A 55,048-nucleotide genomic window follows, 5' to 3' on the forward strand; every position below is an offset into this window, starting at 1 on the left:
CGCTGGCAGCCCTGATCGTGTCGCTGGCCGGTTCCTACGACACCATCATCTCGGCCGCCACCTCGACCGGCAAGAACGTTCTGCCGCGCGTTGCAGCCCTGCTCGACATTGCCCAGATCTCGGAAATCACCGAAGTGGTTTCGGCCGATACGTTCAAGCGGCCGATCTATGCCGGCAACGCCATCCAGACGGTKCAGTCCGGTGAAGCCAAGAAGGTSATCACAGTGCGCACGGCCTCGTTTGCCTCGGCAGCCGAAGGCGGCTCGGCATCGGTCGAGACCATCTCGGCCGCCGCCAATCCGGGCCTGTCGACCTTCGTCAAGGACGCCCTGTCCTCGTCGGACCGTCCGGAACTGACRTCGGCCAAGATCATCATTTCCGGCGGCCGCGCACTCGGCTCCTCGGAAAAGTTCCAGGAGGTCATCCTGCCTGTCGCCGACAAGCTCGGTGCCGCCGTNTCGGCCAAGATCATCATTTCCGGCGGCCGCGCACTCGGCTCCTCGGAAAAGTTCCAGGAGGTCATCCTGCCTGTCGCCGACAAGCTCGGTGCCGCCGTCGGCGCCTCGCGCGCTGCCGTTGACGCCGGTTACGCGCCGAACGACTGGCAGGTCGGCCAGACCGGCAAGGTCGTTGCCCCGCAGCTCTATATCGCGGTCGGCATCTCCGGCGCCATCCAGCATCTGGCCGGCATGAAGGACTCCAAAGTCATCGTCGCCATCAACAAGGACGAGGAAGCCCCGATCTTCCAGGTTGCAGGCATCTCCGGCGCCATCCAGCATCTGGCCGGCATGAAGGACTCCAAAGTCATCGTCGCCATCAACAAGGACGAGGAAGCCCCGATCTTCCAGGTTGCAGACTATGGCCTCGTCGGTGATCTCTTCACCATCCTGCCGGAGCTTGAAAAAGCGCTCTAAGCGTTTCGAGAATACAACCAACGGCCGCGCAACTCTGCACGGCCGTTTTTCGTTTTAGAAGCAATGCGTTTCCTTAACTCACAATGACCTCCACCTCGAATAAAGGCTGGAAAATTGGGCGCGATGCCTTTATCACTGGCATCTAAATACCTCGCCCCAACGGGCGCTTTGCTTTTTGCACGAACGGAAGCGCAATCGCCCTTTCGTATGGATGATGGAAAATCGGCTCGATGATCAAGAATGTCGGAATTGTTGGCGCTGGACAAATGGGCTGCGGCATTGCCCAGGTATCGGCTTCGGCCGGCTACAAGGTGCATATCTACGACATTTCGGCCGACCGCGTTGAAGCCGGTCTTGCGACCATCAACGGTAACATGGCGCGTCAGGTTTCCTCCGGCAAGCTGACAGACGAGGAGCGCAAGAAGGCGCTGTCGCGGATCAAGGGCTCGGCCGACCTTAACGATCTGTCGCCGATGGATCTGGTGATCGAAGCTGCAACCGAGGACGAAAGCGTCAAGCGCAAGATCTACGGCCAGGTCTGTCCGGTGCTGAAAGCCGACGCCATCCTTGCCACCAATACCTCTTCCCTGTCGATTACGCGGCTCGCGTCCGCGACCGACCGGCCGGAACGCTTCATGGGCATCCACTTCATGAACCCGGTTCCGGTGATGAAGCTGGTCGAACTGGTCCGCGGCATTGCCACCGAGGAAGGCACCTTTGCCACCGCCAAGGAATTCGTCGCAACGCTCGACAAGACGATCACCGTTGCCGAAGACTTTCCGGCCTTCATCGTCAACCGCATCCTCTTGCCGATGATCAACGAGGCAATCTACACGCTCTATGAAGGCGTCGGCAGCGTCGATGCCATCGACACGGCGATGAGGCTCGGCGCCAATCACCCGATGGGACCGTTGCAGCTAGCCGATTTCATCGGTCTCGACACCTGTCTGTCGATCATGCAGGTGCTGCATGATGGCCTGGCGGATTCCAAGTACCGCCCCTGCCCGCTGCTGGTCAAATATGTCGAGGCCGGCTGGCTTGGCCGCAAATCCGGCCGTGGTTTCTACGACTACCGTGGCGAAGTTCCTGTCCCGACACGCTAACCTGCGATCGCCACTAAATCAGCAGTAGAACATTCAAGCGATCTTAACCTGTTTCCGTCACGGTCCAGACCTCACAAAAAGGCCGGGCCATGACAGTTCAGCAGAAACTTCGCTTCGCAGCCTTCATGCTGTGTTTTGCCGGCCTGTTTGTCGGCGTTCTGTATTACGTTCATTCGGCTTTCATCACCTCGTGGAACGAGAAGCAACTGCGCCAGATCGCCACCGACACGGTGGTGCGCACAGAACTGGCAATCGATTCCGCCACCATGAAAATGAGTGACGTCATCGTCAACCGCAGTACATCCTGCGCAACCGTCGATCCGGCGGCGATGACCAAGGCGCTCTACGGCTCCAGCATCATGAAGAACATCCGGCTGGAAACGAAGGATGGCATCTGCTGGAGCCATGATGAAAGGGACGAGGCGCTCGAACAGTCGATCACGAACGCAAAGCCCAACCGGACCAACAGTCCCGGCTACTCGCTCTTTTCGCTTGGTTTTCCGGGGTGGGCAGGTCTCGGCGTTCGCTGGCAGTATGGCGAGCACGAAAATATCGTCGAGGTTCTCGCAACAGGCGGCTTGCTCTTTGGTATCCTGCCACAGGAACTGCGTGAAAGCGCGCTGATGCAGTTGACCCTTGAAGATGGCTCCTCCTTTGCCACCTATCGCCCCGAGCGCAAGTGGTCCACCGAGAGTGCCGGTCTCGTCACCTTCACTGAGACGTCCACCAAGTATCCCATCTCCTTGAGCATGAAGATCGATGCCGCCGCGCTGGGCCATTGGAACCAGACGCTATCACCACAGATGATCGCCGCTGCAGCGGCCTTCGGCCTGGGTTTCGGGTTTCTTGCCGCCCGCGGCATGATGCGCAACACATCCATCCTCGACAACCTCGACCGGGCCTTGTCGAGCGGTCAGATCCAACCCTATTTCCAACCGATTTTCGGTCTTGAGGACAGGGAGCTTCTTGGCTTCGAAATGCTGGCGCGCTGGATCAAGCCGGACGGCACGATGATCCCGCCACTGGCCTTCATTCCGCTTGCCGAAAGCAGCGGCCGGATCGAGCGATTGACCATGGAACTGCTCAGACAAGCGGGAGAGCAGCTTGGCGGGCTTCTCGAAGTACAAACACAACTCAAGCTGACCTTCAACGTCACGCCTGACCAGTATCTGGCTGATGATTTCGTCACGAACCTGGTCGCCAACACCACCCGCTTCAACCTTCCCCACCGTGCGCTTGTGGTCGAGGTAACCGAACGGCAGGCCATTGCCGACAAGAAACGGGCAGCGGTCGTCACCGGCAAACTGAACGATGCGGGCCTGCGCGTTGCCATCGATGATGCGGGCACGGGTCATAACGGGCTTTCGGCAATCTATGCGCTCGGTGCCAACTACCTGAAGATCGACAAATTCTTCATCGACGGGGTCACGCTCGATCGGAAATCGTCGGAACTGGTGGAGATGCTGGCCGGGCTCGCAACGAAATTCGGCATGATTGTCGTTGCCGAGGGTATCGAGACGGAAGAACAGATCACTGCGCTTCTGCAGCTGGGCATCCGGGAGGGACAGGGATTTGTCTATTCCCGCCCGGTCCCGGCCGCAGCGATCCTCGCGATGGCGGCGAAGGACATGGCTGCGCCCGGGCCAAGAAAAAAGAGCCGCGTCACTTTCCTCATGAGCGCCTGAGCGAGCTCTGGCGAGAGCAAGTCTATAGCAACCCCTCCGCCCGCAATGCGCGCTGAACTGCAGGCCGGGCCTCCACATCGGCGACATAGACAAGCAGTCTTTCAGGAACCGGCATCTCGACCATCCGCGCCCAGCGCAAGGTGACATAGAGCAAGGCATCGGCCACGCTGAACCGGTCTCCCAGCAGATAACGCCCGGCGATCTGTCCGGCAATCAGGATGAAGCGCTCCTCGACCATGCCACGCAGCATCGCGACCGCTTCGTCGCCCGGCAGGAAGAAGGAGAAGGCAAACGGCCTCTGCACTTCGGTCGACAGAAACGCCAACGTCTCGATCAGCCGGTGCCGCTCCATTCCTCCTGCTCCTTCGTGGCCAGTAGTGTGCTGATCGATCCAATCGAGGATCGCCACGGTTTCCGTCAGCGGCACGCCGTCTTCGATTTCAAGCAGCGGCACATAGCCCTTCGGATTGACGGCGAGATAGTCTCCCGGACGCTCCAGCGTCCGCGTCATGATGTCGACCTTGACCAGCACCGGCTCAAACCCGGCTTCAAGAAGGGCGATGTGGCCTGCCAATGCGCTGGTGCCCGGAGAGAAATAGTACTTCATCTCAAAAATCCTTCCATGTTGAACGACGCGGGATTCAGGCTGCAGCAGTGCGGCCAAGATAGGCGACCAAGCCTTCGAGCATCGCGCCCCAACCTTCCTTGTGCCCTTCCGGGCTATCCCCATCGAAATAGAAACCGCTCTCGGTCAGCCTCAGATCCGTACCGTTGGCCGCCGGGGCCAGTTCCAGCAAGACCGTACCGGCGAAAAGCATGCCGTTCTCATGCGACACGGTGCTCGAAGAGAGGACGAATTGATCGGTGCGAATGGCATGATAGTGGACCGTGTTGACATACGGCTTCGCGCCAGACGGGCCGAAGGTCAGGACATCGGTATGACCAGCGCGAAATTCGAAGACCTGATAGGCCATCTCCCACCCGTCCCCCGGTGCGCTCCAGTCAAGAAGTGCCTCGCGGCTTGACCAGGCAGCAAAGACCTCTGCCGGTGCCGCGGCAAGAGTGCGTTCAAAAACGATGGTTGCGTGATCGATATGCTGAATTGTCATGGGCTTGCTCTCTGTGCGGTGTTGAATATGCGGGAACCCTAGCTGCTTACAGTGGCGCCCTTTAGTGGCAGGATGGACAAAACCGGGGCATACGTGCCAAATTGCCATCATGTTTCCAAAACAGTTCACGCCCCCGCCGCTGCGCATCAGTATTCTGGTTTTGCCGGAAACCGCGCCGATGGCCGTCTACGGGCTCTATGAAGTGCTTGGTTCGGTTGGAAAAATCTGGCCGCAATTGACCGGCGAGACGGAGAAGGTCCGCGGCATCGTCCCCCGCATCGTTGCAAAGACTGCAGAGCCTTTCCAATCCGTCATCGGCGTTCCCATCACACCGCAGGCATCAATCAGCGACGACAATGACGCCGATGTGGTAATCGTCTGCGATATCGAGTTGCCGCTGCGAGGTAGCCCTGAGGGCCGATGGGCGGAGGAAATTGCCTGGGCGCGCGCAGCCCTTGCGAGAGGTGCGCTGGTGTGCTCGACCTGCAGCGGGTCCGTTCTGCTGGCCGAGGCTGGCCTTCTCGACGGATGCGACGCCGCTTCGCACTGGAGTGCGGCAGAACTGTTTCGCGACCGCTATACGCGCGTTCGCTTCCGGCCCGACCGTATTCTTTGCGACAGCGGCCATGAGGGCCGGCTACTCACCGCCGGTGGCGCATCCTCCTGGCAGGACCTGTCGTTGTACTTGATTGGCCGCTATTGCGGATCCGCAGAGGCCATGCGTGCCGCAAAGATCTTTCTGATCGGCGATCGCAGTGGCGGACAACTACCCTTTGCCGCGATGACGCGTCCGCGCCAGCATGACGATGCCGTGATCGCTGAAAGCCAGACCTGGATTGCCGATCATTATCCGGAGCCAAACCCGGTGACGAGGATGGTCGCGCAATCGGGTCTTGCCGAACGCACCTTCAAGCGGCGGTTCACCAATGCGACCGGCTATACGCCGGTCGACTATGTGCAGGCGATCCGCATCGAGGAAGCCAAGCAGATGCTGGAAACCACCCGTGACAGCATCGACGGCATTGCCGCCGAGGTCGGCTACGAAGACCCGACGTTCTTCCGCCGCCTGTTCAAGCGGATCACCAGCCTCAGCCCGGCGCAATACCGGCAGCGGTTCCAGACCGCTGGCATCCGTCAGGGTGCTTGAAAGGCCTAAACCCCGCCGGCGGCGGCCTTGATCAGCGCCCTGGCATCGTCGCTATCCCATGCGGCCGGCCCGTTCATCGACGAGATCAGGCAACCCTTGTCGTCCATCAGCAGCGTGACAGGCAGGCCAAAGGCCAGGCCTTCCTTCTTCAGCGAATTGAAAACGCCCATCGATGCATCACGGTAATAGCCGAGGTCATGCACGCCGGTTTCGTTGAGAAATGCCGTCGGCTTCTCATCGTCACCGATATCGATATTGACGGCAACCACCTCGAACTTGTCGCTCCCCGCAGCCTTTTGCAGCGCATTGAGGGCCGGCATCTCTTCGCGGCAAGGGCCGCACCATGTCGCCCAGAGATTGAGCAGCACGGTCTTGCCGCCAAAATCGGCAAGCGTCAGATCCTTGCCATCCTTGCCGTTGAAACTGAGGCTGGACATGGAGCGCGGCTCGCTGACCGGCGCCATCGCGGCGACCTGGCCCTTGAGGAACGGTGTGATGGCCGCAACCTTGCCTTTTGCCGCTTCGCAGATCTTGGCGTCTGCGGTTTCCACCGCCACACCATTGCCAGACCCGCTTTCCCTGACGTATACCGCTGCCGCACCGGCGATCACGCCTCCAAGGGCAGCGATCATTACCAGTCTGGCAGGAGGAAAGCGTTTCTTCTTGTCGTTTACTTCATTTTCCAAAACGGGTCATTCTCCAGGGCGGGCATCTTCATGGCTGACGGCACTTCTGAAACCAAAAGCTCCAACCAGATGTGGGGCGGTCGCTTTGCTCAAGGACCGGCGGCGATCATGGAGGAGATAAATGCCTCGATCGGCTTCGACAAGAAGCTTTTCGCCCAAGACATCCGCGGCTCAATGGCGCATGCGACCATGCTGGCGCATCAAGGCATCATTTCGGCCGATGATAAAGACAAGATCGTTCACGGCCTGAGCACGATCCTGTCAGAGATCGAAAGCGGCCAGTTCGAATTCTCCCGCCGGCTCGAAGACATCCATATGAACGTGGAAGCACGGCTTGCAACCCTGATCGGCCCGGCCGCCGGACGCCTGCACACAGCGCGCTCGCGCAACGACCAGGTGGCGCTCGACTTCCGCCTGTGGGTAAAGGAAGAGTTGCAAAAATGCGAGGGAATGCTGACGAGCCTGATCGCGGCCTTCCTCGACCGCGCCGAAGAGCACGCCGAGACGGTGATGCCAGGCTTTACCCATTTGCAGACGGCCCAGCCGGTGACCTTCGGCCATCACTGCATGGCCTATGTCGAAATGTTCGGCCGCGACCGCCAGCGCGTGCGCCACGCCATCGAGCATATGGACGAAAGCCCGATCGGTGCTGCAGCACTCGCCGGCACCGGCTTTCCGATCGACCGCCACATGACCGCCAAGGCGCTTGGTTTCCGCGAGCCGACCCGCAATTCGATCGACACCGTTTCGGATCGCGATTTCGCGCTGGAATTCCTGTCAATCGCCTCGATCTGCGCCGTGCATCTGTCGCGGCTGGCCGAAGAAATCGTCATCTGGTCGACACCGCAATTCGGCTTCGTGCGCCTGTCGGATGCGTTTTCGACCGGCTCCTCGATCATGCCGCAGAAGAAGAACCCGGACGCTGCCGAACTGGTACGCGCCAAGACCGGCCGCATCAACGGCTCGCTGATCGCGCTTCTGACCGTGATGAAGGGCCTGCCGCTCGCCTATTCCAAGGACATGCAGGAAGACAAGGAACAGGTCTTCGACAGCGCCGAGAGCCTGGAACTGGCAATTGCAGCGATGACCGGCATGGTCCGCGACATGACCATTCGTGCTGACCGGATGAAGGCCGCTGCAGGCTCCGGCTATTCCACCGCTACCGATCTTGCTGACTGGCTGGTGCGCGAAGCGGGGCTTCCCTTCCGCGACGCCCACCACGTCACTGGCCGCGCCGTGGCGCTGGCCGAACAGAAGGCCTGCGAACTGGCTGAACTTTCTCTCGAAGACCTGCAGACGATCCATCCGGATATCACCGACAAGGTGTTCGGCGTGCTGACGGTCGAGGCTTCGGTTGCCAGCCGCACATCATTTGGCGGCACAGCGCCGAGCGAAGTCAGGAAGCAGATTGCCTGGTGGCGGACCCGCAACTGAGAATACGATTCAGGGTGCACAATGCCCCGAAAAGCCGTTATGAGTTTTGGCGAATTTGCGAAGAAGGGCTGATTGCCCGGACCGGGAACCATCGATGCTGTCACGAAACACCACCATTCTGCTTGCAGTCCTTGCCATTGCCGGCCTGACGCTGTCCGGCTGCGGGCGCAAGGGCGACCTCGATCGTCCGGGCTCCTCCGCTCCGATCAACACCAAGGCGGTACCCGGCAGCGTTGAAAAACAGGACGAAGCGCGCGGCAAGCCCTTCTTCCTTGATCCCCTCCTGTAACAGAGCACACTCGTGAACCATTTCGAATATCGTGACGGCATTCTGTTTGCTGAAGACGTCTCCGTCATCGACATCGCCAAGGCGGTGGGAACCCCGTTCTACTGCTATTCTACCGCAACGCTGGAACGGCACTACTCGGTCTTCTCCAAGGCATTTTCCGATATTGACGCCATGGTCTGTTACGCCATGAAGGCCAATTCCAACCAAGCCGTACTGAAGACGCTCGGCCGTCTGGGCGCCGGTGTCGACGTGGTATCCGGCGGCGAACTGCGCCGGGCGCTGGCAGCCGGCATCCCGGCCAGCCGCATCATGTTTTCCGGCGTCGGCAAGACCGCCGCCGAAATGGACCTGGCGCTCGACGCCGGTATCTACTGCTTCAACGTCGAATCCGAGCCGGAGTTGGAAGTGCTCAATGCCCGCGCCGTGCGCGAAGGCAAGAAGGCGCATGTGTCCTTCCGCATCAACCCGGATGTCGACGCCAAGACCCATGCCAAGATTTCGACCGGCAAGAAAGAAAACAAGTTCGGCATCGCCTATGAGCGCGCCCGCGCCGTTTATGCCCATGCCGCGACCCTGCCCGGTATTCAGGTGACCGGCATAGACATGCATATCGGCAGCCAGATCACCGAGCTGCAACCTTTCGCCGACGCTTTCAAACTGTTGCGCGAGCTGGTCGATACCCTGCGCGCCGACGGCCACAACATCGATCACGTCGACGTTGGCGGCGGCCTTGGCGTGCCCTACAAGCTGGACAACAACCCGCCGCCCCTGCCCGACGCCTACGCGACGATCGTCAAGGACCAGCTGCGCGAACTCGGCTGCAAGATCGTCATGGAGCCCGGCCGGCTGATCGTCGGCAATGCCGGCATAATGGTGACGGAAGTCGTCTACGTGAAGGACGGCGGCTCGAAGACCTTCGTCATCGTCGATGGTGCCATGAACGACCTGATCCGCCCGACGCTCTACGACGCCTATCACGAAATCCAGCCGGTGCGGATTTCCGCCGCCAACGCGCCGCGTATCAAGGCCGACATTGTCGGTCCGGTCTGCGAGACCGGCGATTATCTGGCGCTCGACCGGGAAATGGCCATGCCGAAGCCCGGCGACCTGATTTCGATAGGTACCGCCGGCGCCTATGGTGCGGTGCAGGCAGGCACCTATAACAGCCGTTTGCTGGTGCCCGAGGTTCTTGTCAACGGCGATCGCTTCCACGTGATTCGTCCGCGCACGACCTATGAGGACCTGATCGGGCTGGATTCCGTGCCTGACTGGCTCGACTGACGGCCTTTCAGCAGCTCCCGGTCCGGCGTTGTTGATAGCACCGCGGCGGACCACCGAAATCGATCACGATTGCGTTGCCGCCCTCGTCTTCGCCACAAAGAGTGTTATCCTTCGCGGTACGTTTCAAACGTTGAAAGGGAACGGATGACGGAAATCCGGCGGGACAGCTCGACGGCGGCGGCAGGCTTCATGCGAAGCCTTGCGGTCAAGCGGACGCTTGCGCGTATCGTCCTTATCGCCGAACAGATGGCGCCCCGCGCCCTGCCGCTCATTGCCATCGTCTTGCTGTTTCTCTCCGCCGCCTGGTTCGGTTTCTTCCGCACCGCCCCCGGCTGGCTGCATGTCACCGCCCTGATAGCCTTTGCCGCTGCCTTCGTCGCCGTATTGATCCCGCTGCTGCGCATCCGCATTCCCGGCAATACCGAGGCCGACCGGATGCTGGAGGAGCGCAACCACCTGCCGCATCAGGCAATCCGAGTTCAGGACGATCAACCGGCCACCAGCGGCGCCTTCGGCCAGGCGCTCTGGCAGGAGCATCAGACCCGCATGGCGCGGATGATCGGTTCGCTACAAGCTGGACTGCCCAAACCGGACATCGCCCGCACCGACAGCTATGGCCTGCGTGCGGTTCCGGTGCTGCTTGCCTGCGTTGCCTTTGCCTATTCCTACTCAAACCGCGCCGGTCTGATTTCCGATGCCTTCCGCCCGCCGCAGCAGATCGCCGCGATACCCGATGTGCGCATTGATGCCTGGGTGACGCCGCCTGCCTATACTGGCAGGGCGCCGGTTTTTCTGACGGACAGGCAGGGCGCTGAACAGATTGCCGGCAGCGCAGAGCCGCTGCGTATCCCGCAGTTCAGCGAATTGACCGTGCGCATCACCAGCGGCGGTGAAGGCACGCCCGTCACGTATCTGGAAGACGGCGCGGCCCAACCGCTGGTAATCGCCGCACAGGCGGCCAAACCCGGCAAGGACGGCAAAGTACCTGTGGTAGCTGCTGCTGCCGATCCGGCAAAACCCGGCAGCGACACCCATATGATGAAGATCACCAAGGACGGTTCGCTCTTTGTTGGTGGCGAACAATGGGCCTTCACGGTGATCCCCGACAGCGTTCCGGATATTGCCTTCGACGGCATTCCGCGCACTACGGTCAACGCTGCGCTCGAAATTGGTTTTGCAGCCAAGGACGATTACGGCATCCAGGATGCCTGGGCCGAAATCGTCCCTCTGGACAAGCAGGCTGCCGATGCGCGGCCGCTTTATCCCCTGCCGGAATACCGCCTCGATCTGCCCAAGCGCAACGCCCGCGAGGCCAAGGGGCTGACCAGCCGCAACTTGAGCGAACACCCGCTTTCTGGAAAGCGCGTCCGCGTCACGCTGGTTGCCAAGGATGCCGCCGGACAGGAAGGCCGCAGTGTGCCACAGGACATGATTCTGCCCGCCCGTCCCTTCTTCGAACCTTTGGCCGGAGCGGTCGCCGAAGAGCGGCAGGTGTTTGCGCTCAATGCCAACGATCTGCCACGCGCGATTGAACTTAACGACGCCCTCTCGGTGCGGCCCGACGAAACCATCCCGAACCTGACGCACTTCCTGCTTCTGCAATCGGCCCGAACCCGCATGGCGCTTTCGCGCAATGACGACATGCTGCGCGATGCAGCAGCCTATCTCTGGGATATCGCACTCGGCATCGAAGGTGGCGACATGGCGCTGGCCGACAAGCGGCTGCGCGATGCTCAGCAGAAGCTGTCCGAGGCGCTGGAAAGAGGCGCATCGGACGAAGAAATCACCAAGCTGATGCAGGAACTGCGCGACGCCATGAAGGACTACATGGAGGCGCTGGCCAAGCAGGCGGCAAAGAACCCGCAAGTGGCGGCCAACCCCAACCAGAACAACGTGCTGCGTCAGCAGGATCTGGAAAAGATGATGAACCAGATCGAAAACCTCGCCAAATCCGGCGCCAAGGATCAGGCGCGCCAGATGCTGTCGGAAATGCAGCGCATGATGAACAATCTCCAGGCCGGCCGGCCTCAGCAACAGCAGCAGGGCCAGGAAAACAGCGAGATGCGCAAGCAGATGGACAAGCTCGGCCAGCTGATGCAGGAGCAGCAGCAACTGATGGACGAGACGTTCAAATACGATCAGGCCCTGCGCGACCGCATGCAGCGCGGCGATCCGCTGGAGGGAGAGGACCATGAACTCTTCGACCAGGAGATGCCGCAGGAACCCGGCCAGCAGCAGGATCAAAATGCCCAGCAGCCCGGCCCGCTCGACAATATGACGGCGGAAGAACTGAAGCAGGCGCTAAAAGACATGCAGGCGCAGCAGGACCAGCTGGGCAAGCAGCTTGGTGAATTGCAGAAGGGCCTTGAAGGCATGGGCATCAAGCCCGGCAAGGGTTTTGGCGAGGCTGGCCGCGAAATGAAGGGCGCTTCCGGCGCTCTCGGCAAGGGCCAGGGCGAACAGGCTGTCGGTAGCCAGGGCCGCGCATTGCAGGCGCTGCGTGATGGCGCGCAGGACATGATGCAACAGATGCAAAGCCAGGGCCAAGGCCCCGGGCAAGGCCAGGGCGTGCCGCAATATGGCCAGAACGGCCGTGACCCACTGGGCCGCCGCCAGCAGAACGCTGGGCCGGACTTTGGCGATCAAGTCAAGGTGCCTGATGAAATCGATACGCAGCGCGCCCGCGAAATCCTCGACGAAATCCGCCGCCGCCTTGGCACCAACTCGTCGCCGGAGACGGAGCGGCAATATCTGGAAAGGCTGTTGGATATTCGGTGAAGGCCAGCTCCCAAACGCGCCGCATCAAGATGCGGTGCCGCTCCACAGCCAGAGCGGCGCAAGAACAGGCCTAAAGCACCGACATTTTCGCCGGCTTCTCAGAATGGCTTGCTGATACAGGCGTATTTCCGGTCCAGGCCCAATCTCATATTTCCGCCGGTCACCTGTTTGATTTTACCCGCGCCACACGAGTTATCATCAACCAGAACCTTGATCCCGCTTTGAATTTTCCCGGGACGGGGTTCCGTTTGGTATATTTTCGGGCCTTTGTGGCCGGTTGCCTGCGTACATCCCACCAAGAAAAACGGAAATAGAAAAAGAACCATAGCTTTCTTCATCACGCCCCTCAGCAACGAACCATTAATAAAGCATCTCACTTTAATAATTTTAGGGATAATGAAAACAAGAAAAATTGTGAGACCGGAAAGTCTAAAGCCGACGCCGCTCAAGCCGCCAATGCAACGGCAACGGCCTTGCGAATATCCGGCAGCGAAAACGGCTTGGAGACCACATCGATAACCTTGCCGGTCAGATTGTCGGCCCGCTCGCGCTGTTCGGCATAGCCGGTCATCAACAGGATCTTCAATGCCGGAAAGGCGGCTGATGCCTGGTGGGCAAGCTCGATACCGTCCATCACGGGCATACGGATATCGGAAAGCAGCAGGTCGAATCTATCGCCCTGAAGGCAGGCAAGGCCCTCGGCGCCATCGGCAGCCTCGACGGTCTCATGACCATCCAGCTGCAAGGCGCGGGCAACGAAACGGCGCAGGCCGTCCTCATCTTCGGTAATCAGGATTTTCGCCATCATGGCCTCCGTTTCGGCAACAGCTCTGCCGGGACGTTTGCCATGACGGCATCCGGTCCCTGACCCGCAGCACAGGCTGCGGGTCAACACCACCAGAGTTTTGTTTGTTTTCCGTAAACGCGGATGGCCAGATCAGGGACTGTCCACAGGCGGATGATTATTCGGCATCGCCAGTGACAATGCCGACGAACGGCAGCTCGCGGAAAGCATAGGCCACATCCATACCGTAGCCGACGACAAAATAGTCGGGGCATTCGAAACCGACATAATCGGCTTCGAGATCGGTCTGGCGCTTGACCTTTTTGTCGAGCAGAACGGCGATTGTCACCGATTTTGCGCCGCGCTCCAGCATCAGTTCCTTGGCGAAGCGCAGCGTGCGGCCCGACTCAAGAATGTCATCAATCAGCAGAACATCGCGGCCATGCACGTCGCTGTCGATGTCCTTGATGATCTTGACGCCCTGCGACACCGTGCCTGTGCCATAGCTGGACAGCGTGATGAACTCGACTTCCGGCGCAAGGCCGACGGCGTGCATCGCGCGGATGAGATCGGCGGCGAAGATGAACGAGCCCTTGAGGACGGCGATGACCAGGAGGTCATTGAGCGGTCCCTTGGCAATTTCTTCCGCCATTTCAACGTTTCGCGCCGAAATGACCTCGGCAGTATAAAGCGGATCGATGTTCTTTCCACGAACGACGGGCATGGGAATGGTCTCCAGAAATAAAAATGGAGACTGCGTTTTATGCCTCCGGAACCTAGCCGCTTAGCACAGTCAGGGCGCCGAATCACCCGGTTGGCCGAAGGAAACGGCCACGCCCGGCAGTTTTCCACCTGTGTGTAGGAGACGGGTCGAGAACGGGCGGCTCTCGCCGGGGGCCAGAACAGCCTGGCCTTGCTCAATCCGCGTGGCCGTCCGCCGATGTCCATTGGCAACCACATCGACCAGGAGTGGGGGAACCATCTTCGGTGCATCGGATTGATTTTTGACTGCACCATAGACCGACAGGATCTTCATGCCGTTGGCATCATTGAGCGATGTGGTGACATCACTGATCGACAATGCCTGTACAGGGGCAATATCGGGCTGGTACTGGGGCAGGCTGGCAAACAGCACGAAGACCGGGGCACACAGGCAGGTGACGAGGACGGCAAATGCCTTGGGGGATGCCGTCTGGAGCAGGCGCTCGAAATGGTTCACCACTCGCCCGAACCCAGATGCTACACGATGCGGGTTCTGGTTCGCCGGGACTGCAGTGCGCATCCGATTGTCGTTGAAGACGGGATAGACGTTACGCCGGCCATTTGCCGTCACGGTTTCGAATTCGGCATCGACGATATTGGTGCGATCGGGCATGCCCCTTGCGGGCGTGGCCCGCCCCCGCCGCTCAGGCGGCAGAAAATCCATGCGGGTTGCGGTGCCGTTGGAACGGAAAGCGTTCATCGTCTCTCCTTCGCAGCCACGCTGGCCGCGCCAGAATGCCCGGGGCATCGACAGGCCAGAATCGGGCATTGAAACAAACCTTTCTCAGACGTAAACCTAAATGGTTAATGCTTCGAAAACGGCGCTGCCAGAGTGCGTGTTTTCACGCTAAATTAACTACTGTTTAACCATGTTGGCGCTGTAACAGCGAATATCGCGCCATATGCTGCAACAAGGGCCATCAGCCTGCCGCGAACAGGTGGCATGCTGGATTGAAGAGAAGCTGGACACTGACCCGTTGATTCATTTTGAAAATGTCGGATTGCGCTATGGAATGGGCCCGGAAATTCTCCGCGACCTGACCTTCGACATTCCCAAGAAATCATTCCAGTTCCTGACCGGCCCTTCGGGTGCCGGCAAAACGACGCTGCTGCGGCTGCTGTTTTTATCGCTGCAGCCGACACGCGGCTTGATCCGCATGTTCGACCGCAACATCTCGACCATTCCCCGCGACGAATTGCCAATGCTGCGCCGCCGCGTCGGCATCGTTTTCCAGGATTTCCGCCTGCTCGATCATCTGACGACATACGAGAACGTCGCTCTACCGTTGCGCGTGCGCGGCAAAGACGAATCGTCCTACCGCTCCGACGTTCTCGAACTGCTTGGCTGGGTCGGACTTGGCGAGCGCATCAATGTTTTGCCGCCAGTTCTTTCCGGCGGAGAAAAACAGCGCGCAGCCATTGCCCGCGCGCTGATCGACCGGCCGGAAATTCTGCTTGCCGACGAACCGACCGGCAACGTCGACCCGCCGATGGCGCGCCGCCTGCTCAATCTGTTCCTCGAACTCAATCGGCTCGGTACCGCTGTCGTCATCGCCACCCATGATCTTTCGCTGATGGATCAGGTCGAAGCGCGGCGGATGATTCTTTCCCAAGGGCGGCTCGATATCTATGAGTGAAGCGCCCGCCAGCAATCACGCCGGTCAGACCGCGCCGCAGGAGCGCAAGGCATCGCTGCGTGTGCGTCCAACGGCGCCGATCGTCCCGCCCGCAAACGTCTCCGGCAATGCGCTGGTGCTGGTCATCGCCATCATGGCCTTCCTCGCCTGCCTAACGCTCGGTGCCGTCAGCATGGTGCGCTCGACGGCGCAAAGCTGGGAAAGCCAGATTTCCCGCGAGATCACCATTCAGATCAAGCCGGACGAAAAGCTCGACATGGAAAAGGCGCTGGCCGACGCCCGCGACCTTGCCCTGACCTTCGAGGGCACCACCAACGGCACCATCGTCGACAAGGCAGCGACCGCACGGTTGCTGGAGCCGTGGCTGGGAGCCGGGCTCGATCTTGACGACCTGCCGGTGCCACGCCTCGTGATCATCACCATCGACGAGCAGAACCCGCCGGACTTTGCGGCGATGCGGACGATGCTGACGGAGACCATTCCGCAAGCCTATCTCGACGATCACCGCACCTGGGTCGACCGGCTGGTGGCGATGGCGCATACAACGGCCCTGATCGGTACCGGCATCCTGGTGCTGGTGTTTTCCGCGATGGTGCTGACCGTGATCTTTGCCACGCGCGGGACGCTGTCGGGCAACCGGCACATCGTCGAGGTCTTGCATTTCGTCGGCGCGGAGGCCGGGTTCGTCGCTTCCGAGTTCCAGAAGCACTTCTTGAAGATCAGCCTGAAGGGCGCAGGCGCAGGCGGGCTTCTGGCAGCGGCCTGTTTTGCGATCGCGGGCTTCTGGCAATCGCGCTCGCTGGCCACCCCGCAGAGCGACCAGACGACGGCCATGTTCGGCAGCTTCTCCATCGGCTTTACCGGCTATCTTGGCATTGCCGCCATCATGATTGTCATCGCGCTGCTCACGACGCTCACGGCCCGCTTCACGGTGATGCGGACCATCGACGAGATCGATCTGATCCGGTCGGACCCGGCTCGCATCGACGGCAATCAGACCTGATCGTCATGATTGCTTTGTCCTGCATCCATCCGTTGCCGCAATCTGCTTCTATGGAAGAATCGGAAGCGGTCCTGATTCTAGCGGAGCAGCCGGAACAGCAATGAGCGACAACGGCGAAACACGGCGGAGGGGAGCGCTGGTGCGACGGCATGTAAGCCTTCGCCGCAGGATCGTGCGCGTAACGTTTTATGTGCTGCTGCTGATTGCCGGTCTTGCCGCAGCCAGCTTTCTCTATTTTGCCGATTCGGTCGCCTCGCTGCAACCGCCAGCCAACCCGAAGGCCGATGCGATCGTTGTTCTGACCGGAGGCTTCCAGCGGATCGACCAGGCTGTCGAGCTGCTGCAGACTGGTGCCGGAAAAAGGCTGTTGATCTCGGGCGTCCACCCGTCGACGACAGGCGGCCAGATTCGCCGCAACACCCAGAGTTCGGCAGATCTGTTCAAGTGCTGCGTCGATATCGGCCATGATGCGATCGATACGATCGGCAATGCCAACGAGACGGCGAACTGGATCCGCGACAACGGCTACCGCAGTATTCTGGTCGTCACCAACAACTACCATATGCCGCGCAGCCTGCTGGAACTGCGCCGGGCCAATCCGGGCATCGAATTCATCGCCTATCCCGTCGTCAATTCCGACCTGAAAAGCACCAACTGGCTGGCAAATCCGATGGTGTTGAAGACGATCCTGCTGGAATATCTCAAGCTGACGATCGCGTCGGCGCGCGATGCGCTGGGCGCTCATCCGGCAAGCGGACTGCGCACCGAAACGAAAGACGCCGGTAGCAAGCAATAGACATCCTGCCGGATCTCGCGAACCCAGCTGTTTTCCTTGCCGGAATATTCGTGTAGGCAGCGGGACAACCTTTTTGCTGCGAAAGCCTGCCGATGATCATCCTGCGTTCAGTCCTGTTCAACATCGTGTTCTACATCAACCTGATCCTCCAGATGGTCGTGATGACGCCGTTCTACTTCCTGGCGCCGCGCAAGACCTCATGGTTCGTTCCGAAAAACTGGGCGCGCAGCAATCACTGGCTGTTCAAGGTCATCGTCGGCACGACGTTCGAGATCGAAGGCCTGGAGAACATTCCCAAGGATGGATACATCTTTGCCCCCAAGCACCAGTCGTTCTGGGACGTTTATGCGCTCCTGCCCTGGCTGTCCGATCCCTTCTTCATCTTGAAGCGCGAGCTTGTCTGGATCCCCCTCTTTGGTTGGTACATCCAAAAGCAGCGCATGGTCCCGGTCGATCGCGGCGCACGCGGCAAGGTGATGGCGGCGGTAATGAAACGCGCCCATGACGAGATGGCGACAGGCCGTCAGCTGATCATCTACCCCGAAGGTACCCGCCGTCCGCCCGGCGCTCCACCCGAGTACAAATATGGTATTGCGAGGCTCTACCGCGACCTGAAAATGCCCGTCGTGCCCGTTGTCATGCATCCGGGTCTGTTCTGGCCGCGCCGCAAGTTCCTGCGGTATCCCGGCCATTTCAAGGTGCAGATCCTGCCGCCGATCGAAGCAGGGCTCGATCCGGACGTGTTCCTGAAGAGGCTCGTTGACGTGATGGAAACTGCCAGCGATGCGCTGCTGGTGGAGACGGTGAAGAACAATCCGCACGTCCCGCTGCCGCCGACGGCCGTCCAGCGCCTGAAAGAGCTCAAGGAGTTGGGCGCTCAAGCCTAATGCTTCGTCCTCTCGATGAGAGCAGCCACCTCTTCCAACCAATGATCGCGAATGCCCATTTCCTTCAGGTGGGCAAGCGTGTTGACCAGATAATCCGTATTGGGTCCTGATTTCCCATGGGAAACGGCCACGGTCGCGGCTGCGTCCTCGGCGCTCAGCGCGCCGGCATATTGCGCATGACCGCGGTCGATCGTGTAGGTGAGAGCTGCGACGCGGCGGCCGTCTGCAAGCAAGACCGGCATGGTGCGCTCGAGATAAACATGGGTGACCAGTTCACGCTCGCGCAGGTAGCCGATAACGTCTTCCTTGTCCTTCAAGGCCACCTTGAATGCCATGCCGCGGCAGGAACCGCCATGGTCGAGACCGAGCACGAGACCGGGGCGTTCCGGGGTTCCCCGGTGCACGAAAGAGCGGACACAGAGCGAGCGCCGATAACCGAACGCCCGGGCTGTCATCTTGTCCTCGAAGGCAAAGCCGGGGTTCCACATCAGCGAACCGTAGCCAAACACCCAAAAATCGTCCATATCCACTGCCATTCACATCCATGCCATTCCGGCGCCACAAACCACGGCCAGGAGCGGCGGACAGTCCACTCTGATGTTTTCCTAGCGCATCTGCCCGGCAATCGGAATCGATTTCCTCCACGCTTTTGAAGCACGGCGGCGGTAAACGGCCAGAGCGGCAGACCAGAAATTCTCGTGCCGCAGCGTCGCGGACGAACGACGGAGCAGACCATGACCGCAGCAGATATCGCCGCCCCCTCCGCCGGCAGCCGGAAAATCAGACGGCTGGCGATCGGCGTCGTGCTGTTCCTCATCGTCTATGCCGGCGCGTGGTTTTTCGCGGCCAACCAGATCGAGACGCGGCTGGCCGCCTTTCTGACAGAGAAGAAGGCCAGCGGCTCATCGGCGGAATGCGACGATTTGAGCGTGCGCGGCTTCCCCTTCCGTATCGGCGTGTTCTGCGACAGCGTCCGCCTCGATAACATTTCACGCGGAGCATCGGCCTCCTTCGGCGCGCTGCGCTCGGCGGCACAAGTCTACCGGCCGGGCCATGCCATCATCGAACTCGACGGTCCGGCCGAAATCCGCTTTTCGCCCGGCATGACTGTCTCTGCCGATTGGGAATTGCTCCACGCCAGCGCGAACGCAACGCTATCCGGCCTCGACCGCACATCGCTCACCTATGACAAGCTGGCTGGCACGGCGATGCTACCGTCCTTCGACGACGACGCTGCACCGGGTGACATGCACAAATTCATCTTCAATGCCGGACATGGCGAGGCGCATTTTCGCCAGAACGGCGCTGATCTCGACGCGGCCCTCAGTGTCGATCAATTCGATCTGAAGCTGGACAAGGGATTAAGCCTGCTGCCCCTCCTTAACGCCAGCGTCGACATGACCTTCGCCGATCGCGCCAATCTGATGCAGCGTGGCGGGTGGAAGCCGGATGCCCTGCGCGGCAGCAAGGGCGAGATGCGCAACCTGACGCTCGATCTCGGCAACGGCATGGTGACATCAGCGTCCGGCCCGTTCACCGTCAACGACCAAGGGCTGATCTCGGGCGAATTCAGCGTCACCATGAAGAATATCGAGGGCTGGCGTCAGAACCTCGTCAAGGTCTTCACCGACGAGGATGGCACGGTGATGGTCAACAATATTGCCAACATGCTGACGGCCCTGGCCGACGGCAAGAACGAGGCAACGGTGAAGCTGAATGTCCGCGACGGGATCGCGTTTCTGGCGTTCTTCCCGATTGGGGAACTGCCGCAGCTTTGAGGTTGGCTGGATAAAACCAAAGCAAGCCTCCCAGCGTCACACGCCCCTCATCCGCCCTGTCGGGCACCTTCTCCCCCTAAACGGGGCGAAGGGATATGCGGCTCACTCCGTCGTCCTCTCTCCCTGCTTGCGGGGAGAGGGCTAGAGTGAGGGGCAAAGCGGAATGTTTGCTGCCACCTACTTCTGATCCATCGCATGCCGCCCGAAATCGGCCATATCGGTATCCTGACCGGCCTGGACGATCGAGCGGCGGATGGCGCGGGTGCGGGTGAAAAGGTCGAACAGCTTGTCGCCGTCGCCCCAGCGGATCGCCCGTTGCAGATAGGCCAGATCCTCGGAAAACCGAGCCAGCATTTCCAGGATCGCATCCTTGTTGTGCAGGCAGACGTCGCGCCACATGGTCGGGTCTGACGCCGCAAGACGGGTGAAGTCGCGGAAACCCGAGGCGGAATATTTGATCACTTCCGATTCGGTCACCGCTTCCAGATCATCGGCCGTGCCGACGATGTTGTAGGCGATGATATGCGGCAGGTGCGAGACGATCGCCAGAACCTTGTCGTGGTGCTCCGGATCCATGTCATCGACCATGGAACCCAGCGTTTCCCAGAAGCCTCGCAGCTTCGCTTTGGCCGTTTCGTCCGTATCGGGCAGCGGTGTCAGGATGCACCAGCGGCCCTTGAACAGGCCGATAAAGCCCGCATCCGGACCGGAATATTCGGTGCCGGCAATCGGATGGCCCGGGATGAAATGGACACCTTCCGGCATATGCGGCGCCATCTGGGCGATGACAGAGCCTTTGGTCGAGCCGACATCGGTGACGATCGCACCGGGCTTCAGATGCGGAGCGATTTCGGCGGCAACCGCGCCGGAGGCACCGACGGGCACGGAGACGATGACCAGATCGGCATTCTTGACCGCATCGGCAGCCGACGTCGTGTAGCGGTCGCCGAGGTTCAGCGCCTCTGCCCGCTTCAACGTCGCGTCGCTGCGCGTCGAGACGGTGACGGAACCTGCAAGGCCCTTGTCCTTGATTTCGCGAGCGATCGACGAGCCGATCAGGCCGATGCCGATCAGCGCGATGGTTTCAAACTGCTTTGCCATCACGCCCGGCCCATGAACTCGGTGAGCGCGGCAATCACGCCTTCATTGGCTTCCGCCGAGCCGATGGTCATGCGCAGCGCATTGGGAAGGCCATAGCCCCGCACCGCCCGAAGGATGAAACCGCGGCTGGTCAGGAACTCGTCGGCTTCCGGCGCGCGCTTGCCGTCGGTATCCGGGAAATGGATCAGCACGAAGTTGGTGACCGACGGCGTGACGCGCAGACCGAGCGAAGAGAAGGCATCGGTCAGCTTGCCGAGCCAAAGCGAATTGTGCTCGACGGCTGTGGCCGCAAAGGCCTGATCGCGGATCGCGGCGGCACCGGCAGCGATGGCAGGTGCGTTCATGTTGAACGGGCCGCGCACACGGTTCAGCGCGTCAATAATGGCAAGCGGCGCATACATCCAGCCGATTCTGAGCGCTGCAAGCCCGTGGATCTTCGAAAACGTGCGGGTCATCACCACGTTCTGGTTGGACGACACCAGTTCAAGGCCCGCTTCATAATCGTTGCGGCGGACATATTCCGCATAGGCGGCATCGAGAACCAGAATGACATTCTTCGGCAGACCGGCCTGCAGGCGGCGGACTTCATCGACAGGCACATAGGTGCCGGTCGGATTGCCCGGGTTGGCGAGGAAGACCATTTTCGTCTTCGGCGTTACCGCAGCAAGGATCGCATCGACGGTGACCTGGCAATCGTTTTCCGCAACGGTGACCGGCGTCGCACCGGCGCCCATGATCTGGATCTTGTAGACCAGAAAACCATGCTCGGTGATGATGGCTTCGTCGCCGGGGGCGAGATAGACGTGGCAGAGCAGGCCGAGCAGCTCGTCGGAGCCGTTGCCGCACATCAAGTTGGCCGTGTTCAGGCCATAGACGGAGGCGATGGCTTCACGCAGTTCAATCGCCTGGCCATCGGGATAGATTTCAAGCTTGGCGGCAGCCTTCTGGAAGGCCTCGATCGCTTTCGGGCTCGCTCCCAACGGCGTCTCGTTCGAGGAAAGCTTATAAACCTTGGCCACACCCGGCGCATGCTCCTTGCCCGGCACGTAAGCGGCAATATCGAGGATACCGGGGCGTGGGGTTGGGCTCGTAAGGTCTGTGCTCATGGGATCAGCTTTCGGCGACAGGGAAAATGACGCTCTGGCAATACCGGTGCAGCGGGTTTTTGTCGAGTGTGGCGCGACGTCACAAATCGATTCGATGCGCTGGCCGCAATGGCTTTTCCCGCGTCGTCGGCACGCCTTGTGGAGCGAGCACCGGCACGAAGACGCGGCGCGAGGCGCGGGCGGCGACAGGCAGGCCCTGATAGAGCCGCTTCTGCGCCTCGACGATGATGACGCCTGAGAATACCGGCCAGAGCGAGCGGCCGATGCGCTCGAAGGCCTGGCGCATTTTCAGGATCAGTTTCAGCTTCGAGGGCGGAAAGAACAGGGCATCGGCGGAGGCGCCCGGAGTGAAATTGGTTTCGCGCAACAGCGACGTCAACTGCCCGCGTGAATAGGGACGGCCGGAACCGAAGGGCGTGTGCTCCATCCGCGCCCAGACGCCGCGGCGATTGGGGACCACGATCACCAGACGGCCACCCGGCGCCAGAACACGCCAGAGTTCCTTCATCGTCTCACGCGGGTTTTCAGCGAATTCGAGGGAATGGACCATCAACACCCGGTCGATCGACGAATCGGGCAGCGGCAATTCCTCGTCGAAGATCAGCGCTGTCGAGGATAGTTCGGCAACCGGCCAGTTCACCGCCCCCTGCCCCGCCGGCATGAAGGCAAACGTGCGCTCGGTATCGGCGCGAAAGCGATCGAGATAGGGGACCGCATAACCAAGCCCGACCAGCCGCTCTTCGGGCAGCTTGGCCCAGACAGACGACAGCGCCATGCTGATCGATTGCTCGGCAAAGCGGCCGAGGCGGGAATGATAGAACTGGCGAAGGTCGACGATATCTGCGTGCATGCCCTCATGTTAGACTGGAACGGGTGGACTTCAAGGCGGCGCTCACTACATTCGCCACAACGACGTGTCCTCTTCAGGAATTCCATCATGGCCAAGCTCGATATCGAACTCTTCCCGTGCCGCACCGATAATTTCGGCGTGCTGATCCACGATCCGGCAAGCGGCGCCACCGCCTCGATCGACGCACCGGAGGAAGCAGCCATTCTGGCGGCGTTGAAGCGCCGGGGCTGGACACTGACCCATATCCTGACGACCCACCATCATCCGGACCATGTGGACGCCAATCTGGCGCTGAAAACACGCTACGATGTGACGATCATCGGCCCCGAAAACGAAGCATCGAAAATTCCAGGCATCGACAAGACGATCGGCGATGGCGGTGATTTCGAATTCGCAGGACACCCGGTGCATGTCTTCGAAACGCCTGGGCATACGGCCGGGCATATCTGCTTCTACCTCCCCAACGACAAGCTGCTGTTTTCCGCCGACACGCTGTTTGCGCTCGGCTGCGGCCGCCTGTTTGAAGGTACGCCGGCGCAGATGTGGACCTCACTGCAGAAACTGATGGCACTCCCTGATGATACCATCGTCTATTTCGGTCACGAATATACGCTGTCCAATGCGCGCTTCGCAGTGACTGTGGATCCGGAGAACGCGGCGCTGAAGGCCCGTGCTGCCGAAATCGACGCCCTGCGCGCCAAGGGCGTTTTCACCGCGCCGACAACGCTTGGTCTCGAAAAGGCTACCAACCCCTTCCTGCGGCCGCATGATGCCGCCATAAGGGCACATCTTCAGATGGACAACGCATCGGACGCCGAGGTCTTTGCCGAAATCCGCAAGCGTAAGGACAATTTCTGATGGACGTTCAACTGCCGCTGTCGGCGCAAGCCATCATTGAAACACTGAAAATGGAGCGCCATCCGGAAGGCGGCTGGTATATCCAGACCTTCAAGGACACAGCGGGCGGTCCACGCGGCCACTCGACCGCTATCTATTATCTTTTGGAGCGCGGCGAGCGTTCTCACTGGCACCGCGTGCGCGATGCGGTCGAGATCTGGCATTTCTATGCCGGGGCGCCGCTGGCACTGAGCATCGCCGAAGACGGCAAACCGGGCACCACCGTCACGGTCGGCTCGAACATCCTGACCGGCGAGAGGCCGCAGGCAATCGTCCCCGCCAACTGGTGGCAATCGGCAACGTCGCTCGGGGCATGGACGCTGGTCGGCTGCACGGTTGCGCCGGGCTTCGATTTTTCAGCGTTTGAAATGGCTCCGCCCGACTGGCAGCCGCCGGCAGCCTGAACCTATTCAGCGGGCTGTGCGGCTCTGGAGCGGCCACGGAAAATAACGTCCTTGGCCGCCAGAACCGCGCCGCCGGTCACGAACAGGCAGGCGAGCGCAATCCGCCAGGACGGCTCGGCGAAACCGAATGCGATCAGGATCAGCGTCGAGAGAACCGGCGCCGCATAGCTGGCGACGCCGAGGATCTGGATATTGCCGTTCTTGACGCCGTAATCCCAGGCGTAGAAGGCAGCGCCGACCGGCAACAGGCCGAGACCCGCCACCGCGATCCACTGTGTTGCTGTTTCAGGCCAGACCGTCGTTTCGAGGCCAAGGTGGCAGAGGAAGGACAGGGCCGCCGTTGCCAGGCAGAAGCCGGTGACGACATCCGTCGAGACGGCTTCGAATCGCCGCGTCAGCAGCGAATAGCCGGACCAGGTGAAGGCACAGGCCAGAGCCGCACCATAGCCCATGACATAGGCGTCATCGAACTGAACGCCATTGCGCGCCACGATCAGGATCGTGCCGGCAAGTCCGCAGATGGCCCCGGCGACATGATACCAGCGTAGCCGCTCACCCGGCAGAAGCGCGGAACCGACAACGATCAGGAGCGGCCAGAGATAGGCAATCAGTCCGGCCTCGACCGCAGGCGCATTGCGAAGAGCGGTGAAATAGAGAAAGTGGTAACCGAACAGCCCGGCAATCCCGACGATCCAGACCTTTGCGGGCTGCTTCAGCAGCGCCAGCCGCTCAGGCTTCAGCGCCAGGACAACGAGGCCGGGAATGCTGCCGATGGAAAAGCAGATGGCAGACAGCTGGAAGGGCGGCATGGTGCCGGAGGCTGCCGTGAACAGCGCCAGCAGCGACCACATCAGGATCGCCGAAAAGCCGATCAGCGTTGCCTTGACTTTCATGCACATGCCCCCCGGCCCGAATGGAAATATCAGCTTCCGAACCGCGTCGCCCAGATGGTGACAGGGCCATAGCTGGTCGGGATGCGGACGTAGACCGGAGCATATACGTTCACAGTGTCAGCCTTGGCAAACCAGATTTCCATGGTTTCCAGCTTGCGCAGGTAATCGACGTCGTCGCGCCCTTTGCGATAACCGGATTTCGGCACGAACTTGATGCCGCAGACGATGACGTCTCCCTGAAAACCTTCCGTCTTGAAGGGCCGGGTCCCCTTCGGCGACAGCTTCAGGTCCATGCGCGATTCGCCGTCGAAGATCGGTACGCTTTTCGGGCAGACCCGCGTATCGGCCGGAAAGATCAGGCCCGAGAGAGGATCTACAACATTGCGCATATCCGCCTTGGTGACCGGCACCCAGTTCTTCGGAATCTTGCGCGGCGGCTTCATCGAGGCGGACACGACATCGCCGTCGCGGAACTGCACGTCGATCGCACGGCCCTTCTTGCCGCTCTGATACTTGACCCGATATTCCGAGGCGCTCAACTGGTCACGCCCGACGACGCCGGAGACCGAGGTCTCCCCTGAGGTCTTCGCGAAAATATCGGCAAGACCAGCGGAGTTCATCGTCCCGGAAATGGTGTAGCGCTTGTCATTCAATTCTGTGTGGAACGAGGCCTTTGCAATTGGCAGGCCGGCAAGCGAGATGCTGTAGTCCGTCGTGTGCGTCACATCGACGGCATAGGCCGTGCCTGTGGAAAACGTTGCCGTGGCCAATGCCAGAAGCGCCGAAAAACCGTTGCGCCAGTTCATTCCAGTTGCCCTTCCATTTTCGCTGACGCGACACGTCCGTTCACTTAATCTTAGGCGATAGGGCGGGTTTGCGGCATTTCTGCGCCGGAAAACCCGCTTTTGCCACAAGGCTTAACCCATGGAGCAATAAAGTGGAATTGGTCGCAGTAAAGATGTATAGGCACGGAAAGAATCTGAACCGAACGGTATCTCCGGCTTGATGGACCCCGCGTTTCTCAAGAGTTTTTCCCGGAAAACGAAGGTTTGGCTTGACGCCGCGGCTCTCGCTGACTATAGAACCGCAACTTTCCAATCATGGCCAACGGAATGCGGCCTGGGCTTACGGCCCGCCAACGCATGGACCGAAGGCGAAAAGAAAAATAGGTGCATCATGTCCCGTAGTTGCGAATTGACCGGCAAGGGCGTCCAGTCGGGCAACAATGTGAGCCACGCAAACAACAAGACCAAGCGCAAGTTCCTGCCGAACCTGTGCCAGGTTACGTTGATTTCCGACGTGCTCGGCCAGCGTTACCGTCTGCGCGTTTCGGCCGCAGCCCTGCGTTCGGTTGAACACCGCGGTGGTCTCGACGCATTCCTGATCAAGGCTGACGAAGTAGAGCTGTCGATGCGCGCTCGCCTGCTGCGCCGCCAGATCGTCAAGAAGACGGCTGAAGCTGTCGCCGCTTAATCGGCACTCTTGGCTTTACAGATTAAAAGGCTTGCCAGGGCAACCGGCGAGCCTTTTTCTCGTGCAAGATTGACGCTAAACCGTTCGCGGTCTACCGGGTGCAAACCACGGCAAACTGCGGGCTTAGATGACTCCAACTGGTGGCATACCCCAGGATAAAAAAATGCTGACAAACCGCACGTTCCTAACTTATGTCGCGCTGATGACCCTCGTGGTCGTGGCCTCCAATTTCCTGGTCCAGTACCCCCTGCCCGGCTCGATTGCCGGCATGCAGCTGGGTGATCTCCTGACCTTCGGCGCCTTCAGCTATCCGATCGCCTTTCTCGTCACCGATCTCACCAACCGCCAGTTCGGCCCCCGCACCGCCCGCAAGGTCGTTGTCGCCGGTTTCGCGGTGGCGGTCCTGCTATCCGTGCTGGTGGCCAGCCCCCGCATCGCGATCGCGTCCGGCTCCGCCTTCCTGCTCGGCCAGCTTCTGGATATCTCGGTGTTCAACAAGCTGCGGGCACAGAGCTGGTGGCGCGCGCCGCTGGTCGGCTCGCTGTTCGGCTCCTTCCTCGACACGGCGATCTTCTTCTCGTTCGCCTTTGCCGCGTTTTTCGTCTTCTTCGGCCCGAACGAGCCTTTCGCGCTCGAAAGCGCGCCGATCCTCGGCATAATGACCGCAGAGGCGCCGCGCTGGATCTCCTGGGCGCTCGGCGACCTCAGCGTCAAGATCATCGTCGGCCTGGTGATGCTGCTGCCCTATGGCGCGTTGATGAACGTGATCAAGCCGATGCCGGGGGTGAAGGCAAACGCCTGACTCAGAAAACCGGATGACAGAATCGAACCCGCATCACCCCGTGGTGCGGGTTTTTTCTTATGCCGGATTCTGTTCCAGCAACCGGAACTCCAGCATCAGGTTGCGCTCGAGAATGGAGTGATTGTCGTCGGAAACGATGATGAGGCGAATATCGCCGCCAGGTTCGACGATAACGTCCAGGCCTTCCATATTGTCGATCTGGTAGCCCATATCGGCGTTGAGCAGGACCTCTCCATCGACCACGGCACCGGGCTTGATATCGTCAGCCTTGATGCGGCGGATCTGCATGCCGATACCTTCGGCGAAGCTGAAGCGGCGCTCCAGAATCAAAAAATCGCCATTGGGCAGGAACGCGCCGTCAGTCACCGCGAACGGGCCTTTGCGAACAACACCGAAAATACCCTTGCGGGGACCATCGAGGACGGCGGCCAGGAGATGCCCATTGCTGTCAAAGCTCAGCTCGGAAACCACAGTGACGCCGCCCGCAAGCGGGCTGTCCTTCGGTGAAACCGCGATGGTTTCAAGACCGCGATTGCCCCGCAGCGCGGTGGTCGGGATAAGAAGCGGCAAGCTCGCCAGCGGCCCTGATTGGGCAAAGCCGGGATCTGGATAGACATCGACGCGGTGGAGCCCCTCATAGCTTGCAAGGACCATACCATCGCGCAACGCCACGCCTTCACAGTCCATGCGCTCCTTGACCTGTTCAGACCGCCCGTTGGCATCGATCATCGAAGTGACCGTCAGATCGCTCGTGCCTGCCAGCCGGCCTTGCTGGTCACGCTCGATTGCACCTTCGACCCAATGCCCCGTGTCCATAATCGCAAGAAAGGATTTCCGGTCCGGGCGAAAGCGGATCGATGAGATCGCGCCAAGCAGCGCGTTCGACGACGACATCTCGATACCGCCGATAAATTCCAGCTTGCCGAACAGCTTCTGGTCTGAACCGATCTTGAAGTTTTCAATCTGCCGGCTCTTTACCGGAACGATTTCCGAGGGCGCCAACGGTGCCGCAACCGATGGCATGACGGCCAGAAGCAGGGAAAAGGCGGCTGCCTGAATCAGTGTCGCTTTCAAAAGACGTCCTTCCGGCAGGCCGGCATGGAGCGCAAAGCAGCTCCGGAAAAATCAAAGAATATGCAAAGCAAGACCGGGGCGCCACGCGACGCACCGGTCAGACAATATTATCAGCTCGCACGCCGCCGCGCAGGCGCGGCCCGGCGGCGGGAACTCTCGTCGTCGAACAGCGAAGCAAGCTGCTCGGTCATCGCGCCGGCGAGCTCGTCGGCATCGACGATGGTCACGGCCTTGCGGTAGTAGCGCGTCACATCATGACCGATCCCGATCGCCAGCAACTCGACCGGTGAGCGCGTCTCGATCTGCTCGATGACGGCACGCAGGTGCCGCTCGAGATAGTTGCCCGGATTGACCGACAGGGTGGAATCATCGACCGGCGCACCATCCGATATCATCATCAGGATGCGGCGCTGCTCAGAGCGGCCGAGCAACCGGTTGTGTGCCCAGATCAGCGCCTCGCCGTCGATGTTTTCCTTCAGCAGGCCTTCACGCATCATCAGGCCGAGATTGCGGCGCGCGCGGCGCCACGGGGCATCTGCGGACTTGTAGATGATGTGGCGCAGATCGTTGAGGCGGCCCGGTGTCTGCGGCTTGCCGCTGGCCAGCCATTTTTCACGCGATTGCCCGCCCTTCCAGGCCTTGGTGGTGAAGCCGAGGATCTCGACCTTGACGCCGCAACGTTCCAATGTACGGGCCAGAATGTCGGCACAGGTGGCGGCAACCGTGATCGGCCGGCCGCGCATCGAGCCGGAATTGTCGATCAGCAGCGTCACGACCGTATCGCGGAAATTGGTATCCTTTTCCCGCTTGAACGACAGCGGCTGCATCGGGTCGATGATCATGCGCGTCAACCGCGCTGAATCGAGATAACCCTCTTCCAGATCGAATTCCCACGAGCGGTTCTGCTGCGCCATCAGGCGGCGTTGCAACCGGTTGGCAAGACGGCCAACGGCACCCTGCAAATGTGCCAGCTGCTTGTCGAGGAACGCCCGTAGACGGTCGAGCTCGGCCTCGTCGCAAAGCTCCTCGGCCGTGGTGGTTTCGTCGAATTCCTCGGTGAAGACGCCGTAATCGACTTTCTCGTTGAAATCGTCGAAAGGATGGTTCGGCCGCTTGACCTCGCCAGGCGTTTCGCTGTCGTCCTCGCCGTCATCCGACATCTCCTCTTCGGAGATTTCGGCGCCGTCCATTTCGCCTTCGTCCATCTGCTCGTCGGCAGATTCGTTCTCGTCGGCGGGCGCTGCGTCGGAACCGGCATCCTCGTCGGAGCTGTTTTCATCCTGATTCTGGCTGCGCGGCTGATCTTCGTCGGTCTGGGTTTCCTGGTCGTCCGGCTCGACATCCTCGTCGCCGTATTTCTCGGCCATCTCCATCGATGTCAGCATGTTACGCACGACACGGGCGAAAGCCTGCTGGTCGTTGACCGCAGCAGACAGTTCCTTCATGTCGCCGGCAGCTTTTTCCTCGATGAAATCGCGCCAGAGATCGAGCACCTTGCCGGCCGACGCAGGCGGCTTCTGGCCGGTCAGTTTTTCACGCACGATCAGCGCAACGGCTTCTTCCAGCGGCGCATCCGCCTGCCGGTCGATATTGCCGAAATTGGCGCGGGCGTATTTTTCATCCAGCATCGAGGTGAGGTTGCTGGCAACGCCGGTCATGCGCAACGAACCGATCGCCTCGACGCGCGCCTGTTCGACGGCATCGAAGACGCCGCGCGCATCAGCCCCCTGCGGGGCCATGGTCGCGTGGATGCGGGCATCGTGGCAGGCCTTGCGAAGAGCCATCGAATCGCCAAGCCCGCGGGTGACGGCGAGTTCCTGGCGTGTCGGCCGCTTGGAAATTTCGGGCAGCCGCATGCGCTCGCCGGAAAGGCCCGGGCGCTCGTTGGCAAACACGACCTCGATTTCCGAATCCCCGGCAATCGAGCGGATGCAACCGGTCAGTGCGCGGCGGAATGGCTCCACATCCACGACACCGGCCGGCCTTGCTTTCGAATTATCGCCCCGGCCTGCCATGGATCAGGCCGTGGCTTCGAGCACGATATTGGCAGCACTTTCCTTCAGCTCTACACCGAAGGCGCGCTGATAGTGTTCCGCCACCAGCGCACGCTCAAGCTCGTCGCACTTGTTGAGGAAGGTAACGCGGAAGGCAAAAGCGATATCGCCGAAGATATGTGCGTTTTCAGCCCAGGTGATGACGGTACGCGGGCTCATGACGGTCGACAGGTCGCCGTTGATGAAGGCCGCGCGGGTGAGATCAGCAACGCGAACCATCTTCGAGACGGTTTCGCGGCCGCGCTCCTTGGTGAAGCCCTTGACCTTGGCGGCGACGATATCGACTTCGTTGTCATGCGGCAGGTAGTTCAGCGTGGTGACGATCGACCAGCGGTCCATCTGCGCCTGGTTGATCTGCTGCGTGCCGTGATAGAGGCCGGTCGTATCGCCAAGGCCGACGGTGTTGGCCGTTGCGAACAGGCGGAAAGCCGGGTGGGGGCGGATGACGCGGCTCTGGTCGAGCAGCGTCAGGCGGCCGGATGATTCCAGCACGCGCTGGATGACGAACATCACGTCCGGGCGGCCGGCGTCGTATTCGTCGAAAACGAGCGCCACATTATGCTGGTAGGCCCAGGGCAGGATGCCGTCCTTGAATTCGGTCACCTGCATGCCGTCCTTGACGACGATGGCATCCTTGCCGACGAGATCGATACGGCTGACGTGGCTGTCGAGGTTGACGCGTACGCAGGGCCAGTTGAGTCGGGCCGCGACCTGTTCGATATGGGTCGACTTGCCGGTGCCGTGATAGCCGGAAACCATGACGCGGCGATTGTGCGCAAAGCCGGCGAGAATGGCGAGCGTCGTCTCGCGGTCGAAGAGATAGTCGGGATCGAGATCAGGCACATAGGCATCGGCCTTCGAATAGGCCGGCACGCGCAGATCGGTATCGATACGGAAGACGTCACGGACGGAAACTGTCGTATCGGGGAGGTTGGAAATGTCGAGGTCTACCTTGCTCATCATGTCTCCAGCACGGTAAAGCCCCTTGACTCGATTAGCGGGGGCGTTCCCGTCTATGCCTTTATAAATGTGTGACCGTAATAAGACGGGTTCCTAGCAGAAGCCAGCCTGTTTTAACAATTGATATGCTTGGATCACGGCGCGAAAACGCTCTTCCGATCCCCTGTCTCCGCCATTTGCATCGGGGTGATGCTTTTTTACCAGCTCTTTGTAAGCCGATTTCACATCTGCCGCAGTCGCATTGGCATGCAGACCGAGCGTTTCGAAGGCCTTGGCCTCCAGCGTTTTCAGTTTGCGCAGCCGCGGCTCCTGCCGGTTGGCGCGGGCGCGTGCCTGATCGACGAAGCCGAAGGGATCGCGCATGCGGGCCTGCGCACCGGCGGAACCGGAGCGCTGATGCGATTGTTGCGGCGCATTCTTGGCATTCTTGTTGACGCCGACAGTCCAGGTCGGCCGGTGGCCGGTGATGGCTTCCTTCTGATAGCGGGCAATCTCGTTATCAGACAGGCCGGAAAAGTAGTTGTAGCCCTTGTTGTATTCCTTGACGTGCTCGAAGCAGAACATGAAAAACTCGTTTTCCGCGTGGCGGCCCACGGGTGCACGATGAACAGCATTCTCCTCGCACCCGTCCCATTGGCATTTGGGTGCCATCGGCTCGGGTTTCTGGGTCACCCTGCGGCGCGTCCGTATCCCGTCGAAGTATTTTGAATCGAGTTTCATGGCGCTAATTATGGGGCGTGGCGGACGCCACAACAAGAATTGACAAATCGGAATGTTGCAGGCTTTGTGAACCCATTTTGCACCGCGCAAAAAGCAATCCCGCACAGGTTGCCCGATCGAGATCGGAACCTACGGAAAAGCCAGAGAAACGGGGCTAAAACATGTCACTTCAAAGCCGCATCGAAACCAAGCTCACCGCGGCCTTTTCTCCCGAACGATTGATTGTTGTCAACGAAAGCCACCTGCATGCCGGCCACCATCCCGATATCGACGGCACCGGCGAAACCCATATGCGGGTGCGAATTGTTTCCAGCGCTTTCATCGGCATGAGCCGCGTCGCTCGCCATCGAGCCATCAATGATGTCCTGAAGGCCGAAATCGACGCGGGATTGCATGCGCTCGCCCTTGAACCGGCTGTTCCCGGGGAAACAACCCGCTGGTAAGGATAGCGATAGCGTTTAGTGAAGCAACGAACCGGGATCGAAGGGTCTAATTCGTGCTGAATTGACGAAATTGTGGCCAACATCTACAATTGCAGATGGGACGACAGAATAGTCGGATCGTACGATCCGTTCCTTTATTACGACATACAGAAAATTTTCATCACAGGCGGAGCCGGTTCAAGGTTGTCCGGTGAGCCCTCTATTTTTGAGGTCAAGACGATGCTCAGGAGGTTTGGGCTTGTCGCGGCGTTCGTCGCCGCGTTTCTATCATTCAGCGAGGTATCGGCAGCAACGCCGTCCGGTAAAAAAGTAGCCCTCGTCATGGGCAACAGCGCCTACAAGCACGCAGTCGAGTTACCAAATCCGAAAAACGACGCCAAACTGATGGCGGAAACGTTCCGCACGGCAGGCTTCACCGTCATCGAAGGCGAAGATCTCGACAAGACGGCGATGAGCGCATTGGTCGATCAGTTCACCGAGATCGCCTATGACGCCGACATTGCCGTTGTCTACTATGCCGGCCACGGCCTGCAGGTCGATGGACGCAATTATCTCGTGCCGGTCGACGCACAGCTGGAAAAGGCAGCTCAGTTGCAAACGCGCACCGTCCCTGCCGAAAAGTTCCTGGCCGCCCTGCCGCCGGACCCGGCCGTCAGCATCATCATCCTCGATGCCTGCCGCGACAATCCGCTAGCGCGTTCCTTGGCAAAGGTGATGCCAGCCAGCCGCTCCGCCTCGATGGGCGTGGGGCTGGCGCCGGTACAGGCCAACAATCAGGCAGCCGGCGCGGGCGGCCTGCTCATCGCCTATGCAACCGATCCCGGCGCCGTTGCGTATGACGGCAAGGGCATCAACAGCCCCTATACCACTGCCCTTGCGCGGCATCTGACGACGCCGGGCCTTGAAATCCAGAGTGCACTGACGCGGGTTCGCGCCGATGTTTCGGAAGCGACCGGCGGCGCGCAGCATCCCTGGCACAACGCCTCGCTGTCCCGCGAAGTCTTTATCGGCGGCGATCCGGCAGCGCAGGCCGCTGTTACCATCCCCTCCGAAGCAAAGCCTTCCGGTGAAACGGCTTCCGCCGGCGCCAACGACGTCAATTGGACCGTCGAGCAGAAATTGTGGGAAGAAGCTTCCAAGCGCAACACCGTCGCCCATTACGAGCTTTACCTGCAGCAATATCCGAGCGGCAATTTCGCCACCCTTGCCAAGCTCAATCTCGACCAATTGAAAGCAACGGCGACCACGCAAATTGCTTCCATTGCCCCTGCCGGCGAGGCAGCAGCCTCGGCTTCGCAGGTCCGTACCGCGGTTGCCATGCCTGATGATGTCAAGCTGAGCATCGGAACGCCGGAAACGGAAACCACGCTCAACCTCGACAAGGAAGGCCGGATCGATCTGCAACTGCGGCTCGGCGCACTCGGTCATGTCACCGGTGGTGCGGATGGTGCGCTCGGCGCCCGCTCTCGCGCAGCGATCGGGGCATGGCAACAGCAGAACGGCATGGTTGAGACAACCTACCTGACGCAGCAGCAACACATGTTCCTGGTCGTGCAGACCGATCCGATGATGCCGCAGATCCGCGCGCAGTACGAAGCGCAGAAAGCTGCCATCGCGGTTCGCAAGGCACAGAACCCGGTTCGCCAGAAAGTGGCTGGGCAGCGCGTCAAGCGGCAGCACGATGGCGCAACCCTGGAAGGTCCTGTCGAACGACAGGGAAATAGCAGCATGGATCCGGCAGGCGCGGCCTTTGCCGGTGGCCTGCTCGGCGGCGCCCTTGGCGGTATCATCGGCAGCCGCTAGGCTTAACGCAGCCTGCCAATCATTCGATGCCTTCGCTCTTCACCGCGAGCGAGGGCATTGTTACATCATCGGCCGGCCGGATCCGCAGCCGCGTGATCCGGTTTTTCACCCGCTTCATCACGGTGAAGCGCTTGCCGTAAAACGTGAACGCCTGCCGTTCTTCGGGAATCGTTTTGGATTCGTGGATCACAAGACCAGCCACCGTGGTTGCCTCCTCGTCCGGAAGGTTCCAGTCGAGTGCGCGGTTAAGGTCGCGGATCGGCACGCTGCCATCAACAACGACCGAACCGTCCGCCTCCTGCCGCACGCCCTGGATTTCGATATCATGCTCGTCGGAGATATCACCGACGATTTCTTCCAGAATATCCTCCAGCGTCACCAGACCCTGCACCTCGCCATATTCATCGACGACGATGGCGAAATGCACCTTGCGGCGCAGGAAGGCATTGAGCTGCTCTTTCAAATTGGTGGTTTCGGGCACGAACCACGGCTTTTGCGCAATCCGGACAATATCGAGATTTTCCGGCTCGACATCCGGTTCAGCCAGGGCCCGCAACAGATCCTTGGCATGCACGACACCAATGATGTTGTCGGTCGATCCGCGCCAGACCGGCATACGGGTGTAGGGGCTTTCCAGCACCGCGCGAACCGCCACTTCCGGCGCATCGTCGGCATTGATGCCGCGCATCGACGTGCGGTGGATCATGATGTCGGAGATTTCGAGTTCGCCGAGATCAAGAACGCCACCAAGCCGGTCGCGGTCAGCCTTGATGACGGACCCTTCGCGATGCAGGAAATCGACAGCCCCGCGCAACTCTTCATGCGCCGTCAGCATCGGCATTTCCGAAGACAGGTTGATGCCGAACAGGCCGAGAATGCGCCGGACGATCCAGTTCACCAGGCTGGAGACCGGACCGACAATGCGAACGACGATATCGACCGCCCGGGCAACGACAAGCGCAAACCGGTCCGGCGATGCGATCGCCCAGCTCTTCGGCAACACTTCGGCGAAGATGACCAGAATGACCGTCATCGCCAGCGTCGCATAGGCAACGCCGGACGCTCCGAAGAAATGCAGGAACAGACTGGTTGCGATCGACGACGACAGGATATTGGCCAGGTTATTGCCGATCAGCAGCACACCGATCAGCCTGTCGCGGCGCTCGATCAGGCGGTTGACCAGTCCAGCGCGCTCATCACCATTGTTCTCCAGCGTGTGCATGCGTGACCGGGACGCAGCCGTGAGCGCGGTCTCCGAGCCCGAAAAGAACGCCGATAGCAGGATCATCGCGACAATGATCAGGATGCCCGGACCGTAGTCAGCCAGAAACAGTGTGAATGTCTCGTTGCTCATCCCGGATGCTTTTCCTTCAGAAAGGCGCTGACTTCCGATCCCGGAACGTCATCGGCGACAAACGACTGGCCGATGCCGCGCGTCAGGATGAAGGTAAGCTTGCCACCGCTGACCTTCTTATCCTGGGCAATCGCATCCATCAGTTTGTCCACAGGCGGCAGGGTGCCAGGGATTTCATCCATGCGCGTCGGCAAGCCGACCGTCTTCAGGTGCGCTTCCACACGTTTGGCGTCGTCCGGGCTTGCCAGATTCATGCGCGCCGAGAACTGATACGCCAGCACCATGCCGATCGCCACGCCCTCGCCGTGCACCAAGCGCGTACCATCATACAGTGTCGCTGCCTCCAGCGCATGCCCGAATGTGTGCCCGAGATTGAGCAGCGCACGGCGGCCATTCTCGCGCTCGTCGGCCGCAACCACATCGGCTTTCGCCTGACAACTGATGGCGATCGCCTCGATACGGGCGTCGCCACCGGCAAACACGGCCTGCCAGTTGTTTTCCAGCCAGATAAAAAAGTCCGGCTTGTCGATCAGCCCGTATTTGGCGACCTCGGCATAACCGGCCCTGAACTCGCGCTCGCTCAGCGTATCCAGCACGTCGGTATCGGCGAGCACCAGGTCGGGCTGATGGAAGACCCCGATCAGGTTCTTGCCGTGCGGCGAGTTGATGCCGGTCTTGCCGCCGACGGAGGAATCCACTTGTGCCAGAAGCGAGGTCGGGATCTGGATGAAGCGCGAGCCGCGCCGGGCGATCCCGGCGGCAAAACCGGTGAGATCGCCGATGACGCCGCCACCGAGCGCGATCACCGCATCGTTGCGCTCGATACGGGCGCCGAGGATCGCCTCGCAGACGGGGATCAGATGTTCAAAACTCTTGGTCTTTTCACCCGCCGGCAAAACCAGCGACACGGCCGTGATGCCCTTTTCCTTCAGGCTATCCATCAGCGGCTCGAGATAGAGCGGCGCGACATTCTCGTCGGTGATCACAGCCATGCGCCGCCCCTTCAGCCGGCCGGCGATCTCGTCCGCGGCGGTGGCGATCAGGCCGGGGCCGATCAGAATATCATAGGAACGGTCGCCCAGGTTGACGCGAACGGTTTTACGGGCGGCGGACAGGCTGGCAGTGGTCATGGCTTCACTTCTTCGGCATGGCGGCAAGAGCGGCGAGAACCTCTTCCACCATCACCTCTTTCTTCACATCACGGGACAGCACGGTCAGATCCGCCTGTGCATAGATCGGATAGCGGGCGTGCATGAGGTTTTCGAGCGTCTGCTTGGGGTTTTCAGTTTTCAGCAGCGGGCGGGTGTCGCGCTTGTTGACGCGCTCCCACAGAACGTCGAGTTCGGCATTGAGCCAGACAGACAGGCCGTGCCGCTTTATATGCTTGCGGGTGCGCTCGTTGATATAGGCGCCGCCGCCGGTGGAGACGATGCGCGGGCCGGTGTTCAGCAGCCGCTTGATGACGCGGGCCTCCAGCGCACGAAACTCGTCCTCGCCATAGGCTGCGAACAGTTCGCTGATGGTCATGCGCGACACGCGCTCGATCTCATGATCGGAATCGACGAAGGGAACCCCGAGCGCCGACGCGGTCATCCGGCCGATCGCCGATTTTCCGGCCCCCATCAGACCGACGAAGACGAGGTTTCGTCGCCCGAGCGCGGCCTTCGCCCGCTCGATCAGCGCTTCGGAAACCGGTTCAATCACGTCGCTCATGCAGTTTCAATTTCCCCGTTCCGTTCCGGTATCGACAAATCAGCCGGAAGCGTCAAGACTTCACGGCATACAAGGCAACCGGAATCCGGTGCGATACAGCGGTTCTTGCACTTGCAAACAGGCATGGTCATATAGACCCCTGACCCTAGGAGTTGAAAATGCCCAGCCTGTTCCGGTTCCTGTTCATCTGCGCCCTGATCGCCGGCGTGATCTATGGAACGATGATCGCGCTGGTAACCTTCGTCAATCCGGTGGAGCGCGACGTGACCATCCGCATCCCTTCCGAGCGGGTCAACAAACCGCAATGATCGATCTCTCAGCCGCCCATATGGAATCCTTCCTGGAGATGATGAGTGCCGAGCGGGGCGCCGCAAACAACACTCTGATCTCCTATGAGCGGGATCTGGAAGACGCCTATTCCTTCCTCAAGCAGCGCGGCGTCAAGCCGACGGATGCCGCCTCCGAAGACCTGCGTGCCTATCTCCAGCATCTGGCCCAGCAGGGGTTCAAGGCCTCGTCGCAGGCACGCCGGCTGTCGGCATTGCGGCAGTTCTACAAATTTCTCTATGCCGAGGGGCTGCGCACCGACGATCCGACCGGCGTTCTCGACGCACCGAAAAAAGCCCGGTCGCTGCCGAAGGTGCTGAGCATCGACGATGTTTCAAAGCTGATCGGCCAAGCGGAGCAGGAAGCAGCGCAAGGCGGCAACGATCCTGTTGCCCGCCTGCGCATGCACGCCCTGATCGAGCTGCTCTATGCCACCGGCATGCGCGTCAGCGAACTGGTTTCGCTGCCAGCCTCGGTGCTTGCCCAGAATGGACGTTTTCTTGTCGTGCGCGGCAAAGGCAACAAGGAGCGCATGGTACCGCTGTCGCATGCGGCGATCCGGGCGATGCAGGCCTATGGCGCGGCGATGGCCAGCAACAATGCCGCCCAGGAAACCCCACCGCCGGAAAGCCCGTGGCTGTTCCCCTCCTCCGGCAAGGCGGGATATCTGCCGCGTCAGGTTTTTGCCCGCGACCTCAAGGATCTCGCCGCCCGCGCCGGCATCCGCGTTGCAGCGATCTCGCCGCATGTGCTGCGCCATGCCTTTGCCAGCCATCTTCTGGCCAATGGCGCCGACCTTCGCGCCGTGCAGGAACTTCTCGGGCATTCGGACATTTCAACGACACAAATCTATACACATGTACTGGAAGAACGGCTGCATCAGCTGGTCCAGAACCATCACCCTCTTGCCAAACAGGCGAAAAAACAGGATTAGGAGCGCCAGAACCCTTGGCAGGGACGACGGGATCGTCATGTCCGAAGCCACTGACGCAATATGATCGGAAACGCATCACATGCACAATTATCTCGATTTCGAAAAACCAATCTCCGATCTCGAAGGCAAGATTCACGAGCTGAAGAAGATTGCCAGCGAGGACGAGAGCATCGACACGGCCGACGAGGTCGAGCGTCTGGAAGTCCGCGCCCGCGAGGCGATGGCCGAAATCTATTCCAAGCTGAACCCCTGGCAGAAGACGCAGGTTGCGCGCCATCCGCAGCGCCCGCACTTCCAGGAATATGCCGCCAATCTGTTCACCGAATTCACGCCGCTCGCCGGCGATCGGAAATTTGCCAATGACGAGGCGATCCAGGCTGGTCTGGCGCGCTTCCGTGGCACCCCTGTCGCGGTCATTGGCCAGGAAAAGGGCAACGACACCAAGTCGCGCATCAAGCACAATTTTGGTAGCGCCCGTCCCGAAGGTTACCGCAAGGCGATCCGCGTCATGGAAATGGCGGACCGTTTCGGCCTGCCGCTGATCACCCTGATCGACACCGCCGGCGCCTATCCCGGCATCGGCGCCGAAGAGCGCGGCCAGGCGGAAGCTATCGCCCGTTCGACGGAAATGTGCCTCAACATGCGCGTTCCGATCGTCTCCGTCGTCATCGGCGAAGGCGGTTCCGGCGGGGCGATTGCCATTGCCACCGGCAGCCGCGTCTATATGCTGGAGCATTCGATCTACAGCGTGATCTCGCCGGAAGGCGCTGCCTCTATCCTCTGGCGCGACTCGACGCGTGCCAAGGAAGCTGCGACCAACATGAAGATCACCGCCGAGGACCTGAAGTCGCTGGGCATCATCGACGGTATCATCGGCGAACCGGTCGGCGGCGCACATCGTGATCCCGATGCCGTGATCGAGAAGACCGGCACGGTCATCGCCGACGCACTCAAGGAGCTTTCGGGCCGCACGGGCGACCAGCTGCGCTCCGACCGCCGCCAGAAATACCTGGCCATCGGGCGTCAGCTCTAATCACATTTGCCGGTTTTGGACAGTCCAGAGTGAAAACGGAGCGCGCGGTCCAACCTTGGCCATATTCGTGCGCTCTGGAACGCTTGCGGTAAGGCGCTTTTCTAGGGTTAATATTTTGTGAAGTATAAGGGAATATTGATTCCCTGTGGACTGCCGAAGCGGGAACGCCACGTTCGACAATTTTCTTGATGGACCTATGCCGATGCGTTTGACACATCTTGTTGCCACAGCCGCCATCGCTGCGCTGCTCGCGAGCTGCACCGCCAATGAGGCGATGGACACAGTCGACGTCGACCTGAAGAAGGTTTCCAGCAAGGTCAATTACCAGCTCTCCGGCAAGATCGTCCAGAAGATGCAGGCAATGAGCATGGCGAAGGACTCGCCGATCATGCTGCGCATCTTCAAGGAAGAAGGCGTTCTCGAAGTCTGGAAGGCCAATACGTCCAACCGTTTCGAGATGCTGCGCCAATACAAGATCTGCGCCTGGTCCGGCAAGCTCGGCCCCAAGGTCAAGGAAGGCGACCGTCAGGCGCCAGAAGGGTTCTATCCGATCTCCCCCGGTCAGATGAACCCGAATTCCAGCTATTACCTCGCGATCAATACCGGCTTCCCCAACCGTTACGACCAGGCCAACGGCCGCTACGGCACCAATCTGATGATCCACGGCGCCTGCTCCTCGTCCGGCTGCTACTCGATGACCGACGAGCAGATGCAGGAAATCTTTGCGCTATCGCGTGACGCCTACAAGGGCGGCCAGCAGGCAATCCAGCTGCAGGCCCTGCCCTTCCGCATGACTGCGGAGAACATGGCGCGCCACAAGAACAGTCCGAACATCGACTTCTGGAACATGCTGAAGCCCGGCTATGACCAGTTCGAGATCACCAAGCGGCCGCCGGAAGTCAACATCTGCGAGAAGAAATACGTCTTCAACCAGCAGACCGACGGTAAATTCTCGCCGACCGGTCAATGCCCGGCGCTGTCGACGCCAGCGGCAATGCAGGGCGCACTGGCGAGCTACAACAAGAAATACAACGACGACTACGCCAAGGCGACGAAGAAGCTTGACGGTCTGGTCTGGTATGAGCCCACTGAGGCCGAGCGCAAGGCGATCGTCGCCAAGCAGCGTGTCGGCAAGGAACTGGCTTACGCACCGACCGGTACCTCGCTCGACGCCGGCAAGCTGATGAAGGTTGCCGATCTCGAAAAGCAGGAAGCCCGCCGGGCCGAACTGGAAGAAGCCAAGAAGGCGATCGAAATCCAGCAGGCCGAGCTCGCAAAATCCACCCGCGGCGGCAAGAGCGTGCCAGTACCGGCCGAGAACCCGTTGCCGCGCCCGGTTGAGACGGCATCTGTCGGACAGGCGGCGGCCAAGAAGGGTTTCTGGGGAGGCCTGTTCTCCAAAAGCGCTGATAACGCGCAACAGCTGCAGCCAGCCGCTGCCGCACCTGTCGATACGGCCCAGCAACCGGCAATCGTAGCTGCAGCCCGGACAAACGGCGCGGAAGCCGTGCAGAAACCGTTGGAAGCCGCAAAACAGGGAGCCGCCACAATCCAGACTGCTCCTGTGGCCGAGCAAATTGCCGAGCCGGCGCCTGCAAAGAAGGGGTTCTGGGGCAGCCTGTTTGCAAAGGGCGGCAATGGCGCCCAGACATCTCAGCCTGCAGCCGTGACGGCCGCCAACGTTGCCGTTCAGCAACCTGTCGTCCAACAGCAGGTCATAGCCTCGACAAAGCCCGCCGCCACCGAAACGGCGAAAAAGGCCACGGAAACTGCCGCACAGACAGTGGCCAGCACCGAGGTTGCGCCAATCGCCGAGCAGGCCGTTGCCGAGCAGTCGAAGAAGCGTCCGTTCTGGAAACTCTGGGGCAATTGATGCCTGACAGCCTGGTCTATGACCTCAAGGGGCTGAAATGCCCCTTGCCGGTCTTGCGAACCCGCAAGCGCATGCTGACCGTTGCTCCTGGCACGCTGATCACGGTCGAGACGACCGATCCGCTTGCCATCATCGACATCCCGCATTTCTGCAATGAAGACGGCCACAGCCTGGAGCAATCCGAGACGCTGGCGGGCGGCCATCGTTTCGTCATCCGCAAGAAGGCTTGAGCGCTACCGCTTGGCCTCAAACCCTGTCTGGCGGCCCGCCCCATGCTATCCTGCCGATCGCGTTCTGAAAAATTCTTCAAAAACATTTGAATTGATGTCGATCGGACCACAACTCGTTCGTCGTATGATCAGGAAGGCCAATCCGGCGTCCTTCACCCAAGGGAGAATACGATGCGTGTCATGGTTATTGTAAAGGCGACGAAGGACAGTGAAGACGGCATCATGCCGACGACCGACCTCTTGGAAGCCATGGGTAAATACAACGAGGAACTGGTCAACGCCGGCATCATGATGGCCGGAGAAGGCCTGCATCCCTCGGTCAAGGGCAAGCGGATCGCCTTCGATGGGCCAAGCCGTACCGTTATCGACGGCCCTTTTGCCGAAACCCGCGAGCTGATCGCCGGTTTCTGGCTCTGGGAAGTCAAAGACATGGCGGAAGCCATCGAATGGGCCAAGCGTTGCCCGAACCCGATGCTTGGACCAAGCGAGCTGGAAATCCGCCAGGTGTTCGAAGCAGCCGATTTCGGCGAGGCGTTTACGCCGGAACTGGCCGAGCAGGAAGAACGTCTGCGCGAAAAGGCAGCCAAGCGCTAAAACCCGTCAAGCTGCGTCAAGCCGCCCCCCCCCGCTTGACGCAGGCCTTGCTCCTCGCCTAAGCGGGATGCATGGCAGTAAACGAAACGCATCACGCGATAGAGACTGTTTTCCGGATCGAGCAGGCCAGATTGATCGGCGGCTTGGCCCGGATGGTCAGGGATGTCGGCCTTGCCGAAGAACTGGCGCAGGACGCGCTGGTGATCGCCCTGTCCGAATGGCCGAAAACCGGTGTCCCCAAAAATCCGGGCGCCTGGCTGATGGCAGCGGCCAAGCGGCGGGCCATTGATGGCTTTCGGCACAAGAAGATGCTCACCCGCAAACATGCCGAAATCGGCCGCGACCTCGAAGACGAACGCGATACCAGCGTCGAGGATGTGGAAGCTGCACTGGACGACGATCTCGGTGACGAACTGCTGGGGCTGATCTTCACGGCCTGCCACCCCGTCCTGTCGGCGGAAGCGCGTGCAGCACTCACCTTGCGGCTGATCGGCGGCCTGACAACCGACGAGATCGCCCGCGCCTTTCTCTCCAATGAAGCGACCATCGCCCAGCGGATCGTGCGGGCCAAGAAGACACTCGGCAATGCCGGCCTGACCTACGGCGTGCCGCGCGGGCCTGAACGCAGGGAACGCCTGTCATCGGTTCTGGAGGTGATCTACCTGATCTTCAACGAGGGCTATGCGGCTACCACCGGCGAGGACCTGATCCGTCCTGCCCTGTGCGCCGAAGCCCAGCGTCTCGGCCGTATCCTCGCCGGCTTGCTGCCGGGCGAGCCGGAAGTGCTGGGCCTGCTCTCGCTGATGGAAATCCAGGCTTCCCGCCTCAACGCCCGCACCGCCCCGGACGGTTCACCGATCCTGCTGACAGAGCAGAACCGCGCCCATTGGGATCAGTTGCTGATCCGCCGCGGGCTTGCTGCCCTTGAGCGCGCCGAAGCACTCGGCGGCGCCAACGGTCCCTATGCCCTGCAGGCGGCGCTGGCGGCTTGCCACGCCCGCGCCCGCAAGGCGGAGGACACGGACTGGCAGAAAATCGCCGGGCTCTACGACACGCTGCGCGAAATCATGCCGTCTCCGGTGGTCGACCTCAATCGGGCGATCGCACACTGCATGGCTTTCGGACCGGAAACAGGCCTCGCGCGCCTCGATGAAATCGATCCCGCAGCGGGCTTGCACGCCTATGCTCCCCTGCCGGCAGCACGAGGCGATTTCCTCTTTCGCGCCGGGCGGCTGGATGAAGCCAGGGTCGAATTCGAGCGGGCGGCAAATCTTACCCGCAATGCTCGTGAAAAAGCGTTCTTTCTCGGCCGCGCTGCCGCCTGCGGCCGTGGAGCCGTTCGCGCCGGCTAATCCGCAGGGCCATCGTCAGCCAACAGGTTGTGTTCGGCCCAGTCGCCTTTCGGAATCTCGCTGCCAACGGCAAAGGCAAACGACACGACCTGCTTCAGGTCCGGGGTCACCTCGCAGTTGAAGCCGATATTATACCAACGGCCTTTGCTGCGAAACGCGCCGCCATGGGCCGTCAGCTTTTGTCCGGAAAATTCGGTATCCGCCATCGCATAGGCAACCAGAAAATCCGGTTTCAGCGCCGCTTCCCAGAGATGGACCTGTTCCATCGCTTCGATATTGCAGAGCTGGACGATGCGCTCGGACGGTGCCAATTGCCCAAGCGTCTTGCGCGCCTTGGCGCTGCGCGGATCGGCCAGAACCTTTGCCGACCGCAGATGTGTTGCCTGAACCATGACGGGTGCTTGCGCAGGTGGCCGGTCCGTCGGCAGCTTGGCAAAATCTGGCGCGGGGCTTTCGGTTGATGGCTGAGACGACGCATCGTCCACGAGCTGAGGCAAGGGCTCAGCCGGGATTTGTGCCTCGGCAACCGGCGCCCTGCTTGCGGCTTCAAACTGTTGCGGCGTCAGAACATCGACACTGACGCTCTCTTCCGATGAAGGCCCCTGCGGGCGCGGCGCTACCGCGAGAAGGAGAGCAAGCCCGATCAGCAGGTGGAAGCCAAGAGAGGCGCTGACACTCCAGCCGCCGGGGCGGCTGGCAGCAGAGGCTGGCGCCCGCATGTTGCCGATGACTTCGCCCGCCTCGAGAAACATGCCAGCCCCTTGCCGGTGTGTTACATCCTGAGCCCGGGCACCGCGAGCGGATTGTCTTCCAGCGCCTGCCGGTCCGGCCGGTCGATACGCGGCTTGCCGGTGAAGGCGTCGAAGAGATCGCGCACGAACGCTTCCGGCAGGTCCTTGGTGATCAGCACCATGCGGGTGCGCCTGTCGGACGGGTCGGGCCAGGCCGCCATGCGCTGCGGCGTATGAAACACCGTCTGTACGCCGTGCAGGATCAGCGGCCTGTCCGGATTGTCCGACATCGAAACGATCGCCTTCATCCGCAACAGCTTTTCACCATGGGCGGAGCGCAGGAGGTCGACGAACATTTCCAGCGCCATCGGATCGATCGGCCGGTCATGCACGAGGCTGAACGAGCGGATATCGGCGCCATGCCGGTTTTCATCATGGTGGTGGTGATCGTGATGATGGTCATGACCGCAGTTTTCATGGCCACAATGGTCATGGTGATCATGATGGTGATCGTGGTCTGCCACCGCCTCATCCTGCAGCCAGCGTCCAACATCGGCGATCTTGGTTGCCGGGTCGTAGAGCCCGCAATGAAAGAGTTCGGCTTTGCCCGCTTCAGGCAGATCGCCATCGATCATCGGCGCGCGTGGATTGAGCGCTCGCAACCGCGCCTTCAGCGTGATCACCGCATCCGGCGTCGCAAGCTGCATCTTGCTGATCACCAGCCGGTCGGCCATCGCTACCTGCTTGACCGCCTCTTCGTGATGATCGAGCGTCGACAGACCATTGGCCGCATCGACGACGGTAACGACGCCATCGAGCCGGAAGCTCTGGGCGATGACCGGATTGCCCATCACCGACTGCAGCACCGGCGCCGGATCGGCAAGACCGGTGGTCTCGATAACGACGCGCTTCAACGGCTTGATCTTGCCGGTCTGCATCCGGTCCATCAGATCGGCCAGCGTATCGACCAGTTCGCCACGCACGGTGCAACACAGGCAGCCATCCGACAGCTCGATGATCCCGTCGCTCGATGCCTCGACGAGAAGGTGATCCAGCGAAACGTCGCCGAATTCATTGATGATCACGGCGGTATCGGTGAGATCAGGATCCTTCAGCAGCCGGTTGAGCAGCGAGGTCTTTCCCGCACCAAGAAAACCGGTGAGGATCGACACCGGCACGGCGTTCAAAACAGGGCTCATGGATTTATCCGATCAGTATGCGGGATGCTCAGAAGACGGGACGCGGAACCGGGACCGGCACATTGGCGACATCGCCCTGGGCGGCCTCCGTCTGTGCCTTGCCCTTGACGTCAGCCGCCTTCTCGGTGCCCGGGATAAGCCCGGCGGCAACAAGGTTCAGCGGACGGTTGATCTCGTGGATATAGGGCGACAGCAATTTCTGCCGGCCACCTTCGTCACGGTTTTCCGAACGCACCTTGGCAGCCTTCGGATTGCAGATTTCCTTGCTGACATCGGCGACCATGTCGCGGGTCTCGCCATAGGGCGCGATCTGGCCAAGGCCCGGCTTGCCGCCGCCGCTCGAGGTCAAACCGAGTTGAAGCAGTCGCGCCGACTCGTCCGCCCGCCCGCCAAGACTGTCTGCTCCGAGAACGACAGAGACGACCGCACGGCCATTGCGCGTGGCGGAAGAAACCTGATTGAAGCCCGAAGCGCAAATGAACCCGGTCTTCATGCCATCGGCACCATCGAAGCGGCCGATCAGCATGTTGAAGTTGGGATAATTCTTCTTGCCGGTGGTAAAACCCTCATAGGCGAAATACGGCGCGTATTCCGGAAACTCGCGCTTGATGGTGATCGCCAGAACCGCAAGGTCCCGCGCCGTCGTATACTGACCGGCACCCGGCAATCCGTTCGGGTTGATGAAATGCGACGAGGTCATGCCGATCCGCTTGGCTTCGGCGTTCATCTGGTTGACGAAGGCGGGCTCCGAGCCGGCGACTGTCTCGCCGATCGCGACCGCAATATCGTTGGCCGACTTGATCAGCATCATCTTCAATGCGCTGTCGAGCGTGACGGCCTGTCCGGGCTTGTAGAACATCTTGCTCGGCGGTTCGCCCGCGGCGTTTTTGCTCATCACCACCGGGGTTTCGAGCGTCAGCTGGCCGGATTTCAGGGCGCGGAAAGTCGTGTAGGCGGTCATCAGCTTGGTCAGCGAGGCCGGATACCATTTCTGGTAAATTTCCCGCTGCTCGTAGACCTTCAGCGAACTGACATCGACAACCAGCTGCGGATTGGCAGCACTTGGCAGGGTGGCAGAAAGCAGCGACGCGCAGGCGCCCGTCAGGACTGCGAATAACTTCAACGCGCCAGTCTTGCGAATTCCAGTTGTCACATCAAACCTCGAAATTTCGGGAATTGCCTCGTATCGTCCGGCTATTTAACCTATATGGCGAGGAGATGGCAAAGACCATTCTTTGTGCCGATGCCGAATATCCCGTATCCCATGCCCGCAATGGACCCACAGGAAGCCAAAATGCCTATTCTGAACCGCGCAGCAGAGCTCCAGACCGAAGTCACTGAATGGCGCCGCCATCTTCACACCAAGCCGGAACTGCTGTTCGCCGTCGAAAATACGGCAGCTTTCGTCGAAAATAAATTGCGCGAATTCGGCGTTGACGAAGTCGTGACCGGCCTTGGCCGCACCGGCGTCGTCGGCCTGATCAAGGGCAATCTCGGCGAAGGCCGCACCATCGGCATGCGCGCCGACATGGATGCGCTGCCGATGACCGAAACCAGCGGCAAGCCATGGGCTTCGACCACGGCGGGCAAGATGCACGCCTGCGGCCATGACGGCCATACCGCCATGCTGCTCGGCGCTGCAAAATACCTCGCAGAGACACGCAATTTCAAAGGCGCGGTCGCGGTGATCTTCCAGCCGGCCGAAGAAGGCGGCGCCGGTGGCCACGAGATGGTCAAGGACGGCATGATGGAGCGGTTCGCCATCGAGGAAGTCTACGGCATGCACAACATGCCGGGCATGCCGGTCGGCCAGTTCGGCAGCCGTGTCGGCCCGATCATGGCCTCGACCGATGAATTCAACATCACCATCGATGGCCGCGGCGGCCACGCCGCTCAACCGCATAAGACGATCGACCCGATCGTTATCGGCTCTCAGATCGTCAACGCGCTGCAGACCATCGCCTCGCGCACCGCCGATCCCCTGGCTTCAGTCGTGGTCTCGGTCACCAAATTCAACGCGGGCTTTGCCCATAACATCATTCCAGAGCAGGCCATCCTTGCCGGTACCGTGCGCACGCTGATGCCGGAAATGCGCGACATTGCCGAACAACGGATCAAGCAGATTTCCGAGAACTTGGGCGCCGCCTATGGCGCCAAGGTCAAGGTCTCCTATGCCCGCAACTATCCGGTCACGGTCAACCACCGCGAAGAAACCGGCCATGCGCTTTCGGCGGCGGCAAACATCGCGGGCGAGAATCAGGTATCGGGCGATCTCGATCCGATGATGGGTGGCGAGGACTTTTCCTACATGCTGCTGGCCCGTCCGGGCGCCTTCGTCTTCATCGGCAATGGCGATACCGCCGGTCTGCATAACCCGGCCTATGACTTCAACGATGAGGCAATCCCGCACGGCATTTCCTATTGGGTGAGGCTCGCCGAAATGCGGCTGGCGGCCTAAGCTGCTTTCGCCATTGAAGACATGGCGCGCAGATGGGTTTTTGCGCGCCGAAGGGTTTGGAGGCATCCCATGCATGAAATAGACAAGATCGACCGCCGGATCCTCAACATCCTGCAGGCGGATGGCCGGATTACCAATCTGGAACTGGCCGACCGCATCGGGCTTTCCCCCACGGCCACCAGCGAGCGGCTGCGCCGTTTGCTGAAAGAGGGTTATGTCTCCGGCTTCGGCGCCCGGCTCGACCCGCACAAACTCGGCTTCGGGTTGCTCGTCTTCATCGAGGTGATGCTGGACAAGACGACGCCTGAAGTGTTCGACAAATTTGCCGAGGCGGTCAAACAGGCACCCTCCGTGCTTGAATGCCACATGGTGGCCGGCGGCTTCGACTATCTCGTCAAGACGCGCTTCGAAGACATGAACGCCTATCGCAATTTCCTTGGCCAGGTGCTGTGGACCTTGCCGGGGGTCAAGGAAACGCGGACTTACGCCGTCATGGAAGAAATCAAGAACGACGGGCCGCTGCCGCTGGGCTGATATGCGCCGGCGCCGCCGTCCCGTTCCTCAATCTCAAATTGCAGCCTTCGCGAAATTCCATATTGTGCGCATCTGCGGTGATCAGAGGTGTGATTCTCGCTTCAATCCACAGAGTGCCGGCGCACCGCTGTGCCGTGCAAGGGAAAGTCGACCATGGCCGTAGCTCACCTGAAACACTGGAACATATCGTTTGGCGAGGGCCAGCCTTTGGCCGTTATCGCAGGGCTGAATGTTCTTGAAAATCTGGAGCTGGCACTGGGGGTCGGGCAGCACCTGAAGGCGGTGACGGCCGATCTCGGCTTGCCTTTCGTGTTCAAGGCAAGCTTTGACAAGGCAAACCGCTCCTCGAACGCCAGTTACCGAGGTCCTGGGCTGAAAGACGGCCTCGCCATGCTTGCGGAAATCAAGCGAACCTTGAATGTGCCGATTGCCACGGACATTCACGAAATCGACCAGGCAGAGGCGGTTGCCGCCGTTGCCGATCTGGTTCAAATTCCGGCGTTCCTCTGCCGCCAGACGGATCTGATCGTTGCCACCGCCATTGCCACGCAGCGTGCCGGTGGCCTGCTGCACGTCAAGAAAGCCCAATTCCTCGCTCCATGGGATTGCAAGAACATCATCGCCAAGGCGCGGGCGGTCGCGCCGGATCTCCAGATCGTCTTGTGCGAACGCGGCAGCTCCTTTGGCTACAACAATCTGATCGTCGACATGCTGGGTATCGCCGAAATGCAGCGCCTCGGCGTTCCGGTGACGATCGATGCGACCCATTCGGTGCAATTGCCGGGCGCCGACCCCCGCACCAACGGTGGTTCGACAGGTGGGCGCCGCGAGGGTGTTCCCATCATCGCCAAGGCGGCCGTGGCGGCCGGTGCCAATGGCGTGTTCCTCGAGTTCCATCCTGACCCTGACCGTGCGCTTTGCGACGGGCCAAGCTGCCTGCCGCTCGACACGGCTGCAAGCCTGCTTTCGACCCTGCGCGCGGTGCACCGGGCGGTGCGGAGTTAGCGCGGCGGCCACACGACGGCGGCCATCTTCGTGATGAAATCTGCCGATCTGGGGCTCCCCCGCGCACCAATCAGCACAATTTTGGTTCTTTTCAAACGGCCCTGATTGCGCATAGGCTCAAGTGCAGCTCGATCATCGAGCATTGCTTTGAGGGGTTAGATGAAAAAGATCATTTTCGCCGCAGCACTCGCGCTTGAGGCCGCGACCACTGCGCATGCGCAGACTGTCAACGCCGGAAAATACACGGTCGAGGGGACCAATCTTGATGGATCGAGCTATTCCGGCACGGCTGAAATAACGCTCGCCAGCGAAACCACCTGCGTGATCGAATGGGAAACGGCAGGCGTGAAGTCGACCGGTGTTTGCATGCTCAACGGCAACGCGTTTGCGGCCGGCTATGTCTTGGAAGACGCGCTGGGTCTGATCGTCTACAAGGTCAACGGCGATGGTACGCTGGATGGCAAGTGGACGATTACCGGCAAGGACGGCTCCGGCACGGAAGTTCTGACCGAAGTTAAATAGTCCGCCTTTTGGTGGCAGGACAATGAAAGGTCGGCAAGTCGAACCTGCCGGCCTTTCGTTTGAATGGATTACAGTGTCGCCATGTCGATGACGAAACGGTAGCGCACGTCGCTCTTGATGACGCGCTCATAGGCTTCGTTGACCTGATCCATGCGGATCAATTCGATTTCCGAGACGATATTGTGCACGCCGCAGAAATCGAGCATTTCCTGGGTTTCCTTGATCGAGCCGATCATCGAGCCGGCAATCGAGCGGCGGGACGGAACCAGCGAGAACGCATGGACCGGCACCGGCTTTTCCGGAATGCCGAGCAGCACCAGCGTGCCATCAACCTTGAGCAGGCCGAGATAAGCGTTCCAGTCGATCTCTGCCGACACGGTGCACAGGATGAGGTCGAACGTTCCTGCCAGTTTCGTGAAGGTCTCAGCGTCGGCGGTCGCGTAATAATGATCGGCACCGAGCTTCAGGCCATCTTCTTTTTTCGACAGGGACTGGCTGAGCACAGTGACATCCGCGCCCATCGCGTGGGCCAGCTTGACGCCCATATGGCCAAGCCCGCCCATGCCGACGATAGCCACCTTCTTGCCCGGGCCAGCGCCCCAGTTGCGCAGCGGGGAGTAGAGCGTAATGCCCGCACAAAGCAGCGGTGCCGTTGCCTCGAAGGGCAGGTTCTCCGGGATGGAGAGGACATAACCTTCCTTGACGACGATAAAATCGGAATAGCCGCCCTGGGTGGGTGTCTTGCCGTCGGCTTCGACGCTATTATAGGTGCCGACAAGGCCGGGCATATACTGTTCCAGGTCGACATCGCGGCTGGCGCAGGTGGTGCAGCTATCGACGAAGCAGCCGACGCCAACCCGGTCGCCGACCTTGAATTTTGATACTTTCGAACCTACAGCCGTAACGATACCGGCGATCTCATGGCCGGGCACCATCGGGAATGCCGAATTACCCCACTCGTTGCGGGCCTGATGGATATCCGAATGGCAGATGCCGGAATACTTGATGCTGATGACGACGTCGTCCTCGCGGGGTTCGCGCCGTTCGAATGTGAAGGGCTGCAGCGGCTTCGACGCATCCGTCGCCGCATATCCTCTTGCCAGGGCCATGGATCACTCCTTTATCTGATGAAGCGGGGATGTGATGGAAGCACAGATCGCCTCTCCCCGGAAGCATACTGGCAGATCGCACAGACAGAACGTTAGAGCAATCCTGCAAGATTATTGTACGATCCTGCAAAACATGTCGCCGCGGTTTTGCAAATGCACGCAGGAGGACTAACTTCCGGTGTGCGAGACACAATCTAAATAGCTGGAAAGACTTTCGATTATGACAGCTTCACGAACCCCACGCAGTCAGGAACTGATTGATCTTATTGCCCGTTTCGCCAAGGAAGATGGCGATCACCCAACGGCCATTCCGGGCGTCAGCGTGCATCGTCGCTCCGGAACCGGCACAAAATCCTGCGGCTCCTACAGACCGAGCCTGGCGTTGATTGCCCAAGGCGCAAAACAGGTGGTGCTCGGCGACGACGTCTATCGCTATGGCGGCGCCGATTATCTGCTGACCTCGATCGACCTGCCGGTCACCACGCAGATCGTCGAAGCCTCGGAGGACAAACCCTATCTGAGCGTGATGTTCGGCATCGATACCACGCGCATATCCTCGCTGCTGGAACACGCCGGCAGCGGCGGCACCCCTGCCCCCTCCGCACGCGGCATGACCGTGAGTTCGATGACAGTGGAACTGGAAGACGCGGCCATACGACTTCTCAAGCTGCTGGATCGGCCGGAAGACATACCGGCTCTGCTGCCACTGATCGAGCAGGAGATTATCTACAGGCTTTTGACCGGTCCTCAGAGTGCGCGCCTGCGCCAGATGGCAGTGACCGAAAGCCAGTCACACCAGATCAGCCGCGCCTGCGTCTGGCTGAAGGAACACTACGCCCTGCCCCTCAAGATCGAGGAACTGGCCAGCCGTGTCAGTATGAGCGTCTCCTCCCTGCATCATCACTTCAAGGCAATCACTGCCATGAGCCCAATGCAGTATCAGAAACAGCTGCGGCTGCAGGAAGCCCGCCGGCTGATGCTGGAAGACATGCTGGATGCAGGCTCTGCCGGCCATCAGGTCGGCTATGAAAGCCAGTCGCAGTTCAGCCGCGAATATGCCCGCCAGTTCGGCGAACCGCCGCTACGCGACGTCGGCCGTGTCCGACGCAGTCTGATGGACCGCTTGACCGGCGGCATGGAAATGTTGAGCGAAGGGTGAAGAGCGGGCGAAGTGCCAATCCTCGTGCTGCTACCTGCGGCTCCTGCGGGAGCCTGTGTTTAAGACACTCCTCCACTTCGACACCTAGACATCACGCACGTCCTGGCGCAAGGCGATTACAGACACAAGGTCCACGAAACGCGGTGGTGGTACGGCCTTGCCGAGGACCATTTGAACCCAAGTGATTTTGTTGAAGCGATTGCCTTTTCCAGCCAGAAAGCCCGTGCTGCATAACCTGGCCCCCCGGTTATTGGTGCGGATTGCGGGTTTCCTCATCCTCATCGTGGCTTGGCAGCTTTATGTCATCCTCGCTGGCGTACCAGCCTACATTTTGCCAAGCCCGCTCGCCGTGGCCAATTCCATCGTGACCGATTGGCCGATACTGGCGCCGGCTCTTTGGGTCACCACGAAAACGACCCTGTTCGGACTGATCCTTGCGGTCATCGGCGGGGTCGGCGCTGCGGTGGTTCTTGTTCAGGCCCGATGGGTCGAAACACTGTTCTCCCCGCTCATCGTGACCCTTCAAGTCACACCGATCGTCGCGATCGCGCCACTGATCCTGATTTACGCACCGTCGCCACAAATCGCTCAACTCATCTGCGCGTTTATCGTGACGTTCTTTCCGGTCCTTCTGAACACGCTTCAGGGCCTGAAAAACGCAGACCGGGATTTTACCGATTTGCTTCGAACATATGGTGCATCCCGGTGGCAGACGCTTCGTTATCTCGGCGTGCCATCGGCACTGCCGCATTTTTTCGCCGGCCTTAAAATTGGTGGCGGGCTGGCATTGATCGGTGCCGTGGTCGCGGAATTTGCGGCAGGCTCCGCCGGTGCGACGTCGGGGCTGGCATTCCGCCTGCTTGAAGCACAATACAGGCTGAACACCCCTCGCCTTTTCGCCGCCCTCGTATTACTTGCTTTGCTCGGCTACCTGATGTTCGAAATCACATCCCGTTTGTCCAGGCTGGCGCTGCGGCGGTGGCATCCAAGTGAAGCCGAGCGCGAAGGCTGAACCAGGTCCTGCCGCAGCAACATTCCGATCAGTACCGATCCGAGAGCGATACTCTACTTCTTCAACGCCAGCCCTACGCCTTTGCAAGAAAAGCGCGTATCGAATGCCACGGTATAATCGGTCTCCGCACGCAACAGCTTCACCTTCACCAATTCGTCAAAGAGCTGTTTGTAGCGGGCCCCCGTCATGCAGCCGATCCCCTTTTCCAGGGTATCGCCACTATCGACAATCCCATATGCCTTGATTTTGCCGATGGCATAAGCGATCTGGCCATCGGTCATCTCCGGGTTTTCCGCCTTGATCAGAGCATTGGCAGAGGTGTTGTCATTGTTGAGGTAATTGTACCAACCCTCAATTGATGCATCGACAAACCGCTGGACAAGGTCGGGATTGGTGTCGATGAGGCTCCGCTGGACGGTGATCATGTTCGCATAGGGTTTGTATCCGCTATCCGCGAGCAGGAAGATCTTTGGCTCGGTGCCGGTTTGTTTCTGGATCTCGTAGGGCTCCGCTGTGATCAGGCCCTGCTGTGCGGAGTTCTTGTCCAGGAGGAATGGCGCAGGACTGAAATTATAGGGCCTGAATTGCTCATTGCGGAAGCCGGCGAAATTAGCTTTCATCCATTCGAAATATGCGCCAAACCCACCGTGCGTCATGAAAATCGTTTCGAGCTTGGCAAGGCCTTCGAAATTCTCGATGCCTCTGTCAGGGTGCGCAAGAATAACTTGGGCATTCTTTTGATAGAACGCCGCGACATCGACCAGCGGAATACCCTGCTCGATCCCGATCAGTTGCTCCTGCTGGGTGCCGAGGTAAAAATCAAGCTTGCCTGCGAGCAGCATGGTGCGATTTTGGGTTCCAGGGCCGCCTTGGGTAATTTCCACCTCAAGACCGTACTTGGCATAGGTGCCGTCGGCAGCAGCCTGATAGAACCCCCCGTGATCGGCCTCGGCGAGCCAATCGGTGCCGAACCGGACCTTATCCAACGCATAGGAAGGAGAAACCATAGCGGCTGTCGCGATTGCCCACAGAGCGGCGCTACCCAGCCTGTGCAACGAAACATATGAGTTCATTCAAAATTCCTAAGATAGTTGACATGGGGGACAAACGCATGCGTTGTAAAGACATCCGTTTTGCCCGTGTCAATGGCAGTTTGTGAAAACGTCAAGCTATGGTTGGCTCGAGCCGATTGCCCGCCAATTATTGAAACAATTGCAGGACATTTTCGGCATTCACGTTGGCGATCTGAAGTGCTT

Annotated in this window: 57 protein-coding genes and 2 pseudogenes (1 of these 59 only partly in view); 33 read left to right on the plus strand and 26 right to left on the minus strand. The window is 60.3% G+C overall.

Annotated features, from left to right (window positions below):
* The 4 genes and pseudogenes from ASC96_RS34190 to ASC96_RS28260 all read left to right on the plus strand — a co-directional run.
* A pseudogene (locus tag ASC96_RS34190) lies at positions 1 to 359 on the plus strand (electron transfer flavoprotein subunit alpha/FixB family protein); the annotation flags it as partial.
* Positions 360 to 458: 99 nt separating this feature from the next.
* A pseudogene (locus tag ASC96_RS34195) lies at positions 459 to 914 on the plus strand (FAD-binding protein); the annotation flags it as partial.
* Positions 915 to 1,144: 230 nt separating this feature from the next.
* Complete coding sequence (locus ASC96_RS28255; RefSeq protein ID WP_060506395.1) at positions 1,145 to 2,017, plus strand: 3-hydroxybutyryl-CoA dehydrogenase; 873 nt, start codon at positions 1,145 to 1,147, stop codon at positions 2,015 to 2,017.
* Positions 2,018 to 2,106: 89 nt separating this feature from the next.
* A complete protein-coding gene (locus tag ASC96_RS28260; RefSeq protein ID WP_060506396.1) occupies positions 2,107 to 3,702 on the plus strand; it encodes an EAL domain-containing protein in 1,596 nt (531 codons plus the stop codon).
* A gap of 22 nt (positions 3,703 to 3,724) precedes the next feature.
* Here ASC96_RS28260 and ASC96_RS28265 read toward each other — a convergent pair whose 3' ends face one another.
* Together ASC96_RS28265 and ASC96_RS28270 are read right to left on the minus strand one after the other, a co-directional pair.
* On the minus strand, positions 3,725 to 4,309 hold the full coding sequence (locus ASC96_RS28265) for a glutathione S-transferase N-terminal domain-containing protein (RefSeq protein ID WP_060506397.1): 585 nt from the start codon (positions 4,307 to 4,309) through the stop codon (positions 3,725 to 3,727).
* Between the two features lie 34 nt (positions 4,310 to 4,343).
* A complete protein-coding gene (locus ASC96_RS28270; protein ID WP_060506398.1) occupies positions 4,344 to 4,811 on the minus strand; it encodes an SRPBCC domain-containing protein in 468 nt (155 codons plus the stop codon).
* A gap of 109 nt (positions 4,812 to 4,920) precedes the next feature.
* Here ASC96_RS28270 and ASC96_RS28275 point away from each other — a divergent pair, with 109 nt between their 5' ends.
* Complete coding sequence (locus ASC96_RS28275; RefSeq protein ID WP_244482362.1) at positions 4,921 to 5,958, plus strand: helix-turn-helix domain-containing protein; 1,038 nt, start codon at positions 4,921 to 4,923, stop codon at positions 5,956 to 5,958.
* A gap of 5 nt (positions 5,959 to 5,963) precedes the next feature.
* Here ASC96_RS28275 and ASC96_RS28280 read toward each other — a convergent pair whose 3' ends face one another.
* Positions 5,964 to 6,590, minus strand: a complete 627-nt coding sequence (locus ASC96_RS28280; protein WP_060506590.1) for a TlpA disulfide reductase family protein — start codon at positions 6,588 to 6,590, stop codon at positions 5,964 to 5,966.
* A gap of 84 nt (positions 6,591 to 6,674) precedes the next feature.
* Here ASC96_RS28280 and argH point away from each other — a divergent pair, with 84 nt between their 5' ends.
* From argH to ASC96_RS28300, 4 genes are all read left to right on the plus strand, one after another.
* On the plus strand, positions 6,675 to 8,078 hold the full coding sequence (gene argH / locus ASC96_RS28285) for an argininosuccinate lyase (RefSeq protein WP_060506399.1): 1,404 nt from the start codon (positions 6,675 to 6,677) through the stop codon (positions 8,076 to 8,078).
* A gap of 94 nt (positions 8,079 to 8,172) precedes the next feature.
* Entirely contained in the window at positions 8,173 to 8,367 is a 195-nt protein-coding gene (locus tag ASC96_RS28290) for a lipoprotein (RefSeq protein ID WP_060506400.1), read from the plus strand.
* A gap of 12 nt (positions 8,368 to 8,379) precedes the next feature.
* The gene (gene lysA / locus ASC96_RS28295) at positions 8,380 to 9,648 is read left to right on the plus strand and encodes a diaminopimelate decarboxylase (protein ID WP_060506401.1); all 1,269 of its coding nucleotides are present in this window, start codon (positions 8,380 to 8,382) and stop codon (positions 9,646 to 9,648) included.
* Between the two features lie 144 nt (positions 9,649 to 9,792).
* Positions 9,793 to 12,426 carry a TIGR02302 family protein gene (locus ASC96_RS28300; RefSeq protein WP_060506402.1) on the plus strand — a complete coding sequence of 878 codons (2,634 nt, stop codon included), beginning with the start codon at positions 9,793 to 9,795 and terminating at the stop codon, positions 12,424 to 12,426.
* A gap of 98 nt (positions 12,427 to 12,524) precedes the next feature.
* On the opposite strand, the gene ASC96_RS28305 is transcribed toward ASC96_RS28300, so the two are convergent.
* The 4 genes from ASC96_RS28305 to ASC96_RS28320 form a co-directional block, all read right to left on the minus strand.
* The gene (locus tag ASC96_RS28305) at positions 12,525 to 12,875 is read right to left on the minus strand and encodes a DUF6719 family protein (RefSeq protein WP_060506403.1); all 351 of its coding nucleotides are present in this window, start codon (positions 12,873 to 12,875) and stop codon (positions 12,525 to 12,527) included.
* Complete coding sequence (locus tag ASC96_RS28310; RefSeq protein ID WP_060506404.1) at positions 12,872 to 13,231, minus strand: response regulator; 360 nt, start codon at positions 13,229 to 13,231, stop codon at positions 12,872 to 12,874. Before ASC96_RS28310 ends, ASC96_RS28305 begins: the two co-directional genes overlap by 4 nt.
* A 157-nt stretch (positions 13,232 to 13,388) precedes the next feature.
* On the minus strand, positions 13,389 to 13,934 hold the full coding sequence (hpt, locus tag ASC96_RS28315; protein ID WP_060506405.1) for a hypoxanthine phosphoribosyltransferase: 546 nt from the start codon (positions 13,932 to 13,934) through the stop codon (positions 13,389 to 13,391).
* A 69-nt stretch (positions 13,935 to 14,003) separates the two neighbouring features.
* On the minus strand, positions 14,004 to 14,672 hold the full coding sequence (locus ASC96_RS28320) for a hypothetical protein (RefSeq protein WP_156393905.1): 669 nt from the start codon (positions 14,670 to 14,672) through the stop codon (positions 14,004 to 14,006).
* Between the two features lie 277 nt (positions 14,673 to 14,949).
* On the opposite strand from ASC96_RS28320, the gene ftsE reads away from it, so the two are divergent.
* The 4 genes from ftsE (at position 14,950) to ASC96_RS28340 (ending at position 18,295) form a co-directional block, all read left to right on the plus strand.
* Positions 14,950 to 15,609, plus strand: coding sequence for a cell division ATP-binding protein FtsE (gene ftsE / locus ASC96_RS28325; RefSeq protein ID WP_060506591.1), 660 nt, complete (start codon positions 14,950 to 14,952; stop codon positions 15,607 to 15,609).
* Entirely contained in the window at positions 15,602 to 16,612 is a 1,011-nt protein-coding gene (locus ASC96_RS28330; RefSeq protein ID WP_060506407.1) for an ABC transporter permease, read from the plus strand. Before ftsE ends, ASC96_RS28330 begins: the two co-directional genes overlap by 8 nt.
* Before the next feature lie 100 nt (positions 16,613 to 16,712).
* On the plus strand, positions 16,713 to 17,408 hold the full coding sequence (locus ASC96_RS28335; protein ID WP_060506408.1) for a YdcF family protein: 696 nt from the start codon (positions 16,713 to 16,715) through the stop codon (positions 17,406 to 17,408).
* 92 nt (positions 17,409 to 17,500) lie between these two features.
* On the plus strand, positions 17,501 to 18,295 hold the full coding sequence (locus ASC96_RS28340; protein WP_060506409.1) for a 1-acyl-sn-glycerol-3-phosphate acyltransferase: 795 nt from the start codon (positions 17,501 to 17,503) through the stop codon (positions 18,293 to 18,295).
* Here the strand turns inward: ASC96_RS28340 and ASC96_RS28345 are convergent.
* Positions 18,292 to 18,831: a gamma-glutamylcyclotransferase gene (locus ASC96_RS28345; RefSeq protein ID WP_060506410.1), complete on the minus strand. Its 540-nt coding sequence runs from the start codon at positions 18,829 to 18,831 to the stop codon at positions 18,292 to 18,294. The genes ASC96_RS28340 and ASC96_RS28345 overlap by 4 nt on opposite strands.
* 198 nt (positions 18,832 to 19,029) lie before the next feature.
* On the opposite strand from ASC96_RS28345, the gene ASC96_RS28350 reads away from it, so the two are divergent.
* Positions 19,030 to 20,073, plus strand: a complete 1,044-nt coding sequence (locus ASC96_RS28350; protein ID WP_060506411.1) for a DUF2125 domain-containing protein — start codon at positions 19,030 to 19,032, stop codon at positions 20,071 to 20,073.
* Positions 20,074 to 20,250: 177 nt separating this feature from the next.
* Here ASC96_RS28350 and ASC96_RS28355 read toward each other — a convergent pair whose 3' ends face one another.
* From ASC96_RS28355 to ASC96_RS28365, 3 genes are all read right to left on the minus strand, one after another.
* Positions 20,251 to 21,174, minus strand: a complete 924-nt coding sequence (locus ASC96_RS28355; RefSeq protein WP_060506412.1) for a prephenate/arogenate dehydrogenase family protein — start codon at positions 21,172 to 21,174, stop codon at positions 20,251 to 20,253.
* Positions 21,174 to 22,280 carry a histidinol-phosphate transaminase gene (hisC, locus tag ASC96_RS28360; protein ID WP_060506413.1) on the minus strand — a complete coding sequence of 369 codons (1,107 nt, stop codon included), beginning with the start codon at positions 22,278 to 22,280 and terminating at the stop codon, positions 21,174 to 21,176. The genes ASC96_RS28355 and hisC overlap by 1 nt, the downstream gene beginning before the upstream one ends.
* 79 nt (positions 22,281 to 22,359) lie before the next feature.
* Positions 22,360 to 23,130, minus strand: coding sequence for a class I SAM-dependent methyltransferase (locus ASC96_RS28365; RefSeq protein ID WP_060506414.1), 771 nt, complete (start codon positions 23,128 to 23,130; stop codon positions 22,360 to 22,362).
* 87 nt (positions 23,131 to 23,217) lie between these two features.
* Between ASC96_RS28365 and gloB the strand changes: the two genes are divergently transcribed.
* On the plus strand, positions 23,218 to 23,988 hold the full coding sequence (gene gloB / locus ASC96_RS28370; RefSeq protein ID WP_060506415.1) for a hydroxyacylglutathione hydrolase: 771 nt from the start codon (positions 23,218 to 23,220) through the stop codon (positions 23,986 to 23,988).
* The gene (locus ASC96_RS28375) at positions 23,988 to 24,431 is read left to right on the plus strand and encodes a cupin domain-containing protein (protein ID WP_060506416.1); all 444 of its coding nucleotides are present in this window, start codon (positions 23,988 to 23,990) and stop codon (positions 24,429 to 24,431) included. Before gloB ends, ASC96_RS28375 begins: the two co-directional genes overlap by 1 nt.
* Positions 24,432 to 24,433: 2 nt before the next feature.
* On the opposite strand, the gene ASC96_RS28380 is transcribed toward ASC96_RS28375, so the two are convergent.
* Together ASC96_RS28380 and ASC96_RS28385 are read right to left on the minus strand one after the other, a co-directional pair.
* Positions 24,434 to 25,324, minus strand: coding sequence for an EamA family transporter (locus ASC96_RS28380; RefSeq protein ID WP_060506417.1), 891 nt, complete (start codon positions 25,322 to 25,324; stop codon positions 24,434 to 24,436).
* A 29-nt stretch (positions 25,325 to 25,353) separates the two neighbouring features.
* Complete coding sequence (locus tag ASC96_RS28385) at positions 25,354 to 26,130, minus strand: DUF3108 domain-containing protein (protein WP_060506418.1); 777 nt, start codon at positions 26,128 to 26,130, stop codon at positions 25,354 to 25,356.
* Positions 26,131 to 26,500: 370 nt separating this feature from the next.
* On the opposite strand from ASC96_RS28385, the gene rpmB reads away from it, so the two are divergent.
* Both rpmB and ASC96_RS28395 read left to right on the plus strand, forming a co-directional pair.
* A complete protein-coding gene (rpmB, locus tag ASC96_RS28390; protein WP_037163865.1) occupies positions 26,501 to 26,797 on the plus strand; it encodes a 50S ribosomal protein L28 in 297 nt (98 codons plus the stop codon).
* Positions 26,798 to 26,960: 163 nt separating this feature from the next.
* Positions 26,961 to 27,599 carry a VUT family protein gene (locus ASC96_RS28395; protein WP_060506419.1) on the plus strand — a complete coding sequence of 213 codons (639 nt, stop codon included), beginning with the start codon at positions 26,961 to 26,963 and terminating at the stop codon, positions 27,597 to 27,599.
* 57 nt (positions 27,600 to 27,656) lie between these two features.
* On the opposite strand, the gene ASC96_RS28400 is transcribed toward ASC96_RS28395, so the two are convergent.
* The 4 genes from ASC96_RS28400 to ASC96_RS28415 all read right to left on the minus strand — a co-directional run bounded on the left by ASC96_RS28400 (position 27,657) and on the right by ASC96_RS28415 (position 32,416).
* Complete coding sequence (locus ASC96_RS28400) at positions 27,657 to 28,622, minus strand: esterase-like activity of phytase family protein (protein ID WP_060506592.1); 966 nt, start codon at positions 28,620 to 28,622, stop codon at positions 27,657 to 27,659.
* A gap of 161 nt (positions 28,623 to 28,783) precedes the next feature.
* Positions 28,784 to 30,688, minus strand: a complete 1,905-nt coding sequence (gene cobT, locus ASC96_RS28405; RefSeq protein ID WP_060506420.1) for a cobaltochelatase subunit CobT — start codon at positions 30,686 to 30,688, stop codon at positions 28,784 to 28,786.
* A gap of 3 nt (positions 30,689 to 30,691) precedes the next feature.
* The gene (cobS, locus tag ASC96_RS28410) at positions 30,692 to 31,687 is read right to left on the minus strand and encodes a cobaltochelatase subunit CobS (RefSeq protein WP_060506421.1); all 996 of its coding nucleotides are present in this window, start codon (positions 31,685 to 31,687) and stop codon (positions 30,692 to 30,694) included.
* Between the two features lie 93 nt (positions 31,688 to 31,780).
* Complete coding sequence (locus ASC96_RS28415) at positions 31,781 to 32,416, minus strand: J domain-containing protein (protein ID WP_112834521.1); 636 nt, start codon at positions 32,414 to 32,416, stop codon at positions 31,781 to 31,783.
* A gap of 152 nt (positions 32,417 to 32,568) precedes the next feature.
* On the opposite strand from ASC96_RS28415, the gene ASC96_RS28420 reads away from it, so the two are divergent.
* A complete protein-coding gene (locus ASC96_RS28420) occupies positions 32,569 to 32,850 on the plus strand; it encodes a BolA family protein (protein WP_037099750.1) in 282 nt (93 codons plus the stop codon).
* 219 nt (positions 32,851 to 33,069) lie between these two features.
* Entirely contained in the window at positions 33,070 to 34,653 is a 1,584-nt protein-coding gene (locus ASC96_RS28425) for a caspase family protein (protein ID WP_060506422.1), read from the plus strand.
* A 19-nt stretch (positions 34,654 to 34,672) separates the two neighbouring features.
* Here the strand turns inward: ASC96_RS28425 and ASC96_RS28430 are convergent, their stop codons facing one another.
* The 3 genes from ASC96_RS28430 to ASC96_RS28440 are packed head-to-tail and all read right to left on the minus strand — an operon-like array spanning position 34,673 to position 37,720.
* Complete coding sequence (locus ASC96_RS28430) at positions 34,673 to 36,007, minus strand: HlyC/CorC family transporter (RefSeq protein WP_060506423.1); 1,335 nt, start codon at positions 36,005 to 36,007, stop codon at positions 34,673 to 34,675.
* On the minus strand, positions 36,004 to 37,137 hold the full coding sequence (gene aroB, locus ASC96_RS28435) for a 3-dehydroquinate synthase (RefSeq protein WP_060506424.1): 1,134 nt from the start codon (positions 37,135 to 37,137) through the stop codon (positions 36,004 to 36,006). The genes ASC96_RS28430 and aroB overlap by 4 nt, the downstream gene beginning before the upstream one ends.
* A 4-nt stretch (positions 37,138 to 37,141) precedes the next feature.
* Positions 37,142 to 37,720 (minus strand): shikimate kinase, encoded by a 579-nt coding sequence (locus ASC96_RS28440; protein ID WP_037099760.1) that lies wholly within the window; start codon positions 37,718 to 37,720, stop codon positions 37,142 to 37,144.
* A 158-nt stretch (positions 37,721 to 37,878) separates the two neighbouring features.
* Here ASC96_RS28440 and ASC96_RS33490 point away from each other — a divergent pair, with 158 nt between their 5' ends.
* The 7 genes from ASC96_RS33490 to ASC96_RS28470 all read left to right on the plus strand — a co-directional run bounded on the left by ASC96_RS33490 (position 37,879) and on the right by ASC96_RS28470 (position 44,063).
* The gene (locus tag ASC96_RS33490; RefSeq protein WP_037099764.1) at positions 37,879 to 38,028 is read left to right on the plus strand and encodes a hypothetical protein; all 150 of its coding nucleotides are present in this window, start codon (positions 37,879 to 37,881) and stop codon (positions 38,026 to 38,028) included.
* Positions 38,025 to 38,981 carry a site-specific tyrosine recombinase XerD gene (gene xerD / locus ASC96_RS28445; protein WP_060506425.1) on the plus strand — a complete coding sequence of 319 codons (957 nt, stop codon included), beginning with the start codon at positions 38,025 to 38,027 and terminating at the stop codon, positions 38,979 to 38,981. Before ASC96_RS33490 ends, xerD begins: the two co-directional genes overlap by 4 nt.
* Before the next feature lie 79 nt (positions 38,982 to 39,060).
* Positions 39,061 to 40,014 (plus strand): acetyl-CoA carboxylase carboxyltransferase subunit alpha, encoded by a 954-nt coding sequence (locus ASC96_RS28450; protein ID WP_060506426.1) that lies wholly within the window; start codon positions 39,061 to 39,063, stop codon positions 40,012 to 40,014.
* A 202-nt stretch (positions 40,015 to 40,216) separates the two neighbouring features.
* The gene (locus ASC96_RS28455) at positions 40,217 to 41,887 is read left to right on the plus strand and encodes a L,D-transpeptidase family protein (protein ID WP_347360140.1); all 1,671 of its coding nucleotides are present in this window, start codon (positions 40,217 to 40,219) and stop codon (positions 41,885 to 41,887) included.
* Complete coding sequence (locus ASC96_RS28460) at positions 41,887 to 42,117, plus strand: sulfurtransferase TusA family protein (RefSeq protein ID WP_060506428.1); 231 nt, start codon at positions 41,887 to 41,889, stop codon at positions 42,115 to 42,117. The genes ASC96_RS28455 and ASC96_RS28460 overlap by 1 nt, the downstream gene beginning before the upstream one ends.
* A 171-nt stretch (positions 42,118 to 42,288) precedes the next feature.
* On the plus strand, positions 42,289 to 42,711 hold the full coding sequence (locus ASC96_RS28465; RefSeq protein WP_060506429.1) for a YciI family protein: 423 nt from the start codon (positions 42,289 to 42,291) through the stop codon (positions 42,709 to 42,711).
* A 71-nt stretch (positions 42,712 to 42,782) separates the two neighbouring features.
* A complete protein-coding gene (locus ASC96_RS28470) occupies positions 42,783 to 44,063 on the plus strand; it encodes an RNA polymerase sigma factor (protein ID WP_060506430.1) in 1,281 nt (426 codons plus the stop codon).
* On the opposite strand, the gene ASC96_RS28475 is transcribed toward ASC96_RS28470, so the two are convergent.
* The 3 genes from ASC96_RS28475 to ASC96_RS28485 are packed head-to-tail and all read right to left on the minus strand — an operon-like array spanning position 44,060 to position 47,116.
* On the minus strand, positions 44,060 to 44,815 hold the full coding sequence (locus ASC96_RS28475) for a DUF930 domain-containing protein (protein ID WP_060506431.1): 756 nt from the start codon (positions 44,813 to 44,815) through the stop codon (positions 44,060 to 44,062). The two genes, ASC96_RS28470 and ASC96_RS28475, sit on opposite strands and share 4 nt — an antisense overlap.
* 20 nt (positions 44,816 to 44,835) lie before the next feature.
* Positions 44,836 to 45,993 carry a GTP-binding protein gene (locus ASC96_RS28480; RefSeq protein WP_060506432.1) on the minus strand — a complete coding sequence of 386 codons (1,158 nt, stop codon included), beginning with the start codon at positions 45,991 to 45,993 and terminating at the stop codon, positions 44,836 to 44,838.
* A gap of 28 nt (positions 45,994 to 46,021) precedes the next feature.
* Positions 46,022 to 47,116: a D-alanyl-D-alanine carboxypeptidase family protein gene (locus ASC96_RS28485; RefSeq protein ID WP_082512300.1), complete on the minus strand. Its 1,095-nt coding sequence runs from the start codon at positions 47,114 to 47,116 to the stop codon at positions 46,022 to 46,024.
* Between the two features lie 171 nt (positions 47,117 to 47,287).
* Between ASC96_RS28485 and ASC96_RS28490 the strand changes: the two genes are divergently transcribed.
* From ASC96_RS28490 to ASC96_RS28505, 4 genes are all read left to right on the plus strand, one after another.
* The gene (locus ASC96_RS28490; protein WP_060506594.1) at positions 47,288 to 48,451 is read left to right on the plus strand and encodes a M20 aminoacylase family protein; all 1,164 of its coding nucleotides are present in this window, start codon (positions 47,288 to 47,290) and stop codon (positions 48,449 to 48,451) included.
* 69 nt (positions 48,452 to 48,520) lie between these two features.
* Complete coding sequence (locus ASC96_RS28495) at positions 48,521 to 48,985, plus strand: Lrp/AsnC ligand binding domain-containing protein (protein ID WP_037099784.1); 465 nt, start codon at positions 48,521 to 48,523, stop codon at positions 48,983 to 48,985.
* A gap of 153 nt (positions 48,986 to 49,138) precedes the next feature.
* Entirely contained in the window at positions 49,139 to 49,990 is an 852-nt protein-coding gene (gene kdsA / locus ASC96_RS28500) for a 3-deoxy-8-phosphooctulonate synthase (protein ID WP_060506433.1), read from the plus strand.
* A 159-nt stretch (positions 49,991 to 50,149) separates the two neighbouring features.
* Positions 50,150 to 50,512 carry a hypothetical protein gene (locus tag ASC96_RS28505; protein ID WP_060506434.1) on the plus strand — a complete coding sequence of 121 codons (363 nt, stop codon included), beginning with the start codon at positions 50,150 to 50,152 and terminating at the stop codon, positions 50,510 to 50,512.
* Between the two features lie 68 nt (positions 50,513 to 50,580).
* Here the strand turns inward: ASC96_RS28505 and ASC96_RS28510 are convergent, their stop codons facing one another.
* On the minus strand, positions 50,581 to 51,621 hold the full coding sequence (locus ASC96_RS28510) for an NAD(P)-dependent alcohol dehydrogenase (RefSeq protein WP_060506435.1): 1,041 nt from the start codon (positions 51,619 to 51,621) through the stop codon (positions 50,581 to 50,583).
* Positions 51,622 to 51,841: 220 nt separating this feature from the next.
* On the opposite strand from ASC96_RS28510, the gene ASC96_RS28515 reads away from it, so the two are divergent.
* Positions 51,842 to 52,780, plus strand: a complete 939-nt coding sequence (locus ASC96_RS28515) for an AraC family transcriptional regulator (protein WP_060506436.1) — start codon at positions 51,842 to 51,844, stop codon at positions 52,778 to 52,780.
* A 223-nt stretch (positions 52,781 to 53,003) separates the two neighbouring features.
* On the plus strand, positions 53,004 to 53,792 hold the full coding sequence (locus ASC96_RS28520; protein ID WP_244482364.1) for an ABC transporter permease: 789 nt from the start codon (positions 53,004 to 53,006) through the stop codon (positions 53,790 to 53,792).
* Between the two features lie 53 nt (positions 53,793 to 53,845).
* Here the strand turns inward: ASC96_RS28520 and ASC96_RS28525 are convergent, their stop codons facing one another.
* Positions 53,846 to 54,865: an ABC transporter substrate-binding protein gene (locus ASC96_RS28525; protein WP_060506438.1), complete on the minus strand. Its 1,020-nt coding sequence runs from the start codon at positions 54,863 to 54,865 to the stop codon at positions 53,846 to 53,848.
* A gap of 127 nt (positions 54,866 to 54,992) precedes the next feature.
* Positions 54,993 to 55,048, minus strand: the final stretch of a protein-coding gene (locus tag ASC96_RS28530) for a flagellin (protein ID WP_060506439.1). Its footprint extends 1,624 nt past the window's final position; only the last 56 of its 1,680 coding nucleotides appear in the window; the start codon falls outside the window, past its right edge; it ends in the stop codon at positions 54,993 to 54,995.

The organism is Rhizobium sp. Root1204 (genome assembly GCF_001424965.1).
Taxonomy (GTDB): Bacteria; Pseudomonadota; Alphaproteobacteria; order Rhizobiales; family Rhizobiaceae; genus Pararhizobium.

What these genes read in the sequence shown, in the direction of transcription:
- ASC96_RS28255 (WP_060506395.1), top strand. Translation starts at nt 1,145, where the DNA reads ATGATCAAGAATGTCGGAATTGTTGGCGCTGGACAAATGGGCTGCGGC.
- ASC96_RS28260 (WP_060506396.1), top strand. Translation starts at nt 2,107, where the DNA reads ATGACAGTTCAGCAGAAACTTCGCTTCGCAGCCTTCATGCTGTGTTTT.
- ASC96_RS28265 (WP_060506397.1), bottom strand. Translation starts at nt 4,309, where the DNA reads ATGAAGTACTATTTCTCTCCGGGCACCAGCGCATTGGCAGGCCACATC.
- ASC96_RS28270 (WP_060506398.1), bottom strand. Translation starts at nt 4,811, where the DNA reads ATGACAATTCAGCATATCGATCACGCAACCATCGTTTTTGAACGCACT.
- ASC96_RS28275 (WP_244482362.1), top strand. Translation starts at nt 4,921, where the DNA reads ATGTTTCCAAAACAGTTCACGCCCCCGCCGCTGCGCATCAGTATTCTG.
- ASC96_RS28280 (WP_060506590.1), bottom strand. Translation starts at nt 6,590, where the DNA reads ATGATCGCTGCCCTTGGAGGCGTGATCGCCGGTGCGGCAGCGGTATAC.
- argH (WP_060506399.1), top strand. Translation starts at nt 6,675, where the DNA reads ATGGCTGACGGCACTTCTGAAACCAAAAGCTCCAACCAGATGTGGGGC.
- ASC96_RS28290 (WP_060506400.1), top strand. Translation starts at nt 8,173, where the DNA reads ATGCTGTCACGAAACACCACCATTCTGCTTGCAGTCCTTGCCATTGCC.
- ASC96_RS28300 (WP_060506402.1), top strand. Translation starts at nt 9,793, where the DNA reads ATGACGGAAATCCGGCGGGACAGCTCGACGGCGGCGGCAGGCTTCATG.
- ASC96_RS28310 (WP_060506404.1), bottom strand. Translation starts at nt 13,231, where the DNA reads ATGGCGAAAATCCTGATTACCGAAGATGAGGACGGCCTGCGCCGTTTC.
- hpt (WP_060506405.1), bottom strand. Translation starts at nt 13,934, where the DNA reads ATGCCCGTCGTTCGTGGAAAGAACATCGATCCGCTTTATACTGCCGAG.
- ASC96_RS28320 (WP_156393905.1), bottom strand. Translation starts at nt 14,672, where the DNA reads ATGAACGCTTTCCGTTCCAACGGCACCGCAACCCGCATGGATTTTCTG.
- ASC96_RS28330 (WP_060506407.1), top strand. Translation starts at nt 15,602, where the DNA reads ATGAGTGAAGCGCCCGCCAGCAATCACGCCGGTCAGACCGCGCCGCAG.
- ASC96_RS28335 (WP_060506408.1), top strand. Translation starts at nt 16,713, where the DNA reads ATGAGCGACAACGGCGAAACACGGCGGAGGGGAGCGCTGGTGCGACGG.
- ASC96_RS28340 (WP_060506409.1), top strand. Translation starts at nt 17,501, where the DNA reads ATGATCATCCTGCGTTCAGTCCTGTTCAACATCGTGTTCTACATCAAC.
- ASC96_RS28345 (WP_060506410.1), bottom strand. Translation starts at nt 18,831, where the DNA reads ATGGCAGTGGATATGGACGATTTTTGGGTGTTTGGCTACGGTTCGCTG.
- ASC96_RS28350 (WP_060506411.1), top strand. Translation starts at nt 19,030, where the DNA reads ATGACCGCAGCAGATATCGCCGCCCCCTCCGCCGGCAGCCGGAAAATC.
- ASC96_RS28355 (WP_060506412.1), bottom strand. Translation starts at nt 21,174, where the DNA reads ATGGCAAAGCAGTTTGAAACCATCGCGCTGATCGGCATCGGCCTGATC.
- hisC (WP_060506413.1), bottom strand. Translation starts at nt 22,280, where the DNA reads ATGAGCACAGACCTTACGAGCCCAACCCCACGCCCCGGTATCCTCGAT.
- ASC96_RS28365 (WP_060506414.1), bottom strand. Translation starts at nt 23,130, where the DNA reads ATGCACGCAGATATCGTCGACCTTCGCCAGTTCTATCATTCCCGCCTC.
- gloB (WP_060506415.1), top strand. Translation starts at nt 23,218, where the DNA reads ATGGCCAAGCTCGATATCGAACTCTTCCCGTGCCGCACCGATAATTTC.
- ASC96_RS28375 (WP_060506416.1), top strand. Translation starts at nt 23,988, where the DNA reads ATGGACGTTCAACTGCCGCTGTCGGCGCAAGCCATCATTGAAACACTG.
- ASC96_RS28380 (WP_060506417.1), bottom strand. Translation starts at nt 25,324, where the DNA reads ATGAAAGTCAAGGCAACGCTGATCGGCTTTTCGGCGATCCTGATGTGG.
- ASC96_RS28385 (WP_060506418.1), bottom strand. Translation starts at nt 26,130, where the DNA reads ATGAACTGGCGCAACGGTTTTTCGGCGCTTCTGGCATTGGCCACGGCA.
- rpmB (WP_037163865.1), top strand. Translation starts at nt 26,501, where the DNA reads ATGTCCCGTAGTTGCGAATTGACCGGCAAGGGCGTCCAGTCGGGCAAC.
- ASC96_RS28395 (WP_060506419.1), top strand. Translation starts at nt 26,961, where the DNA reads ATGCTGACAAACCGCACGTTCCTAACTTATGTCGCGCTGATGACCCTC.
- ASC96_RS28400 (WP_060506592.1), bottom strand. Translation starts at nt 28,622, where the DNA reads ATGCCATCGGTTGCGGCACCGTTGGCGCCCTCGGAAATCGTTCCGGTA.
- cobT (WP_060506420.1), bottom strand. Translation starts at nt 30,688, where the DNA reads ATGGCAGGCCGGGGCGATAATTCGAAAGCAAGGCCGGCCGGTGTCGTG.
- cobS (WP_060506421.1), bottom strand. Translation starts at nt 31,687, where the DNA reads ATGAGCAAGGTAGACCTCGACATTTCCAACCTCCCCGATACGACAGTT.
- ASC96_RS28420 (WP_037099750.1), top strand. Translation starts at nt 32,569, where the DNA reads ATGTCACTTCAAAGCCGCATCGAAACCAAGCTCACCGCGGCCTTTTCT.
- ASC96_RS28425 (WP_060506422.1), top strand. Translation starts at nt 33,070, where the DNA reads ATGCTCAGGAGGTTTGGGCTTGTCGCGGCGTTCGTCGCCGCGTTTCTA.
- ASC96_RS28430 (WP_060506423.1), bottom strand. Translation starts at nt 36,007, where the DNA reads ATGAGCAACGAGACATTCACACTGTTTCTGGCTGACTACGGTCCGGGC.
- aroB (WP_060506424.1), bottom strand. Translation starts at nt 37,137, where the DNA reads ATGACCACTGCCAGCCTGTCCGCCGCCCGTAAAACCGTTCGCGTCAAC.
- ASC96_RS28440 (WP_037099760.1), bottom strand. Translation starts at nt 37,720, where the DNA reads ATGAGCGACGTGATTGAACCGGTTTCCGAAGCGCTGATCGAGCGGGCG.
- ASC96_RS33490 (WP_037099764.1), top strand. Translation starts at nt 37,879, where the DNA reads ATGCCCAGCCTGTTCCGGTTCCTGTTCATCTGCGCCCTGATCGCCGGC.
- xerD (WP_060506425.1), top strand. Translation starts at nt 38,025, where the DNA reads ATGATCGATCTCTCAGCCGCCCATATGGAATCCTTCCTGGAGATGATG.
- ASC96_RS28450 (WP_060506426.1), top strand. Translation starts at nt 39,061, where the DNA reads ATGCACAATTATCTCGATTTCGAAAAACCAATCTCCGATCTCGAAGGC.
- ASC96_RS28455 (WP_347360140.1), top strand. Translation starts at nt 40,217, where the DNA reads ATGCGTTTGACACATCTTGTTGCCACAGCCGCCATCGCTGCGCTGCTC.
- ASC96_RS28460 (WP_060506428.1), top strand. Translation starts at nt 41,887, where the DNA reads ATGCCTGACAGCCTGGTCTATGACCTCAAGGGGCTGAAATGCCCCTTG.
- ASC96_RS28465 (WP_060506429.1), top strand. Translation starts at nt 42,289, where the DNA reads ATGCGTGTCATGGTTATTGTAAAGGCGACGAAGGACAGTGAAGACGGC.
- ASC96_RS28470 (WP_060506430.1), top strand. Translation starts at nt 42,783, where the DNA reads ATGGCAGTAAACGAAACGCATCACGCGATAGAGACTGTTTTCCGGATC.
- ASC96_RS28475 (WP_060506431.1), bottom strand. Translation starts at nt 44,815, where the DNA reads ATGTTTCTCGAGGCGGGCGAAGTCATCGGCAACATGCGGGCGCCAGCC.
- ASC96_RS28480 (WP_060506432.1), bottom strand. Translation starts at nt 45,993, where the DNA reads ATGAGCCCTGTTTTGAACGCCGTGCCGGTGTCGATCCTCACCGGTTTT.
- ASC96_RS28490 (WP_060506594.1), top strand. Translation starts at nt 47,288, where the DNA reads ATGCCTATTCTGAACCGCGCAGCAGAGCTCCAGACCGAAGTCACTGAA.
- ASC96_RS28495 (WP_037099784.1), top strand. Translation starts at nt 48,521, where the DNA reads ATGCATGAAATAGACAAGATCGACCGCCGGATCCTCAACATCCTGCAG.
- kdsA (WP_060506433.1), top strand. Translation starts at nt 49,139, where the DNA reads ATGGCCGTAGCTCACCTGAAACACTGGAACATATCGTTTGGCGAGGGC.
- ASC96_RS28505 (WP_060506434.1), top strand. Translation starts at nt 50,150, where the DNA reads ATGAAAAAGATCATTTTCGCCGCAGCACTCGCGCTTGAGGCCGCGACC.
- ASC96_RS28510 (WP_060506435.1), bottom strand. Translation starts at nt 51,621, where the DNA reads ATGGCCCTGGCAAGAGGATATGCGGCGACGGATGCGTCGAAGCCGCTG.
- ASC96_RS28515 (WP_060506436.1), top strand. Translation starts at nt 51,842, where the DNA reads ATGACAGCTTCACGAACCCCACGCAGTCAGGAACTGATTGATCTTATT.
- ASC96_RS28525 (WP_060506438.1), bottom strand. Translation starts at nt 54,865, where the DNA reads ATGAACTCATATGTTTCGTTGCACAGGCTGGGTAGCGCCGCTCTGTGG.